This is a genomic window from Gilliamella mensalis (assembly GCF_900103085.1).
GTDB classification, from domain to species: domain Bacteria; phylum Pseudomonadota; class Gammaproteobacteria; order Enterobacterales; family Orbaceae; genus Gilliamella; species Gilliamella mensalis.
Genome location: NZ_FMWR01000011.1, coordinates 1 through 57,671 on the forward strand (window position 1 = coordinate 1; position 57,671 = coordinate 57,671).

The 57,671-nt window shown below is 35.1% G+C and carries 54 protein-coding genes (1 of these 54 running past the window's edge); 32 read left to right on the forward strand and 22 right to left on the reverse strand.

Annotation, left to right across the window (positions count from 1 at the left end):
• Window positions 1–232: 232 nt before the first annotated feature.
• The 10 genes from rppH to gltP all read left to right on the forward strand — a co-directional run bounded on the left by rppH (window position 233) and on the right by gltP (window position 11,782).
• Window positions 233–805: an RNA pyrophosphohydrolase gene (rppH, locus tag BQ5209_RS06085; RefSeq protein ID WP_085247657.1), complete on the forward strand. Its 573-nt coding sequence runs from the start codon at window positions 233–235 to the stop codon at window positions 803–805.
• Window positions 802–1,671, forward strand: coding sequence for a prolipoprotein diacylglyceryl transferase (lgt, locus tag BQ5209_RS06090; protein ID WP_085247658.1), 870 nt, complete (start codon window positions 802–804; stop codon window positions 1,669–1,671). Before rppH ends, lgt begins: the two co-directional genes overlap by 4 nt.
• Window positions 1,668–2,462: a thymidylate synthase gene (thyA, locus tag BQ5209_RS06095; protein WP_085247659.1), complete on the forward strand. Its 795-nt coding sequence runs from the start codon at window positions 1,668–1,670 to the stop codon at window positions 2,460–2,462. Before lgt ends, thyA begins: the two co-directional genes overlap by 4 nt.
• A 250-nt stretch (window positions 2,463–2,712) precedes the next feature.
• Entirely contained in the window at window positions 2,713–3,663 is a 951-nt protein-coding gene (gene lpxL / locus BQ5209_RS06100; RefSeq protein WP_085247660.1) for an LpxL/LpxP family Kdo(2)-lipid IV(A) lauroyl/palmitoleoyl acyltransferase, read from the forward strand.
• Window positions 3,664–3,710: 47 nt separating this feature from the next.
• Window positions 3,711–4,793, forward strand: coding sequence for a 23S rRNA (cytidine(2498)-2'-O)-methyltransferase RlmM (gene rlmM, locus BQ5209_RS06105; protein WP_085247661.1), 1,083 nt, complete (start codon window positions 3,711–3,713; stop codon window positions 4,791–4,793).
• A gap of 20 nt (window positions 4,794–4,813) precedes the next feature.
• Complete coding sequence (locus BQ5209_RS06110; RefSeq protein ID WP_085247662.1) at window positions 4,814–6,655, forward strand: penicillin-binding protein activator; 1,842 nt, start codon at window positions 4,814–4,816, stop codon at window positions 6,653–6,655.
• Complete coding sequence (locus tag BQ5209_RS06115) at window positions 6,621–6,992, forward strand: YraN family protein (protein ID WP_085247663.1); 372 nt, start codon at window positions 6,621–6,623, stop codon at window positions 6,990–6,992. Before BQ5209_RS06110 ends, BQ5209_RS06115 begins: the two co-directional genes overlap by 35 nt.
• Before the next feature lie 16 nt (window positions 6,993–7,008).
• Window positions 7,009–7,587, forward strand: a complete 579-nt coding sequence (locus tag BQ5209_RS06120; RefSeq protein ID WP_085247664.1) for an SIS domain-containing protein — start codon at window positions 7,009–7,011, stop codon at window positions 7,585–7,587.
• A gap of 97 nt (window positions 7,588–7,684) precedes the next feature.
• Window positions 7,685–10,384, forward strand: coding sequence for a DNA topoisomerase (ATP-hydrolyzing) subunit A (gene gyrA / locus BQ5209_RS06125; protein ID WP_085247665.1), 2,700 nt, complete (start codon window positions 7,685–7,687; stop codon window positions 10,382–10,384).
• Between the two features lie 87 nt (window positions 10,385–10,471).
• A complete protein-coding gene (gene gltP, locus BQ5209_RS06130) occupies window positions 10,472–11,782 on the forward strand; it encodes a glutamate/aspartate:proton symporter GltP (protein WP_085247731.1) in 1,311 nt (436 codons plus the stop codon).
• A 182-nt stretch (window positions 11,783–11,964) separates the two neighbouring features.
• Here gltP and rpmG read toward each other — a convergent pair whose 3' ends face one another.
• Together rpmG and rpmB are read right to left on the reverse strand one after the other, a co-directional pair.
• On the reverse strand, window positions 11,965–12,132 hold the full coding sequence (gene rpmG, locus BQ5209_RS06135) for a 50S ribosomal protein L33 (protein ID WP_025314526.1): 168 nt from the start codon (window positions 12,130–12,132) through the stop codon (window positions 11,965–11,967).
• A gap of 15 nt (window positions 12,133–12,147) precedes the next feature.
• Window positions 12,148–12,384, reverse strand: coding sequence for a 50S ribosomal protein L28 (gene rpmB / locus BQ5209_RS06140; RefSeq protein ID WP_034884345.1), 237 nt, complete (start codon window positions 12,382–12,384; stop codon window positions 12,148–12,150).
• A gap of 493 nt (window positions 12,385–12,877) precedes the next feature.
• On the opposite strand from rpmB, the gene aroE reads away from it, so the two are divergent.
• The 5 genes from aroE (at window position 12,878) to argA (ending at window position 17,988) form a co-directional block, all read left to right on the forward strand.
• On the forward strand, window positions 12,878–13,708 hold the full coding sequence (gene aroE, locus BQ5209_RS06145) for a shikimate dehydrogenase (protein WP_085247666.1): 831 nt from the start codon (window positions 12,878–12,880) through the stop codon (window positions 13,706–13,708).
• A 157-nt stretch (window positions 13,709–13,865) separates the two neighbouring features.
• Window positions 13,866–14,219, forward strand: a complete 354-nt coding sequence (locus tag BQ5209_RS06150) for an Aca2/YdiL-like domain-containing protein (RefSeq protein ID WP_085247667.1) — start codon at window positions 13,866–13,868, stop codon at window positions 14,217–14,219.
• A gap of 216 nt (window positions 14,220–14,435) precedes the next feature.
• Complete coding sequence (gene aroL, locus BQ5209_RS06155; protein WP_085247668.1) at window positions 14,436–14,948, forward strand: shikimate kinase AroL; 513 nt, start codon at window positions 14,436–14,438, stop codon at window positions 14,946–14,948.
• 226 nt (window positions 14,949–15,174) lie between these two features.
• On the forward strand, window positions 15,175–16,374 hold the full coding sequence (locus tag BQ5209_RS06160; RefSeq protein WP_085247669.1) for an MFS transporter: 1,200 nt from the start codon (window positions 15,175–15,177) through the stop codon (window positions 16,372–16,374).
• A gap of 285 nt (window positions 16,375–16,659) precedes the next feature.
• A complete protein-coding gene (argA, locus tag BQ5209_RS06165; RefSeq protein ID WP_085247670.1) occupies window positions 16,660–17,988 on the forward strand; it encodes an amino-acid N-acetyltransferase in 1,329 nt (442 codons plus the stop codon).
• Window positions 17,989–18,080: 92 nt separating this feature from the next.
• Here argA and mutH read toward each other — a convergent pair whose 3' ends face one another.
• From mutH to BQ5209_RS06180, 3 genes are all read right to left on the reverse strand, one after another.
• Window positions 18,081–18,752 (reverse strand): DNA mismatch repair endonuclease MutH, encoded by a 672-nt coding sequence (gene mutH / locus BQ5209_RS06170; protein WP_085247671.1) that lies wholly within the window; start codon window positions 18,750–18,752, stop codon window positions 18,081–18,083.
• A 79-nt stretch (window positions 18,753–18,831) separates the two neighbouring features.
• Window positions 18,832–19,380 (reverse strand): NADPH-dependent FMN reductase, encoded by a 549-nt coding sequence (locus tag BQ5209_RS06175; RefSeq protein WP_085247672.1) that lies wholly within the window; start codon window positions 19,378–19,380, stop codon window positions 18,832–18,834.
• 70 nt (window positions 19,381–19,450) lie between these two features.
• Window positions 19,451–19,987, reverse strand: coding sequence for a Dps family protein (locus tag BQ5209_RS06180; protein WP_085247673.1), 537 nt, complete (start codon window positions 19,985–19,987; stop codon window positions 19,451–19,453).
• A 273-nt stretch (window positions 19,988–20,260) separates the two neighbouring features.
• On the opposite strand from BQ5209_RS06180, the gene srlA reads away from it, so the two are divergent.
• The 6 genes from srlA to srlR all read left to right on the forward strand — a co-directional run bounded on the left by srlA (window position 20,261) and on the right by srlR (window position 24,440).
• Complete coding sequence (srlA, locus tag BQ5209_RS06185; RefSeq protein WP_085247674.1) at window positions 20,261–20,809, forward strand: PTS glucitol/sorbitol transporter subunit IIC; 549 nt, start codon at window positions 20,261–20,263, stop codon at window positions 20,807–20,809.
• Window positions 20,810–20,830: 21 nt separating this feature from the next.
• Entirely contained in the window at window positions 20,831–21,838 is a 1,008-nt protein-coding gene (srlE, locus tag BQ5209_RS06190; RefSeq protein ID WP_085247675.1) for a PTS glucitol/sorbitol transporter subunit IIB, read from the forward strand.
• Window positions 21,839–21,953: 115 nt separating this feature from the next.
• Entirely contained in the window at window positions 21,954–22,322 is a 369-nt protein-coding gene (locus BQ5209_RS06195) for a PTS glucitol/sorbitol transporter subunit IIA (protein WP_085247676.1), read from the forward strand.
• An 11-nt stretch (window positions 22,323–22,333) separates the two neighbouring features.
• Window positions 22,334–23,113: a sorbitol-6-phosphate dehydrogenase gene (gene srlD, locus BQ5209_RS06200; RefSeq protein WP_085247677.1), complete on the forward strand. Its 780-nt coding sequence runs from the start codon at window positions 22,334–22,336 to the stop codon at window positions 23,111–23,113.
• A gap of 77 nt (window positions 23,114–23,190) precedes the next feature.
• Window positions 23,191–23,559 carry a transcriptional regulator GutM gene (locus tag BQ5209_RS06205; protein WP_085247678.1) on the forward strand — a complete coding sequence of 123 codons (369 nt, stop codon included), beginning with the start codon at window positions 23,191–23,193 and terminating at the stop codon, window positions 23,557–23,559.
• A gap of 101 nt (window positions 23,560–23,660) precedes the next feature.
• Complete coding sequence (gene srlR, locus BQ5209_RS06210; protein ID WP_085247679.1) at window positions 23,661–24,440, forward strand: glucitol operon DNA-binding transcriptional repressor SrlR; 780 nt, start codon at window positions 23,661–23,663, stop codon at window positions 24,438–24,440.
• Between the two features lie 472 nt (window positions 24,441–24,912).
• On the opposite strand, the gene serA is transcribed toward srlR, so the two are convergent.
• Entirely contained in the window at window positions 24,913–26,154 is a 1,242-nt protein-coding gene (gene serA, locus BQ5209_RS06215; protein ID WP_085247680.1) for a phosphoglycerate dehydrogenase, read from the reverse strand.
• A gap of 83 nt (window positions 26,155–26,237) precedes the next feature.
• Window positions 26,238–26,894 (reverse strand): ribose-5-phosphate isomerase RpiA, encoded by a 657-nt coding sequence (gene rpiA / locus BQ5209_RS06220; RefSeq protein ID WP_085247681.1) that lies wholly within the window; start codon window positions 26,892–26,894, stop codon window positions 26,238–26,240.
• Window positions 26,895–27,102: 208 nt separating this feature from the next.
• On the opposite strand from rpiA, the gene BQ5209_RS06225 reads away from it, so the two are divergent.
• The 4 genes from BQ5209_RS06225 (at window position 27,103) to BQ5209_RS06240 (ending at window position 30,220) form a co-directional block, all read left to right on the forward strand.
• Window positions 27,103–28,002, forward strand: a complete 900-nt coding sequence (locus tag BQ5209_RS06225) for a LysR family transcriptional regulator ArgP (RefSeq protein WP_085247682.1) — start codon at window positions 27,103–27,105, stop codon at window positions 28,000–28,002.
• Between the two features lie 102 nt (window positions 28,003–28,104).
• The gene (gene hemE, locus BQ5209_RS06230; RefSeq protein ID WP_085247683.1) at window positions 28,105–29,178 is read left to right on the forward strand and encodes a uroporphyrinogen decarboxylase; all 1,074 of its coding nucleotides are present in this window, start codon (window positions 28,105–28,107) and stop codon (window positions 29,176–29,178) included.
• Window positions 29,171–29,764 (forward strand): YjaG family protein, encoded by a 594-nt coding sequence (locus BQ5209_RS06235; RefSeq protein WP_085247684.1) that lies wholly within the window; start codon window positions 29,171–29,173, stop codon window positions 29,762–29,764. The genes hemE and BQ5209_RS06235 overlap by 8 nt, the downstream gene beginning before the upstream one ends.
• A gap of 183 nt (window positions 29,765–29,947) precedes the next feature.
• A complete protein-coding gene (locus tag BQ5209_RS06240; RefSeq protein WP_085247685.1) occupies window positions 29,948–30,220 on the forward strand; it encodes an HU family DNA-binding protein in 273 nt (90 codons plus the stop codon).
• A gap of 179 nt (window positions 30,221–30,399) precedes the next feature.
• Here the strand turns inward: BQ5209_RS06240 and ybaK are convergent, their stop codons facing one another.
• The 4 genes from ybaK to glyQ form a co-directional block, all read right to left on the reverse strand.
• The gene (ybaK, locus tag BQ5209_RS06245) at window positions 30,400–30,885 is read right to left on the reverse strand and encodes a Cys-tRNA(Pro) deacylase (protein ID WP_085247686.1); all 486 of its coding nucleotides are present in this window, start codon (window positions 30,883–30,885) and stop codon (window positions 30,400–30,402) included.
• Window positions 30,886–30,972: 87 nt separating this feature from the next.
• Window positions 30,973–31,785: a hypothetical protein gene (locus tag BQ5209_RS06250; protein WP_085247687.1), complete on the reverse strand. Its 813-nt coding sequence runs from the start codon at window positions 31,783–31,785 to the stop codon at window positions 30,973–30,975.
• Between the two features lie 67 nt (window positions 31,786–31,852).
• Window positions 31,853–33,925, reverse strand: a complete 2,073-nt coding sequence (gene glyS / locus BQ5209_RS06255; RefSeq protein ID WP_085247688.1) for a glycine--tRNA ligase subunit beta — start codon at window positions 33,923–33,925, stop codon at window positions 31,853–31,855.
• A 10-nt stretch (window positions 33,926–33,935) separates the two neighbouring features.
• The gene (glyQ, locus tag BQ5209_RS06260) at window positions 33,936–34,868 is read right to left on the reverse strand and encodes a glycine--tRNA ligase subunit alpha (RefSeq protein ID WP_085247689.1); all 933 of its coding nucleotides are present in this window, start codon (window positions 34,866–34,868) and stop codon (window positions 33,936–33,938) included.
• Between the two features lie 507 nt (window positions 34,869–35,375).
• On the opposite strand from glyQ, the gene envC reads away from it, so the two are divergent.
• Window positions 35,376–36,539: a murein hydrolase activator EnvC gene (envC, locus tag BQ5209_RS06265; RefSeq protein ID WP_167370320.1), complete on the forward strand. Its 1,164-nt coding sequence runs from the start codon at window positions 35,376–35,378 to the stop codon at window positions 36,537–36,539.
• Window positions 36,539–37,360, forward strand: coding sequence for a divergent polysaccharide deacetylase family protein (locus BQ5209_RS06270; RefSeq protein WP_085247691.1), 822 nt, complete (start codon window positions 36,539–36,541; stop codon window positions 37,358–37,360). Before envC ends, BQ5209_RS06270 begins: the two co-directional genes overlap by 1 nt.
• Window positions 37,361–37,363: 3 nt before the next feature.
• Here BQ5209_RS06270 and rapZ read toward each other — a convergent pair whose 3' ends face one another.
• The 4 genes from rapZ to dsbB all read right to left on the reverse strand — a co-directional run bounded on the left by rapZ (window position 37,364) and on the right by dsbB (window position 40,230).
• Entirely contained in the window at window positions 37,364–38,212 is an 849-nt protein-coding gene (rapZ, locus tag BQ5209_RS06275) for an RNase adapter RapZ (RefSeq protein WP_085247732.1), read from the reverse strand.
• 88 nt (window positions 38,213–38,300) lie between these two features.
• On the reverse strand, window positions 38,301–38,897 hold the full coding sequence (locus tag BQ5209_RS06280) for an XTP/dITP diphosphatase (protein WP_085247692.1): 597 nt from the start codon (window positions 38,895–38,897) through the stop codon (window positions 38,301–38,303).
• A 63-nt stretch (window positions 38,898–38,960) separates the two neighbouring features.
• A complete protein-coding gene (rluA, locus tag BQ5209_RS06285; RefSeq protein WP_085247693.1) occupies window positions 38,961–39,617 on the reverse strand; it encodes a bifunctional tRNA pseudouridine(32) synthase/23S rRNA pseudouridine(746) synthase RluA in 657 nt (218 codons plus the stop codon).
• A gap of 79 nt (window positions 39,618–39,696) precedes the next feature.
• Window positions 39,697–40,230 (reverse strand): disulfide bond formation protein DsbB, encoded by a 534-nt coding sequence (gene dsbB / locus BQ5209_RS06290; RefSeq protein WP_085247694.1) that lies wholly within the window; start codon window positions 40,228–40,230, stop codon window positions 39,697–39,699.
• Window positions 40,231–40,377: 147 nt separating this feature from the next.
• On the opposite strand from dsbB, the gene rluC reads away from it, so the two are divergent.
• Window positions 40,378–41,361 carry a 23S rRNA pseudouridine(955/2504/2580) synthase RluC gene (gene rluC, locus BQ5209_RS06295; RefSeq protein WP_085247695.1) on the forward strand — a complete coding sequence of 328 codons (984 nt, stop codon included), beginning with the start codon at window positions 40,378–40,380 and terminating at the stop codon, window positions 41,359–41,361.
• A gap of 23 nt (window positions 41,362–41,384) precedes the next feature.
• Window positions 41,385–42,047: a histidine phosphatase family protein gene (locus tag BQ5209_RS06300; protein ID WP_085247696.1), complete on the forward strand. Its 663-nt coding sequence runs from the start codon at window positions 41,385–41,387 to the stop codon at window positions 42,045–42,047.
• Window positions 42,048–42,111: 64 nt separating this feature from the next.
• Here BQ5209_RS06300 and bepA read toward each other — a convergent pair whose 3' ends face one another.
• Window positions 42,112–43,563: a beta-barrel assembly-enhancing protease gene (gene bepA, locus BQ5209_RS06305; RefSeq protein WP_085247697.1), complete on the reverse strand. Its 1,452-nt coding sequence runs from the start codon at window positions 43,561–43,563 to the stop codon at window positions 42,112–42,114.
• A gap of 198 nt (window positions 43,564–43,761) precedes the next feature.
• Complete coding sequence (gene proS, locus BQ5209_RS06310) at window positions 43,762–45,483, reverse strand: proline--tRNA ligase (protein WP_085247698.1); 1,722 nt, start codon at window positions 45,481–45,483, stop codon at window positions 43,762–43,764.
• Between the two features lie 461 nt (window positions 45,484–45,944).
• Between proS and BQ5209_RS06315 the strand changes: the two genes are divergently transcribed.
• Both BQ5209_RS06315 and BQ5209_RS06320 read left to right on the forward strand, forming a co-directional pair.
• Complete coding sequence (locus BQ5209_RS06315) at window positions 45,945–47,237, forward strand: serine/threonine transporter (protein ID WP_208609967.1); 1,293 nt, start codon at window positions 45,945–45,947, stop codon at window positions 47,235–47,237.
• Window positions 47,238–47,528: 291 nt separating this feature from the next.
• A complete protein-coding gene (locus BQ5209_RS06320) occupies window positions 47,529–48,896 on the forward strand; it encodes an L-serine ammonia-lyase (RefSeq protein ID WP_085247700.1) in 1,368 nt (455 codons plus the stop codon).
• 446 nt (window positions 48,897–49,342) lie between these two features.
• On the opposite strand, the gene mpl is transcribed toward BQ5209_RS06320, so the two are convergent.
• From mpl to xerD, 4 genes are all read right to left on the reverse strand, one after another.
• Window positions 49,343–50,734, reverse strand: coding sequence for a UDP-N-acetylmuramate:L-alanyl-gamma-D-glutamyl-meso-diaminopimelate ligase (gene mpl, locus BQ5209_RS06325; protein ID WP_085247701.1), 1,392 nt, complete (start codon window positions 50,732–50,734; stop codon window positions 49,343–49,345).
• 118 nt (window positions 50,735–50,852) lie between these two features.
• Window positions 50,853–52,589: a single-stranded-DNA-specific exonuclease RecJ gene (recJ, locus tag BQ5209_RS06330; RefSeq protein ID WP_085247702.1), complete on the reverse strand. Its 1,737-nt coding sequence runs from the start codon at window positions 52,587–52,589 to the stop codon at window positions 50,853–50,855.
• Between the two features lie 79 nt (window positions 52,590–52,668).
• Window positions 52,669–53,373 carry a bifunctional protein-disulfide isomerase/oxidoreductase DsbC gene (gene dsbC / locus BQ5209_RS06335; RefSeq protein ID WP_085247703.1) on the reverse strand — a complete coding sequence of 235 codons (705 nt, stop codon included), beginning with the start codon at window positions 53,371–53,373 and terminating at the stop codon, window positions 52,669–52,671.
• Window positions 53,374–53,397: 24 nt separating this feature from the next.
• The gene (gene xerD / locus BQ5209_RS06340; RefSeq protein ID WP_085247704.1) at window positions 53,398–54,312 is read right to left on the reverse strand and encodes a site-specific tyrosine recombinase XerD; all 915 of its coding nucleotides are present in this window, start codon (window positions 54,310–54,312) and stop codon (window positions 53,398–53,400) included.
• Between the two features lie 1,051 nt (window positions 54,313–55,363).
• On the opposite strand from xerD, the gene grxB reads away from it, so the two are divergent.
• The gene (gene grxB, locus BQ5209_RS06345) at window positions 55,364–56,014 is read left to right on the forward strand and encodes a glutaredoxin 2 (RefSeq protein WP_085247705.1); all 651 of its coding nucleotides are present in this window, start codon (window positions 55,364–55,366) and stop codon (window positions 56,012–56,014) included.
• A gap of 1,048 nt (window positions 56,015–57,062) precedes the next feature.
• Here the strand turns inward: grxB and BQ5209_RS06350 are convergent.
• Window positions 57,063–57,671: the 3' portion of a tagatose 1,6-diphosphate aldolase gene (locus BQ5209_RS06350; protein ID WP_085247706.1), read on the reverse strand. It continues 432 nt past the right edge of the window; only the last 609 of its 1,041 coding nucleotides appear in the window; its start codon lies beyond the right edge, outside the window; the stop codon is at window positions 57,063–57,065.

Below are 57,671 nucleotides of genomic sequence, written 5' to 3' on the forward strand. Positions count from 1 at the left end.
TTATATAAATGGTAAAAAATATCAGAGTAGTGGATAATTTATAGTTTATATATGGAATCTTTATAAAGATTAGTGCTAGTAATAACATTATTTATTATTATAAATATTTGTAAGTATAAAAAATAATCAATCAAAGAGTGTATTTACCCTATTAGTACTATTTTTTTATTTATTTATTGCTGTATGTATGAAACAATTCAGCTATATAAGAATAAATTTTTTGAGGTAGTCAGTGATCGATAATGATGGCTACCGTCCAAATGTAGGAATAGTTATTTGTAACAGGTATGGTCAGGTACTTTGGGCTCGTCGTTACGGCCAAAATTCTTGGCAATTTCCTCAGGGCGGAATAAAACACAACGAAACGCCTGAGCAGGCAATGTTTCGCGAATTAAACGAAGAAGTTGGTTTATTATCAAAAGATGTGAAGATTTTATCCGTTACTAATGGTTGGTTACGATATAAGTTACCCAAAAGAATGATCCGTTGGGAAAATCAACCAGTTTGTATTGGACAAAAACAAAAATGGTTCTTATTAGAATTAATATCTGATGCTTCAGTAATTAATCTTAATATGTCTTCAACTCCTGAATTTGATGATTGGAAGTGGGTAAGTTATTGGTATCCTATTCGACAAGTGATTGCGTTTAAACGGGATGTTTATAGAAAGGCAATGAAAGAATTTTCTTTACCTGTGTTTTCTATACAGTCTGAAATGAATGCTCCCATAACGAATATTCCCAAAAAGAAACAATTTAATTTCTTTGTTCATAAACGGAAAAACAAAAAGCGTATTAAAAAATGAATCAATATTTACAATTTCCTAATTTCAATCCAATCGCTTTCGCCATTGGTCCTATATCTCTTCATTGGTATGGTGCTATGTATCTATTTGGTGTGCTAGGAGCACTTTACCTGGCTAAACGTCGAGCAAATAAACCAAATAGTCTATGGACACCACAGCAGGTTGAAAATTTATTATTCTGGGGATTTTTAGGTCTTTTTATCGGAGGACGGTTGGGCTATGTCTTTTTTTATAACTTTCATGCTTTTACTCAAGATCCTGTAATTTTATTTAAAGTCTGGGAAGGCGGTATGTCTTTCCATGGGGGATTAATTGGAGCTATTTGTGTTATAGCTATTTTTGCTAAGAAGACAAAGAAAACTTTTTTGCAAGTAGGGGATTTTGTTGCACCGCTTGTACCTATTGGTTTGATGTTTGGTAGATTTGGAAATTTTATTAATGGAGAACTTTGGGGAAGAGTAACTAATTCGTCTATTGGTATGTTATTTCCAACATCATCACATACCGACTTTATGTTTGTGCAGTCTCATCCAGAATGGTTTTCACTTTATTCGCAACTAAATGGTATTTTACCACGACATCCATCGCAACTTTATGAAATGATGTTTGAAGGCATCGTACTATTTATTATCTTAAATATTTTTATTCGAAAATCAAGACCAACCGGTGCTGTCTCTGGACTCTTTTTACTTTGCTATGGTTTATTTAGATTTATTATAGAATTTTTTAGACAACCAGATGAACAACTAGGCTTATTTTTAAATAGTATCAGTATGGGACAAATTTTATGCCTACCAATGATTATTGGGGGTATTTTAATTCTTTTATTTGCGTATCGATTTAATACTAAGGCAAAAATACGATGAAACAATATTTAGCGTTAATGCAAAAAATTTTAGATGAAGGCACTCCAAAGTCAGATCGAACTGGTACAGGCACGCTATCTATTTTTGGTCATCAAATGAGATTTAATCTACAAGAAGGCTTTCCTCTTGTTACGACTAAAAAATGTCATTTACGTTCAATTATTCATGAACTACTTTGGTTTTTGAAAGGCGACACAAATATTAAGTATTTACAAGATAATAATGTCACTATTTGGAATGAATGGGCTGATGAAAATGGTAATTTGGGGCCTGTTTATGGCAAACAATGGCGAGCATGGGGAACAGCTGATGGTTGTCAAATAGATCAGATTTCACAATTAATTAGCCAAATTAAAAATGATCCTGATTCCAGACGTATGATCGTTTCTGCTTGGAATGTTGGAGAGTTAGAACAAATGGCATTAGCACCTTGTCATGCTTTTTTCCAATTTTACGTTGCTAATGGTAAACTTTCTTGTCAACTTTATCAGCGCTCTTGTGACGTATTTTTAGGATTACCATTTAATATCGCCAGCTATTCATTGTTAGTTCACATGATTGCACAGCAATGTGAATTACAGGTAGGTGATTTCGTGTGGAGTGGTGGTGATACGCATCTTTATTCAAATCATATGGAACAGGCCCATTTACAATTAAGCCGTGAGCCAAGAGCATTACCAAAATTAGTCATTAAACGTAAGCCTCCCACAATTTTTGATTATGTGTTTGAGGATTTCGAAATCGTTGATTACGATCCGTATCCCGCAATTAAAGCTCCTGTTGCGGTTTGATTTGTTGTGAAAAAGCTTCAGAAAATGATGTGTTTTAGTATACAACAGAAATTTTAAGAGCATATCATAGCTAACAGTTCTAATTATTAGCTATGATCTATCTTCTATCATCAATATAAATTGATTATAAATTCTGTTACACAATGATGATATAATACCACTTGGCTTGGTTTATTTTTTTGCCCCTAAAATCAAGATATGGTATATAATAATCAACTTTATTATCAATAATATAATAACTTATCTTAATATGAGCCAAAATCAAGAAATTCGCCCTATCTTTAATAAATGTTTGCTACATCCTCGTTATTGGTTAACGTGGTTTGGTATTGGCATTTTATATTTTATTGTGTTGTTGCCATATCCAATTATTTTCCGTATTGGAAAAGGTTTAGGATTAATTTCAATGAAAATAATCGGTAAACGTAAAGAAACAGCCAGGCAAAATCTGAAGCTATGTTTTCCCGAAAAAACGCAACAAGAGCATGATAAAATGTTGCGAGAAAATTTTATTTCGACCGGTTTAGCTATTTTTGAGACAGGTATGGCTTGGTTCTGGTCAGATAAACGGCTTGCTAAACATGTTTCCATTGTTGGTGACTTTCATATCAAAAAGGTGCAACAATCAGGTCAAGGTGTTTTGCTCATTGGTATTCATTTTTTAACATTAGAATTAGGAGCACGTATATTGGGAATGAGTCATCCTGGAGTTGGCGTTTATCGGCCAAATGATAATCCTGTAATGGATTATGTTCAGCTTAAAGGTCGACTCAAATCAAATAAATATATGCTAGACCGTCATAATACAAAGGGCATGATCCGCGCACTAAAAAATGGAGAGTTGCTTTGGTATGCGCCGGATCATGACTATGGACCTAAAAATAGTGTATTTGCGCCTCTATTTTCAGTGGAAAAAGCAGCAACAACTGTTGGTACGCGCATATTAGTTAAGTTAGGTCAACCTGCAATTATCCCGTTTACGCCTAAGCGTGAAAAAAATGGTCACTACACCGTTTATGTAAATTCAGCACTTGAAGGCTATCCAATCGATGATGATGTGCTTGCTGCTACTTTTATGAATAAAGTCATTGAACAAGAAATTTTAAAAGCACCTGAACAGTATATGTGGTTACATCGCCGATTTAAAACTCGCCCAAAAGGGGAAGCACCTTTATATACTGATAATATTCAGTCTGATTAATATGGATGTTCTTTAAGGCTTCTATTGAAAGAGTAAAAAATTACAATATGCAAAAACTAAATAAAATTATTCTGTATTGCCGTTGTGGATTTGAAAAAGAGTGTGCAGCAGAAATTACAGATAGAGCTGTACAAAAAGAAGTATATGGCTTTGCTAAAGTTAAAGAAAACAGTGGTTATGTTGTTTTTGAATGCTATCAAGAAGATGATGCTCAATTATTAATAAAAGATTTAGCCTTTCGAACGCTGATCTTTGCGCGACAAATGTTTGTGTCAGGTGATTTATTAGTTGATTTACCCACAGATGATCGTATTTCTCCAATTATTGATGCATTATCCGGATGTATTGACAAAGCAGGTGACCTGCGTGTTGAAGTTGCTGATACAAATGAAGGTAAAGCGCTTTCTGGATTTTGTCGTAAATTTACGGTTCCTTTTCGTCAGGTATTACGTAGCAAACGTATTTTATTAAAAGTTGAAAACCCATCAAGACCAGTTATTCATCTATTTTTTATCAATAGTAATAGTTGTTATGTTGGTTATTCTCTGAGTCAAAATAATTCACCTTTTTACATGGGTATTCCAAGATTAAAATTCCCAATAGATGCACCGAGTCGATCTACGTTAAAATTAGAAGAAGCCTTTCATGTCTTTATTCCGTATGAAGAATGGGATGAGCGGTTAAAAGGGGGATTGAATGCTGTTGACTTAGGGGCTTGCCCAGGCGGTTGGACTTATCAATTGGTTAAAAGAAGTATGATGGTGTATGCTATTGATAATGGTGCTATGAGTGAAAAACTGATGGCAACAGGACAAGTGAAACATTATCGTGAAGATGGCTTTAAATTTATACCTAAAAAGCATAATATTTACTGGTTGGTATGTGATATGGTTGAAAAACCGACTAAGGTGACCGAATTAATCGCTAAATGGTTAGTTAATGGGTGGTGTAGAGAGGCTATTTTTAATCTTAAATTACCAATGAAAAAGCGGTACGAAGAAGTAAAACAAAATCTACAATTGTTAAATAACGAATTAAATAATAACAAAATCAATGTGCAAATTCAGGCAAAGCAGCTGTATCATGATCGAGAAGAAATAACTGTTCATGTACAACGAATTTGGAGATAACAACTTAAAAGAGAATAGGTATGAATTTAAAACGCTACTTTTATGCTATGTTAATAATGCCATTATTTACATTTTTGGTAGGCTGTACTTTAGAAATATCAAAGAAATCTTTTAACTTTGATGATAGTCAAAATTCTAATTATTATTTGTCACAAGCAGATAATAGCTCGGGTTCAGTTAAAGTTAATTGGCAATTATTAGCTATACGCGCGCTGATAAAAGAAAATAAATTTTCTCAAGCAGATGCCTTACTATCAAATTTACCGTTTAATCTTAATACTGAGCAGCAAAAAGAAAAATTCTTATCAGCAGGTGAAATTGCTGTAATAAAAAGGTTGCCATTTAATCTGAATCAATTGACTATCGGAGATTTGACTGACACACAGCTATATCGTTATTACAATATTAAATTAGGTTTGGATATAAATAGCAAAGATATTAATGCTCAAGCTCATGATTATCTTGAATTAGACAAATATGTACCAGAAACCGAAAAAAGAAAATTATTAAATAATACCTGGAACTTTTTTCATCAATTGAAATCTAATGAAATTCGTAAGGTTTTAGTTTATGAACATGAAATAACACTACAAGGTTGGGTTGATCTAGCTTACGCTTATCAAAATGCTAGTAAAGAATCCGTTTTGCAAGATGATGATACGCCCGACACAATTACAACAAAATCTCAAAATCAAGAACTGCTATTAAAGCAAGCTATCATTGATTGGTCTACACAATATCCAAATCACCCAGCTAAAGAGATTGTTTCGGTATTAATTGGTGAACAGGCTCTTTCTGTTGATGTAAATGCAAAAAAAGTTGCTTTATTGCTACCATTAAATGGCACTTCACGTATATTTGGTGAAACTATTCGTCAAGGCTATATCAATGGCATAAAGTTTTTTCCACAAGAGCCACAACAAAATGTGATTGTGCTTGATACAACGAGTGAATCAATGGATACCCTAGTCCAGCAAGCTAAGGAACAGAATATTGAATTAATTGTAGGTCCTTTGTTAAAAGAGGAAGTTGTTAAAATACAAGAGTTAGCTCCTGCTATTCCCGTTCTAGCCTTAAACAAAATTGATAATACAACTCCGTCAGATAATAAAATGTGTTACTTTGCTTTATCTCCTGAAGATGAAGCAAAAGATGCGGCAAATCATATTTATTCTCAAAATAAAGTAAAACCATTACTATTAGTTCCTCAAACTGATTTGGGTCAACGTGTAGCACAAAGTTTTGCCACACAGTGGTCGCAACTGTCGACAAATAGTTCACAAGCTTACGTGCAATATTTTGGCAATACTAAAACATTAAGCGATCATATGAACAATAATGTAGGAATTAACCTTTCAGGGAGTCCTATCTTAATTAATGACACATCACCAGAGGAGAAGTTATCAGCTGAATTTGATGCTATTTATGTTTATTCTTCATATGATGAATTAACATTGATAAAACCAATGCTTGATATGGGAGCGAATAAGACAATTGGTAATTCATCTGCTGTCACACTTTATTCCAGCTCAAAAAGTCATGTAGCAAATGCTTCTAATGATTTTAATTATGATATGAATAAAACTCAATATGCAGACATTCCTATGATTGTGAATCAAAGAGATAATACAAATATACCTAGTAATGTTCAGCAAGATTATTCATTAATGCGCCTATATGCAATGGGAATTGATGCCTGGAGACTCGCTAATCGTTTTAATCAACTTAATTCGAATCAGCCTAATCTTTTAGATGGTATGACCGGGAAACTATCAACTGGTAATCAATGTGAGGTGTCTCGCTCACTTTCTTGGCAGCAATATATTTATGGTGAAGCTAAATCTGATTCAAATAGCGAATAAAAAACAAATTGGTGTGCATTATGAAAATATTGCGCGCCAATATTTGCTTAAGCAAGGGCTTGAACTACTTGCCCAAAATTGCCAATTTCGCTTTGGTGAACTCGATTTAATTATGCGAGATAATAAATGTCTTGTTTTTATTGAAGTACGATATCGAAAAAATGCAAATTTTGGCGAAGCTGAAATGACTGTGACATTAAATAAGCAAAACAAAATCAAGCAAGCAGCTCAACTATGGATGATGGCGCAAAATTTGAATATTGAGAATACAGAGTTTAGATTTGATGTTTTTGCTATTACAGGCAAATGTCAAAAATGGATTATAAATGCGTTTTAATTTTTAGGTGAAAAGCGTGCAAGATTTAATTAAAAATTATTTTACTGAAAGTATTCAAACTCAAATTGTGATGGCAGAATCACTTGGTTATTCTATTGAAAAGGCTGCCAATATTATTGTTGAGAGTTTGCTTAACGGCAATAAAATTATGAGTTGTGGTAATGGCCCATCTGCAGCTAATGTACAAAGTTTTACTTCACGTTTAATAACTAGTATTAATATCGAAAGACCAAGTATTCCCGCAATAGCTTTAGTATCGGACAATGTTTTATTAAGTGCCATAGCCAATCATGAAGAGGTTTATGCTCGCCAAATTCAAGCATTAGGGCAACAAAGTGATGTTTTAATTATAGCAACTTGCCAAGGAAATAGTCGAGCCATCATTCGAGCAGTTCAAGAAGCAGTAATTAAAGATATGAAAATCGTTGCATTAACGGCTTTTGATGGGGGGGAAGTTATTGGTTTACTTGGGCAAAATGATATTGAAATAAGAGTTCCATCTTATAAAAAAGTGATGGCTTACGAAATGCATGCCATGATTTTAAATTGCCTATGCCAATTAATTGAAAATACGTTGTTTATTCATAGTGAATAAGTTGAAATAAAAACAGTTTAGTTCTGCATTAATAGCGATTGTATGCTATAATTATGCACTGTTTTGATGACTTAAATTAATAAGAGAACATGGTGTTATGACCGAACTAGCCAAAGAAATAACCCCCGTTAATATTGAAGATGAATTAAAATCCTCTTATCTTGATTATGCAATGTCTGTTATTGTTGGGCGTGCTTTACCTGATGTCCGTGACGGTCTAAAACCTGTTCACAGGCGCGTTTTATTTGCTATGCATGAAGCGGGATATGATTGGAATAAACCCTATCGAAAATCAGCTCGTGTTGTAGGGGATGTTATCGGTAAATACCATCCACATGGCGATTCGGCGGTTTATGACACAATTGTGCGTATGGCTCAGCCTTTTTCATTGCGTTATATGTTAGTTGATGGTCAAGGAAACTTTGGTTCTGTTGATGGTGATTCAGCAGCTGCGATGCGTTATACTGAAATTCGTATGCAAAAGTTTGCTGGAGCATTATTAACGGATCTTGATAAAGAAACGGTTGATTTTTCTCCTAACTATGATGGATCAGAAATGATCCCGGATGTGTTACCAACGCGAATTCCTAACTTATTAATTAATGGATCATCGGGAATTGCTGTTGGTATGGCAACGAATATCCCACCTCATAATCTTGCTGAAGTCATTAATGGCTGTCTTGCTTTTATTGAAGATGAAAACATTTCAATTGATGGTTTAATGGAATATATCCATGGGCCAGACTTTCCAACCGCAGCATTAATTAATGGTCGAAAAGGTATTGAAAATGCGTACCGTACGGGGCGTGGTATTATCTATATTCGTTCTAAAGCAACAATTGAAGTTGATGATCATAGTGGTCGTGAGACCATTATTGTTAATGAGATCCCATATCAGGTTAATAAGAAAAAATTAATCGAAAAAATTGCAGAATTAGTTAAAGATAAGAAAGTAGAAGGTATTTCGGCATTACGTGATGAGTCAGACAAAGATGGTATGCGTATTGTTATTGAAATTAAACGTGATGCGGTGGGTGAAGTTGTATTAAATAACCTCTTCTCGTTGACTCAATTACAGGTTTCATTTGGTATCAATATGGTGGCTTTACATAAAGGTCAACCAAAACTTTTAAACTTACGTGAAATGATTGAAGCCTTTGTGCTTCACCGCCGTGAAGTGGTCACACGTCGAACTATATACGAATTACGCAAAGCACGTGAACGAGCTCATGTATTAGAAGGTTTAGCGATAGCGCTTGCTAATATTGATCCAGTTATTGAATTAATTCGTGCAGCTGCAACGCCAGGAGAAGCTAAAGTTAAATTATTAGCTCAAGCTTGGCAACTTGGCAATGTTGCAGCTATGCTTGAAAAAGCAGGAAATGATGTCGCTCGTCCTGAAGATTTAGCGCCAGAATTTGGTATTCGCGATGGTCACTATTATTTATCTGATGCACAAGCTCAAGCTATTTTGGATCTCCGCTTACATCGGTTAACAGGTCTTGAACATGAAAAAATCCTTGACGAATATAAAGAGTTATTAGTTCAAATTAGTGAGTTATTACATATCTTAGCAAGCTCAGAGCGTTTAATGGAAGTGATTCGTGAAGAATTAGAAAGTGTTCGTGACCAATTCCAAGATGCTAGACGAACAGAAATTACAGCAAGTAGTGCAGATATTAATATTGAAGATCTTATTGCTCAAGAAGATGTGGTCGTTACGCTTTCGCATCAAGGTTATGTAAAATATCAACCGATTTCTGACTATGAAGCTCAACGTCGTGGTGGTAAAGGTAAATCTGCAACTAAAATTAAAGAGGAAGATTTTGTTGAAAAATTATTAGTTGCTAATACTCATGATACGATTCTTTGTTTCTCAAGTCGTGGTCGATTATATTGGATGAAGGTTTATCAATTACCTGAAGCCAGTCGTGGTGCTCGAGGTCGTCCAATTATCAATTTATTACCGCTTGAAGAAAATGAGCGTATCACAGCAATTTTGCCAGTTCGAGAATTTGATAATGAACACTGTGTATTTATGGCTACAGCGCAAGGCACAGTGAAGAAAACGTCCTTAATTGAATTCAGTCGCCCACGAAGTGGTGGCATTATTGCGATTAATTTGCGCGATGATGATGAATTAATTGGTGTTGATTTAACTAGTAATGATCCTTCAGCTATTACAGACGATGAAGAACTTAATGATGATATAGTTGTTGAAGAGATTGAGTCAGAAAATGATGACGTTGTTGGTGAAATCTCAACAACTGAAGATATTATGTTATTCTCTGCTAATGGTAAAGTTGTTCGCTTCCCTGCCAATAAAGTTCGTTGTATGGGCAGAACAGCCACAGGCGTACGAGGCATAAAACTTGATAGTGATGATAAAGTAGTTTCATTAATTGTTCCTCGAGGTAATGGTGCAATTTTAACTGCAACTCAAAATGGATATGGTAAACGTACACAGCAAGAGTTATACCCAACTAAATCACGAGCAACTAAAGGCGTTATCTCTATCAAAGTTAGCGAGCGAAATGGTGCAGTTGTTGGCGCAGTTCAAGTTGATGAAACTGATCAAATTATGCTAATTACCGATGCAGGAACGCTTGTGCGTACTCGTGTTTCAGAGGTGAGTATTGTCGGTCGTAATACTCAAGGTGTTATGCTTATTCGAACTGCCGAAACTGAAAAAGTTGTGGGATTACAGCGAATAGCCGAAACAGAGGATGACGCAAGTGAATCGGAGTTATTGCAAAGTGATATACGGCAAGATTCACCTCAGGAGTCCGAGGATTAATTATTTAATAATCTAAAAGGATTAGTTTGGCTAATCCTTTTTCATTTTCAAAACCGTGAAAAGGAATAGTATTAGATGTCATTTTTAATAAAAAAAATCTTAACAAATCTTGCATGGCAGATTTTGATTGCTTTGATTCTAGGGATTGCAGTAGGTGCTTATTTATTTGAACTTTCTGTTCCAAGCCATCCATTACATTCATATTATCAATTTTCAATAGTAAATATATTTCAACCCGCAGGTGATATCTTTATTCGATTAATTAAAATGATTGTGCTACCGATTATACTGAGCACATTAACGCTAGGTATTGCAGGTATTGGAGGTTCTAAACGATTAGGAGCATTAGGTTTTAAAACGATTCTTTATTTTGAAATTATTACAACTATTGCTATTTTATTAGGTCTTTTTTGGGGTAATATTTTTTCACCGGGCGCAGGTATTGACTCTTCAACACTTGCAACGGCAGATATTAGTAAATACACCCAAGCTGCTGAAGAATTAAGTGGAAAACCGCATGGTTTGATTGTCATGATTCTTGATATGATTCCTGCCAATATCTTTAAAGCTATGACTGATGGTGCAGTTTTGCCGGTAATTTTCTTCTGTGTCTTTTTTGGTTTAGGCTTAATGTCTTTACCAGATAAACAACGCGAACCATTTGTATTCTTCTTGAAGGTTGTATCTGACACTATGTTCAAAGTCACTAATATGATCATGCGTTATGCGCCAATAGGGGTATTTGCACTGATTACTGTAACGGTGGCGAAATATGGATTTGAATCTTTACTTCCTTTGTTAAAACTAATTTTAACTGTTTATTCAGCAATGATTATTTTTACATTAGTGGTATTGGGACTTGTTTGTAAACTTTGCCAATTTAATATTTTCACATTATTAAAAATATTAAAAGAAGAATTAGTGATCGCATTTTCGACCGCAAGTTCAGAGACAGCATTACCTAAAATCATTGAAAAAATGGAAGCTTATGGTGCTCCTAAATCAATAACAAGTTTTGTTATTCCTACTGGATATTCATTTAATCTTGATGGTTCAACACTTTATCAAAGCATTACCGTTATCTTTTTAGCGCAACTGTTTCATATAGATTTAACTATTTTAGATCAGATTATTATAGTCATTACTTTGATGATAGCATCTAAAGGGATTGCCGGTGTACCCGGCGCTTCAATTCTTGTTTTATCCGCAACGCTAGGTAGTGTGGGAATTCCTCTTGAAGGGATTGGTTATATTATGGGGGTAGAACGTATTTTAGATATGGGTAGAACGGTAGTTAATGTGGTCGGTAATGCACTTGCAGCAATTGTTATTGCGCGTTGGGAACATGCCTTTGACGATAAAAAAGCAAGAGCTTATGAACAACAATATTTAAAATAAAACTATTTGTCGACTTTTAAAAAGCTTCAGGTTAAAAACTGGAGCTTTTTTATTGTTTAGCTACTGCTTATGTGGCGAAATGGAGTGATAGGGATATATTGATAGTAATGTGTGTTGGTGCGTAGTGATAGATATAAAAAACCCAGCATGTGCTGGGTTTTTGGGAAATTTATAATAGATAACTATTTAATTTTAGCTTCTTTATATATAACATGCTGACGAACTACAGGATCGTATTTTTTGATCTCCATTTTTTCAGGCATAGTTCTTTTGTTTTTGCTAGTAGTATAAAAATGACCTGTACCAGCAGAAGAAACTAATCTAATTTTTTCGCGAACACCTTTAGCCATGATATGGTTTCCTTATTAGTACTTTTCACCACGGGCACGAAGTTCAGCTAAAACTGCATCAATACCCTTTTTATCGATAGTACGCATACCTTTAGCAGATACACGCAATTTTACAAAACGTTTTTCGCTCTCAATCCAGAAACGGTGAGTTTGAAGGTTTGGTAGAAAACGACGTTTAGTAGCATTCATCGCATGAGAACGATTATTTCCTACTAAAGGACCTTTTCCTGTTACTTGGCATACTCGTGACATGTCAATAATTCTCCGAAATTTCTATGCTTAAGCCCTGGGCGTAATATGTTAATGGAATTAACCTCGTCAGGCTTTTAGTTTGCTGCAGTTCTAACTGAGAAGCAGTCTAACCTCTCACACTACACCCACAATAATGAGGTAGCGAAGTATACGCTGTTATACGCAAATTCTCAAGTATTATCTTATTTATGTATGCATAAAATTAAGTTTATAACGGCATAATTGATATAGCGCTTATTTCATCCGCTAAAACTATATTTTTCAATATCATTGAAATTATTTCGACTCAATTTGATTGAGAAAATTTCTATAAAAATTTATTGGAATAGGCCTAAATTTATTTGTGATAATAAACAATTCTTTATAAAACAATATACTGTCCTTATCATCATTTTAGAAAAAATGATTTAATTTCATAATAAATATGTTTTAATAAGCTTGATTAACAATTTTATTTATCTCGTGTTTATTTTCCAATTTTTAAGGAGATTATATGAACCAGTTCACGCCGTATAGTATATATGGCATTATCGGTTATCCTTTAGGACACAGTATGAGTCCACTTATTCATACTACGTCGTTTCAAGATTATGGAATTCCGGCAGTTTTAGTGCCTTTTCCTACACCACTTGAAGAGATATCGACACTTTTCCAATCAGTAAGATTATTAAATATTCGTGGGTTATGTGTCACTATTCCACACAAACAGACTATCATTCCTTATTTAGATGAAGTGACCGAACATGTAAAAAAAGCAGGTGCTGCAAATTTGGTGTATTGGGATGGCGATAAGCTCTGTGGTGATAATACAGATATTATTGGATTTATGGAGCCACTTCGAACCAAAAAACTACCCGCTGAATACAAAAAAGTGTTATTACTTGGTGCGGGAGGTGCTGCACGTGCAGCTGTTGTGGGATTACAGGAGCTTGGTTATACCGATATTACAGTAGCCGATATTGCCGATGATTTATCTCAGGCATTAGCTAATGAGTTCAATCTTAAAACAGCCTCATGGGAAGATCGTAGTAAAATTGAAGCTCAGATTATTATTAATTCAACACCATTAGGTATGACAGGTAAATTTGAAGATCAAACACCTTATAAACAAGCTTGGTTCAAAGGTAAAGGTGTGGCTTATGATATTGTTTATACTCCATATAATACACTGTTTAGACAAGAAGCAGAAAAAGCAGGCTGGGAATCTATTTCAGGACGTGAAATGTTTATCGGTCAAGCAAATGCTCAATTTAAAATTTGGACAGGTAAAGATCTTTCTGATCGTGCAAAACAGGCTGTAATTGATGCTTTAACTACAAACTAATTACTAAACAGATAAACAAACATATTTGGTTAAATTGGAATTAATCGTGTTTTCTATTATTGATATAAATTAGCTTGGCAATTGCCCACTATTTATTTTACTGAGAGTTGGCATAGATCAATTGGATAGTGTAATAACCTTATAATAAGGAGCATTTATGACTAATTTAGAATTACAAGCATATCGTCGTTTTCTTATGCTAAAAGTGTCTGAGGCTAGTGAACATATTGGTAAAACAGATATTAAAACGTGGCATGATTGGGAAAACGGTATAACCCCTATTCCAGAATCTGTCACAAAAGCAATGCAGGAGCTAAAAAAACGACGAAACGAAAAGATAAATATTATTATTAATAGTATTAATGATCGTATTGGGAGTAATACCATTCGTTATTTTATGACATATGAAGAGTTTAAAAAGGTAAATACAGATCTTGATGTGATTCAATGGCGATTACATCAATCGATCGCTACAGAGCTCTATTTTCGTGGTTTAGAAAAACTATGTTAATGGACTTTATCAAGATGACTTTTAGGAACCTAAAAAGTTTTCTTATAATCTTTGTAAATAATTATTTACAAAATAACGCATAAAATTTAATTTAATCATTTGAAAAATAAATGATTTTTATTATTTCTATAATATGTAAAAAATATGTTGCAAAAATAAGAGTGAATCACTAGCATGGTTAATATATTCTGTAAATCTGAAAAGATAGAACCCGATATGAATAAAACAATTTTTTTAGTTGGTGCAAGGGCGGCAGGTAAAACAACAATGGGAAAAATGTTAGCGAATAAGCTATCGTTTTCTTTTATTGATACCGACAGCCATTTGCTTGAAACTACTCAAAAAACAGTGGCTGAAATTGTTGAAAAAGAAGGTTGGGAAGGATTTAGAGCAAGAGAAAGCCAAGTGCTTGTTGATACAACTAAACCCAATCGTGTCATTGCCACTGGTGGAGGCATGGTATTAGCTGAGCATAACCGCGATTTTATGAAACAAAATGGCACGGTTATCTTTTTATCTGCGCCAGCGGCAACGCTAGCTGCTCGTTTAATGAAAGATCCGAATGTTGCTCAAAGACCCTCGTTAACGGGCCTATCTATTGCTGATGAAATAGAAAAGGTGTTAGCTGAAAGACTACCTTTATATCATGATGCTTCGCACCATATGGTGAATGTTGATCAAGATGAAAGCTTGATCCTAGCAAAAATGCTTGAAATGCTTGGAAGTTAATTTAACCTTTTATAACAGATACCACTTAAAAAGTGGTATTTTTATTGGAATAGATAGTAATAAAAATTCTATATAACTTTAATTTTATATCATATTTTTGCTATTTTTTAGGATTAAAGAAGATAAAAGTTAAGTAATAAATCTAGACTCATTCTTTCTGCTTAATATTGGTACATGTATATTGAATAGAACTAAATTTTTATGTTTTACATATGGAGTATGACAAATGGATAATCGAAAGATCAATTCTTATGGAATTGTTGGATCTATTTATGCAAACTATATTATTCAAAGTATTGCGCTGATTGTGATTATGCAATTTTCTCAAGGGCTTTCAAAGCAGCTAAATACTGATATAGTTGGGCTTGGTTATGTTGCATCGGGCATAGGAATTGGCAAAATATTTTTAATGTTCGTCGGTGGGCTGCTATCAGATAAATTTGGTAGAAAGTTATTTATTTATCTAGGAATGATCTGTTACGCAATCTTCTTTATAGGGATGAGTTGTTGTACTAATATTCATGTGGCTTTTTGTCTAGCCATTGCCGTGGGAGCAGGTAATTCTTTTTTAGATACAGGCTCTATGCCTGCCTTGACTGAATGCTTTCCTGGATCTGCAGGATCTGCGAGTGTTCTTATAAAAGCCTTTATTTCCATCGGAACGCTAGTTCTACCTTTCATTGTTACTTTTTTTGATATCAACAATATATGGTATGGTTGGGCATTTTTCGGTTTTACTGCTTATTTAGTGATTAATAGCTTATTATTATTACCTCAACAATTCCCACATAAAGATACAATAATTAAAGGTTGTAAAGGCTCAGGAAACTATTTTACAGGTAATCCTCGATTTGAATTTGAAGGTATTTTACTGATTATCATGGGATTTACTACAACAGCAACGTTTGTCATTATTTTACAGTGGTTACCAACTATCGCTATTAAAGGTGTTAATATGAGCGATATCGATGCCAAACAACTGATCAGCTATTACAGTACAGCATCGATTATCTCAGTATTTGTTACGGCTTTTGTTGTTAAGCGTCTTTTAAAACCTATATTTTGTATTATTATTCTGCCTGCTTTGTCAGCCCTAGTATTAATTATTTTTTATTTCAATATTTCACCACAGATGTGTGTTATCGCTGCAATTGGCATGGGATTTACTGCTGCTGGTGGCGTGTTACAGTTGACGTTGGTTGTAATGCAACAAATGTTCCCTACTCGTAAAGGTCTTGCTGTAGGTTGTATGTATACATTTAGTGGACTATCGTTTGTTGTCATTCCGCTTATCGTGCCAAAATTAGCTATGATCAATGTCAGTTATGCTATCTTAATAGACTTTTTTATTGCAGTATCAAGTGTATTACTTGGATCAATTGTTTTTTATCGCTTTAAGAAGGTCATTGATTTAACAAAAATATAATTTTATTGATCTAAAGTTTAATGTTATGGGGCATGCCAATATGGCATGCTTTTTTTCATACTAACGGTTTTTAAAATTTTAACTTAATCTTTTTAATTAACCATTTAATGCTGGGTTAATTGGTCGTTTTTCAATCAGATACTTATCGATTTTCAATTTTATCTTTTATAAATAGTGAATATTTAGATTGTTGATAGAACCTTAAAATATAGCTTGCTATTAAATTAAAAATAAATAAAATTACATTTAATTTGAATAAATATTCATTTTAAGGTGGTTGTAAAAATGCAAGAACGTACAACTGAATTAGTTGATGGATTAAGACATTCAGTACCTTATATTAATGCTCATCATGGAAAGACATTTGTAATTTTGCTCACAGGTGCAGTGTTAAGAAGTAATAATTATTCAAGTATTATCAGTGATATTGGTTTACTCTATAGTCTTGGTATTAAACTTGTTATTGTCAATGGTGCTCGTAATCAGATCGATGAATATTTAAAAAATCATCATATAGTGCCGAAATATCATAAAAATACGCGCATCACTGATGCAATGACGCTAGACATCATTAAACAAGTTACCGGATCATTACAACTTAATATTACCGCAAGTTTATCTATGAGCTTAAATAATACCCCATTACAAGGTGCACATATCAGTGTTGTCAGTGGTAATTTTGTGATTGCACAACCATTGGGTGTAGATGATGGTGTTGATTATTGTCATACAGGTAAAATCCGACGAATCAATAACGAGGTGATCGCAGAACAGCTAGATCGTGGCTCTATTGTGTTATTAGGACCAGTTGGCGTTTCGGTTACTGGAGAGAGTTTTAATTTAGCATCTGAGGATGTCGCAGCTGAAGTTGCCATTCGCTTAAAGGCGGATAAATTAATCAGCTTTTGTGCAGAACAAGGGGTTTTAGATGAGCAAGGTCGTGTTATTACTGACCTTTATCCAGTTGATGCAGATAATTATGTTAATCAAAAAGAACAGCAAGGCAAACATTTATCCAGTGAAGCACGGTTCTTACGCGCAGCATCGAAAGCATGTCGAAGTGGAGTTAGACGAAGCCATTTAGTAAGTTATCTGATTGATGGTTCGATTTTACAAGAATTATTTTCGCGCGATGGCATTGGAACACAAGTTGCGATGGAACATTCTGAGCAGGTTCGTTCGGCAACGATTAACGATATTGGTGGAATTTTAGAACTCATCCGTCCACTTGAGGAACAAGGTGTATTGGTTAAACGATCTCGTGAACAATTAGAAATGGAGATTGATAAATTTACCATTATTGAACGTGATAACATGACAATAGGTTGTGCCGCACTGTACCCTTACCTTGAAGAAAAAATGGGCGAAATGGCCTGTGTAGCTATTCACTCAGACTATCGTAGCTCTTCTCGGGGGAACTTATTAATTGAAAAGTTAACTGAAAAAGCAACCCAGTTAGGATTAGAGAAAATATTTGTTCTTACTACACGTAGCATTCATTGGTTTAGGGAAAAAGGATTTAATCCAGCAGAAGTAGATGATTTGCCGATTAAAAAGAAGCAACTTTATAATTATCAACGGAATTCGAAAATTTTAATGCTTGATATTATTTGATTTATCTTCAAATAGGCTGGAAGACATAGAAAGTTATAGTATTAGAAGTTTGATATTAACAAATTCATTATTAACAAGCGATACAAAAGTAATTAGCATTTTAAAGCCGTATTTAGAATTTGCTTGGTAAACGTTTTTTTTAAATAAAATCCTCTAGGGCGGGTTAAAATAATTTGACCATTTTCACCAATTGCTTCAGTTAAAGATTGCCCATTGGCTGCTTTAGGTCTAATTTGTAGATAGGTACCATATCGAGCCGTAATTTTTTCAACATGCCCCAGTGCTATCATATCCATTAACTCTTCCCAGTCTTGTTTTAGCTGTTGTTCTTGTTCTTGGGTTGGTGTCCATAAAATAGGTTTCCCCACTTTTCGATGTGAAAGTGGAATTGTTCTTTCTCCCTCTATTGGGATCCAAAGTACTTTGGCAAGCTTGTATTTAACATGGCTTGTTTCCCAAATAACACCATGATTAGCCATTAATGGCGTGACACTGACAAAGGTGGTTTCTAATGGTTTACCCTGCTTATCAACAGGAATCGTTTTTAGCTCTATACCAAGATTAGCAAAATCTTGCTCAGCTTTACTACCTGCATTTGCACCTAAAAACGTTTCAATAAGGTTACCTACCCAACCTTTTTGTTTGTTTAAGTTAGCGGGTATAGTGATGTTTAAGTATTGTGCTATTTCACCAAAAGAGTATCCAGCAACTAACTGTGCACGATTTAATAGCTCTTGCTCACTTTTCGGAATAGATAATATCATTACTGAGGAATTTAAATAGACTTATCAATAAATCAAACAGCCAAAAAAGCTTGGCTGCGAATAGCAAAATTTATATCAATTAACTGAATTTTTCAACCCAAGTTGCATAAGTATTAATAAATAATGATAAAAATTCTTTACTTTTTTCAGTAATATTACCTTGTTCATCAAAGGCAGTACTTACACCGCCAAAATAAGCTTCTGGTTGTTGCAATGTTGGCATATCAAGGAACACTAAAGATTGACGTAATTGATGATTGGCACCAAATCCACCAATCGCACCTGGTGAAACTGAAATAATTGCAGCCGGTTTTTTTGACCAAATACTTTTACCATAAGGGCGAGAGCCCACATCTATTGCATTTTTGATAACCGCCGGCAAGCCACGATTATATTCAGGCGTTACAAAAATAGCACCTTGACATTCTGCTACTTCTTGACGAAAACGAGTATAAGAGGCAGGAGGGATATCAGTATCAATATCTTCATTATATAAAGGTAAATCCCCAATTTGGATAATTTGTAACGAAAGTGATGGTGGTGCAATTTTCTGAAAAACTTTTGCTACTTTTAAGTTATAAGAGTCTTTACGTAAACTCCCAACTAATACAGCAATTTTTTTACTCATCTTAAATCTCCACATAATTTTAATAAGAGGCGTTGTTATGCCTCTTATTATTGTCATTAATAATTATTTATTAATGTCCTGATGAGTCGACTTTTCGGCCGGCTTCAAATAAGAACCATGCACGCTGCTCAGTTTGATCTATCCACTCTTCGATTAAGCTTGCAGTAGCAGTATCGTTATATTTATCACAGATGTCATGTGCTACACGCATACGTTCTGTTAGTCTTACATTATCTTGGCATAGTTCAGCAAGCATATCTGATGGTTCAACAAAATCAGCATCATTATCAGAAATGCTTTGTAATTTAGCGATATGGCCGATTGAACGTAATGTTGTGCCACCTAATTTACGGACACGTTCAGCAATTGGATCTGTCATTGCAAATAGCTCATCACCATGATCATCTAACATCAAATGGTAATCACGGAAGTGGGGACCACTAACATGCCAATGGAAGTTTTTGGTTTTCAAATATAAAGCAAATACATCTGCTAAAACAGAATTCATTGCTCCTGAAATATCTTTTGATGCCTGTTGACCTAAATCAGTTGGAAACAAAATCGCTGCTTGTTGTAACTTTTTAGCAGAAGTCGTACTTTTAGCCATGATATATTCTCCTTTAAATTGAATAATAAATACCCGTATTGACAAAATTACGCCAACTTAATGTTAATGTCCAATAAAAAAAGTTAATTTTTTACTATCATTGCTATTTTAGTAACCTATGATTCTTTTTTTCATTTTTTTTCTTATTTTTATCTGTTTGAAATATTTTCTTTCAAAATAAAAGAAAATATTTCAAATTGTGATCGCGTTAAAAGTTTTCACCTTTCTTAGTTGATATCATCTGCTCGAAATTTAACGAAAATAGGAGGAAATATGATTGATGCTATTTCATTTGGAGCTGAATGGTTTATTGGTTTATTCCAAGAAGGAGGTAAAGTATTTGTTGGAATGGTAACGGGAATTTTACCATTATTAATTTCACTGCTTGTTGTAATGAATGCGGTAATTAAATTTATTGGGCAAGAACGTATCGAGCGTTTAGCTCAAGCATGCGCCGGCAATCCTATCTCTCGATATCTTTTATTGCCATTAATAGGCACTTTTGTTTTTTGTAATCCAATGACATTAAGCCTAGGTCGTTTTATGCCAGAATTTTATAAGCCAAGCTACTACGCTGCATCTTCTTATAGTTGCCATTCAATGAATGGATTATTTCCACATGTTAATCCCGGTGAACTATTTGTTTATTTAGGTATTGCAGCCGGTTTAACTAAATTAGGTCTGCCACTCGGTCCCCTTGCTGTGAGCTATTTTCTTGTTGGTTTAGTGACAAACTTTTTTAGAGGTTGGATTACTGACTTTTGTACCGCCATTTTTGAAAGAAAAATGGGTATTAAATTAGAAAGAAAAGTTCATTTATAAATAATCAGAAGGAATATCAATATGGCTAAATTTATTCGGATTGAAAAAGGTGAAGCTGGGTGGGGTGGGCCATTAGAGCTTCCAGTGATTGAAGGTAAGAAGATTGTTTATATCGCTGCAGGAACAAAACCAGCAATAGTTGACACATTAGTCGAGTTAACAGGATGGGAGGCAATTGATGGCTTTAAAGAAGGTGAGCCACCTAAAGATGAAATTGGTGTGGCTGTGATTGACTGTGGCGGCACGTTACGTTGTGGTATCTATCCTAAAAATCGTGTTCCAACTATCAATATTCACGCAACGGGTAAATCAGGTCCACTTGCTCAATATATCGTTGAGGATATCTATGTTTCAGCAGTAAAAACAAATAATATCAAATTGATAGAAAAAGAAGGTGATTTAGTAAGCGAAAGTCCATCAGTAGTCAAAGAACTACCAACAAATAATAAATCGTCTGAATTTAAAGATTATGATAGCAGTAAAAAAATTACTGAACAAAGCGATGGATTACTAGCAAAAATTGGTATTGGTATGGGATCCGGGGTTGCCGTTTTCTTCCAAGCTGGTCGTGATACTGTTGATACAGTACTTAAAACAATACTTCCTTTTATGGCGTTTGTATCTGCAATTATTGGAATCATTATTGCATCAGGCTTGGGTAACTTTATCGCTCATGGCTTAGTTCCGCTAGCAAATAACCCAATTGGGCTTGTCATTTTAGCTTTAATCTGCTCTTTCCCATTACTTTCACCATTTTTAGGGCCTGGTGCGGTTATTGCGCAAGTGATAGGTACGCTAGTTGGGGTGCAAATTGGGCTTGGTAATATTCCACCTCAATTAGCATTACCTGCACTTTTTGCGATTAATGCTCAAGCGGCCTGTGATTTTATCCCGGTTGGTTTATCGCTTGCGGAAGCGAAACAAGATACCGTACGTGTCGGTGTTCCTTCCGTGCTTGTTAGTCGCTTTTTAACTGGTGCGCCAACAGTATTAATTGCTTGGGCTGTGTCGTTCTTTATTTATCAGTAATCACTATTGAAAATAAAAATTGGAATGATGTAGTAAAGAAGTTTTGCCTTAATCACATCTTATTTGTCAGGAACAGGAGCCTGAAATCGCTATAAATATGTAAAAGGGGTAAATGATGTCAAAGACTATCTATCAATCACAAATTAATTATATTGGAGAGTTTGCCCAAGAGGCTTTAGCCGATGGCATGTTAATCCTATTTAAGGATGGTGCGCCATCAGACTTAGCTGATTACTGTTTTGTTCATAGCCATGATGATTTTCAGCTAGAACTACAAGTAGGACAACTATTTCAATTAGGTACTCAAAGTTATCTCATCACTTCAGTTGGCGAAGTTGCTAATGCTAATTTTCGTGAATTAGGGCACATCACATTAAAGTTTGATGGTAACTGTGAGGCAGAGCTACCTGGAACCGTTCACCTAGAGGGGCAATGCCCAATTCAGCTTTCTGTTGGTGATGAAATTAAAATTTTAAATCGATGAGGAATATAAAAATGAAACAAGTTGCAGTCATTATTGGTGGGGGACAAACCCTAGGTGAGTTCTTATGTAATGGTATTGCTGATGCGGGCTATCATGTTGTTGTTGCTGATTTGAATAGGGACAATGCCAATAAAGTCGCTCAAGCAATTAATCAAAAACATGGTGCGGGGACGGCAAAAGGATTTTGTGTTGATGCTACAAATGAAGAAAGTGTGCAGCAATTAGCGCAAGATGTTGATAGTGTGTTTAAGCGTGTTGATTTAATGGTGTATAGCGCAGGCGTTGCAAAAGCAGCACCAATTACCCATTTTGCATTGCATGATTTTCAGTTATCAGTCAATGTTAATCTCACCGGTTATTTTTTATGTGCACGTGAGTTTGCTAAATTAATGATCAAATACAATACGCAAGGTCGCATTATTCAAATTAACTCAAAATCAGGTAAAGTCGGCAGTAAACATAATTCAGGATACAGTGCAGCCAAATTTGGTGGGGTCGGGTTAACACAATCTTTAGCTTTAGATCTTGCCGATCATGGTATTACTGTTAACTCGTTGATGCTTGGTAATTTGCTTAAATCCCCCATGTTTCAATCATTATTACCTCAATATGCAAAAAAACTAGGTATCCCAGAAAGTCAAGTTGAACAAGTCTATATTGATAAAGTGCCACTCAAGCGCGGTTGCGATTACCAAGATGTACTTAATGTATTGTTATTTTATGCAAGTGATAAAGCCTCTTATTGTACAGGGCAATCAATCAACATTACTGGTGGACAAGTGATGTTCTAGATAACACATAGAATGCGAAAATTTTTTACAAAATTTTCGCACTTTTAATCTTATTAAACTTAACATGGAGTGCCTATATGAATATGACCACCTCTTTAATTGTTATCGCACTTATTGCTTGGTGTATTCAAATCATATTTAGTTGGTTTCAGATTCGTCGTTTTAATCAAGCTTTTTTAACGATGAAAAAAGGGGCTTATTTAGGGGTTGGTCGTAGCCAAACAAAGCGATTGAGACCAAGGGTATTAATTGCTATTTCATTAGATGAACACCAAGTCGTTATTGATTCCGTATTAATGAAGGGTATTACTATATTTGCTTTACCAAAACCAATTATTCAATTACATGGCTTACCTATCACTGATATTATCCCTGAAAATATTTTCCCAAATGATCCTGTAAGTCAAAGTGCATTGACTGTAGCATTAGCCACAAATAAAAAATAATTAACTTTTATTTTGAAAAATATTCACTTTTATTATGAAATAATATATTTTAAAGTGATTTTAGTTATGATGTGCGTCGATAATGGTGATGGGATTTTATTGTGAAAGTGAAGCAACGACAAACAGCGATTCTGGAATATCTACAAAAAAATGGGCAAATCAGTGTAGAAGAGTTGGCCGAGCATTTTAAAACAACAGGGACAACCATTCGTAAAGATCTCACCCAACTGCATGAAAGTGGTTTAGTTTTGCGGACATACGGCGGGGCAATGCTAAATCGAGAGGTTGGCGATAGAGCAATCGATCACAAAACCTACATTAATACTGCACAAAAAAAGGCCATAGCACAAGAGGCAGCTAAATTAATTCATGAGGGTGACTCTATCATTTTTGATGCAGGAAGTACGGTGGCACAAATGATCCCCATGTTAGCAAGGTTTAATAATTTAACGATTATGACCAATAGTTTGCATATGGTCAATGAGCTGGTTGCTAATGATAATGATCAAACGATTATTTTAACGGGGGGAACGTTTCGTCGAAAATCTGCCTCTTTTCATAGTAATAATGCTTTAGCCATCGCAGCGTTTGAATCTTATACTTTCGATAAGTTGTTTATGGGTGCTGATGGGGTAGATTTGGTAGGTGGCGTAACAACTTTTAACGAAAGTTATCATGGCAGTGTAGCCATGAGTAAAGCTGCTGCTAAGTTAATTTTGTTAGTTGACTCCTCAAAATTTGGTCGCCGTAGCCCCAATGTTGTTTGTGATTTAAGTGCTGTGGATACGATTATCACTGATGATAATTTAGATGATAGATATTATGATGCGCTCACTCAAAGAGGCATTAACGTGATTAAAGTGAAGACGAGCGGAAAGTAAATATAAGTAAATTCTGTTAAAAAATTTCTAGGCAATAATTTCATTATTTCTTGAAAATTTAACTGTTTTTTATTAAATATTTAAACTGTGTAATAGCTAAAAAGAGGGGATAATACATTTTCTCCTATAAATTCTCCTTATCCTCTAAAAAATGGTATATGTCTATGTGGCTTATCAAGCCGGCAATATTTTTGGCTATCGAGTTCCCAATCACTTTACTACAAAAGCGATATATGTGTATCTAAGTCTCAGGCGTGACGTTCGCGGACATTGTTAAGCATTAATCTGATAAGTTATCCAATAATTTTAGTGATATTGCTAATATTCTAAAAAGATTAATTACATATAGTATTTTTATAATAATTAAATATTGTGTTTGGGATGGTAAAATGGGTTGCTATGCCAATGTGGCGTCGAATCAAATATGCCACTTACCAAATAATAAGTGGTATATTTTTTATTTTGTCAAAAGCTAAAATAACAACCTTGCTCGGATCGTTCCTGGAACGTTTTTCAGTTGCACTAACAACTCTTCAGCTTTACCTTGTTCAACTCTATCAATATCAATAACAACATAACCAATTTTAGGATCGGTTTGTAAATACTGGGCTGAAATATTCAGACCTTGCTCGGCAAATAAGGTATTGATAGCGGTTAGTACACCAGGTTGGTTATGGTGAATATTGATAAAACGGCTTGCACCTTTAGCTGGAATTGGTAAAGAGGCTTCTGGAAAATTAACCGCTGAAAGCGTTGCACCCGTGTCTGAGTATTTTGCTAGTTTTGTGGCAACTTCAATACCAATGTTTTCTTGAGCTTCGCTAGTTGAACCGCCAATGTGTGGTGTAATAATCACGTTATCAAATTGGCACAATGGTGATTCAAACGGGTCGTTATTACTAGCCGGTTCAGTTGGGAAAACATCAATAGCTGCACCGCTCAGTTTATGAGTATTTAGCGCTTTAGTTAATGCATCAATATCGATGACTCTACCGCGCGACGCATTAATCAAAATTGAACCTGATTTCATAGCATCGATTTCTTTATCGCTGATCATCTTTATGGTAGTTGCGTTTTCCGGCACATGCATGGTGACAATGTCGCTTATAGCCAATAACTCTTTCATTGTTGAAATTTGCTTAGCATTACCTAAAGGCAGCTTTGTTTCAATATCGTAAAAATAAACATTCATGCCTAATGATTCAGCTAAAATACTTAATTGGCTACCAATATGTCCATAACCAATGATACCTAAATTTTTACCTCGTGCTTCGTGTGAACCTGTGGCAATCTTATTCCATTTACCTTGATGTGCTTTAGCATTCGCTTCGGGCACTCGGCGCAATAATAAAATTGCCTCAGCTAGCACTAGTTCAGCAACAGATCGCGTATTAGAAAATGGCGCATTAAAAACAGGGATGCCTTTCACCGTTGCGGCATTCAAATCAACTTGATTGGTTCCTATACAAAAGCAACCAATCCCTGCAAGTTTTGGTGCTGCATTGATGATGTCTTTAGTTAATTGCGTTCTTGAGCGGATCCCAATAAAACGGACATCTTTCAGGGCTTGTTTAAGCTCTTCAGGGGATAATGCGCTTTTATGATATTCAATATTGGTAAAGCCTGCGGATTTTAATACATCTAATGCGCTCGGATGAACGCCCTCAAGTAACAAAAATTTGTTTTCATCTTTGGTTAAACTCTGAATAACCATTATTTCCTCTTTTTTTCCTTAAGCATAAAAATTGGTTCTTATTGCGATATAACGTTATAAATTTGCTATAATAAATGATAATGTTATCTAAGCTCTTTTACACCAGTGCTACATCCGACAAGCGCAATATCAGCGCCTTTATTGGCGAATAACCCAACTGTTACCACACCTGCAATACTGTTAATTCGATTTTCTAATTCGACTGGTTTGTCAATGACAAGATCATGAACATCCAAAATAACATTACCATTATCAGTAACTACGCCTTGACGATATATTGGTTTGCCACCGAGTTTAAATAATTCGCGAGCAACATAAGAACGTGCCATAGGGATCACTTCAATAGGTAACGGAAAATTCCCTAATACATCAACAACTTTTGATTCATCAACAATACAAATAAATTGCTTAGCAATAGCAGAAACAATTTTTTCACGAGTTAAAGCCGCACCACCGCCTTTAATCATTTGTAAATGGTGATTTATTTCATCAGCACCATCAACATAGACATCTAAGCTATCGACTTGGTTACAATCTAATACTGGAATATCATAGCTTTTTAATTTTTGAGTTGATGCTTCTGAACTTGATACCGTACCTTTGATCTGATCTTTTATTGTGGCTAATGCATCAATAAAATGCGATGCCGTTGAGCCGGTTCCTACGCCAACATAAGAATCCGGTTTTATAAATTTTAAAGCTGACCAGCCTACGGTTTTTTTTAGTTCGTCTTGTGTCATGATATCACCCTAATTTGAGGATAATTTTTGTTAAAAAAATAAAATTTTGAAAGCAAAATCATTGAAGATATGGCATAGTACCCAATTGGAAAGCAAAAATCATTAGGATTTTAAGAAAATATATCATCTTTTGGTATGTTTATAACTTATTGCAATATTAAAGTAGTTTGAATATTCGAGCAATGATCAAATCATTAGTAAAGAGATTATGAAGCGTCCAGATTATAGAGCATTACAAGCATTAGATGCAGTGATAAAAGAACGAGGATTTGAACGAGCAGCAGATAAACTGTGTATTACACAACCTGCAGTATCACAACGCATTAAGCAGTTAGAGAGCTTTTTTGGTCAGCAGTTATTGGTTAGAACCATTCCACCTAAAGCTACTAAGCAAGGCGAGCATCTGTTAGGATTATTGCACCAAGTTGAATTATTAGAACAACAATGGCTGGGAGATAGTGAACAAAGTACAACGCCACTGTCATTATCTATTGCGATTAATGCTGATTCTTTAGCTACTTGGCTGTTACCTGCGTTAAAACCAGTCTTAGATAAAAATATCTTACGTTTTGATATACAAGTCAAAGATGAAGAACATACGCTAGAACTCCTCCGATTAGGTACAGTGGTTGCTGCAATAAGTATTCAACCCAATCCTTTACCTGGCTGTCTATCCGATTTGTTAGGTGCATTAGATTATATTTTCGTGGCTTCACCAGATTTTGCTAAAAAGTATTTCCCAAATGGTGTAACACGATCCTCTTTGTTAAAAGCTCCTGCTGTTGCATTCGACCATTTAGATGATATGCATCAGGCCTTTTTGCAGGAAAATTTTAACCTTACCCCTGGTAGTGTAGTTTGTCATATTACCAGTTCTTCCGAGGCTTTTGTACAATTGGCTAAACAAGGTTCAGCTTGCTGTATGTTGCCAAAATTACAAGTTGAACAAGAATTAAAAAGCGGTGAGTTGATTAATTTAACAGAAGGGTTATATCAAAGGCGTATGCTATATTGGCATCGATTTGCTCCGGAAAGTATTGTAATGCAAAATATCTCTGAAACGTTGATTCAATATGCACAAAACACATTATCACAACCGCAAGTTTAGGATCACAACTAATTGATACATCAGATGATTTTTATAACTCAAATGCATGTTTTCCTGAAACCTTTTTGATAAAATAAAGTCTTTATTTAAAGAGCTGAAGATATGAGCCAATTAAAAAATGATCGTTATTTACGTGCTTTACAATGTTTGCCCGTGGATTACACACCGATTTGGATGATGCGCCAAGCTGGTCGTTATTTGCCTGAGTATCGCCAGTTAAGGGCAAAAGCCGGTGATTTTATGACGATGTGTCAAACGCCAGAATTAGCTTGTGAAGTCACCTTACAACCATTACAAAGATTCGATCTTGATGCTGCTATTATTTTTTCTGATATTTTAACTATTCCTGATGCCATGGGACTAGGTTTATATTTTGAGTCGGGTGAAGGTCCTAAATTTACAAAATCGATATCTTGCCTATCAGATATTGAACAATTACCTATCCCAGATCCAGAGCAATCACTTAAATATGTGATGGATGCGATTCGATTAACGAAAAAAGAGCTCAATGGCAAAGTACCATTAATTGGTTTTTCGGGCAGTCCATGGACTTTAGCCACCTACATGATTGAAGGAGGCAGTAGCAAAGCATTTACCAAAATCAAAAAGATGCTCTATAGTGAGCCAAAAGCATTGCATCAGCTACTTGAAAAGCTCGCCAATAGCATTGCGTTATATTTAAATGCGCAAATCCAAGCTGGAGCACAATCAATTATGATTTTTGATACTTGGGGGGGCGTATTGAGTCATCAAAGTTATCAAACATTCTCGCTTGACTATATGCAGCTTATTTTATCCCAGTTAAAACAAGGTAAAAAAAGCGAAGATATAACCTCGTATATCCCTGTTACTTTATTTACTAAAGGGGGGGGATTATGGCTTGATAGAATAATTAACTCCAGCTGCGATGCGGTAGGTGTGGATTGGACTGTGAATTTGAGCCAGATTACTCAAAAAGGGCAAGTTGCGGTGCAAGGGAATTTAGATCCTTGCGTTTTATACGCAGGCAAGCAAATAATTGAATCCAACGTAGAGGCCGTTCTTAGTGAATTTGGTCCTTACAATGGACATATTTTTAATTTAGGGCATGGTATCCACCAAGATATCCCCGTAGAACATGTACAGCATCTGATTGAAGCCGTGCATCGACAGTCAAAAAGGTTCCATTATGATTAAAAATCCTGTTCAATTAAGAATAGAAAAGTTACCGCAATGGCAGCAGCGTTTATTTATGGTTTGCTTATGTGAACGCATGTATCCCAATTTCGTTTTTTATTGTCAGCAACAACAAAATGAAGAAGATGCAAAAAGTTACAAAAAAATACTAGATCTAGTTTGGGAAACATTATTAGTTGAAGATGTAAAAATCAATTTTGATTTACAGCTTGAAAAATTAGAAGCCATCATTCCAATTGTCACTGATGACAGTCCTTATATGGTTTACCCGGCTATTGATGCTTGTCATGCACTAGGTGAAGTTTTACACTCTTATTTGAGTGGTGAAATGGCCGAGCATACAGCTAAAGTAAGTAGTATATCAGCAACTACTATTGCTGAATTTGAAATGACCAAAACCAATGTTAATCTTTTAGAAGATGAACAGCAAGCTTTACCTAGTGTGATTGATGAATTTGATTTACAGTGGGAAATATTTCGCTTATTACGTGATGAAAATAGTAATATGAATGAGTTAGTAAAAGGATTAAAAGATGAAATTCGGTCAGAGAGAACGAGTAATATTGGTGTTTTTTTGAGCAGTTAAGCTATTTGGAGTGTAAATTTTTTAATTTTTATCAAATTTTTCTTTAACATTAGACAAATATAGACTACATTTAATAACAATGTAACCTAAACAACGTTTACAGTAACGAAGTTAGAATGCTAAGTTTTAGCCTCGTTTTTTTATGTTAACTTTAACAATAAGATAATATGTAAGGATATACCCATGAATAAAACAGAACTTGTCGATGCTATTGCTAGTAAAGCTGATATTACTAAAGTTGCTGCTAAAACAGCATTAGAAGCGACATTAGCGGCTATTACTGAATCATTGAAAGCTGGTGAACCAGTTCAATTAGTTGGCTTTGGTACATTTAAAGTTAATGCTCGTAAAGCACGTACTGGTCGTAACCCTAAGACAGGGAAAGAAATTAAGATTGAAGCAAGCAAAGTTCCTGCATTCGTATCAGGTAAAAGCTTAAAAGACGCAATCAAATAAGTTACTTCCTCTTTTTGTCGATTTTATTGATGGAACTTATTTTAAGGTCATAGGGTATATCTTGTGACCTTGTCATTATACGAAAGACAAGTGCTCAAAAATAAAGACGTTGCTTGTTTTTTCGTTTTTCTATTCTTTTATAGCATTCCACTCCAATGAAAAGTTATGCAGTTAATAATTTAAGTGGTTATTTCAATTAACTTTGCTTGTAATATATTAGCTAAATCTTGAGGTGCGATTTCGATTTCTAATCCCCGCCTGCCGCCCGATATGAACATTGTTGTGTGCTCATTTGCACTTAAATCAATGATTGTCGGTAGTTGTTGCTTTTGAGCTAATGGACTAATTCCTCCCACTAAATAACCTGTTACCTTTTGGGCTAAATTAGCATCGGCTAAATCTATTTTTTTACAGTTTAATGCTTTTGCTACTTTTTTAAGATCTAAATAACCATCAACAGGCAATACGCAGACCGCTAATGTCTTATTATTACCATTTAAACTTACAACCAAAGTTTTAAATACTTGTGTGGCAGTAACATTTAGACTTGGATCTAGTTTATCAACCGCTTCTTGCCCGTAGTTGGTTTGGTTTGGATCGTGCTTATACTGATGAATGTTAAATTTGATTTTTAGCTTCTTAAGTAAATTAATCGCTGGAGTCATCGCCATTATCCAATACGTTTAGTTAAATCAAATTAATGCATGAAAAATGATATCCTTATCAACTTTAGTTGATAAGGAAGTGAATGATTAAATAATCAAGTTGTGTTCATCATTATTTTTAGATGATAATTCTGAGCTAGAAGCTCCAGTTGCCAGCCAATAAAGACGATAAAAAAAGCAAGTGAAGAAGATACTCAAAAAGATCGAACCGAATTCAAAAATAACGTTAAATATAATATTATCATTATCAAATAGCATACCTATTTTCAGAAAAGCAAATATAAGAGCTATACCGATTAATATCATGATTAAAGCAGGCTTCCACTGTTTTGTTGATAAATCAAGCGCTAAAGAGAGTAATTCAAAAAAGTTTTTTTGATTAGGCTCAACCAGTAAGCCAAAAAAGAAGTTACTAAAGATACCTAAAAATAAGATTGGAACAATTAGCATTAAAATAACGAATATATAAACTAAAGCTTTAGGTAATAGATAACTTAAGCAAACAATGACTAGAGAGGACATTAACGCGACTAAAACTATAGAAATAGCAACAATAAGATAAAAAAGAATGATTTTTAACGTATTTGATAATGCCTTAGAGAGTAATAAATTAAGATTAAGTTTATCACTGACGTAAAGGTTAGAAATCGCTGCAATACTCATTGCTTTTATAATGATATTTATTAACATTGTCATTATTAAAAATAAAAAATAGTTATCTAGATTTTGTGTTAAATATAACTGTTCGAGCATTTCTGGAGCGTAAAAACTAGAATGAATTATGGCACTAACTAATGCTATTACTAGACTAACAAGGGCAAATTGCGTAATACGTTTACGAATAAAATTGCGTGTCTGATCAAAAATTACAGAAAAAGAGAGTTTTGTTTGCATTTCCATATAAGTTCCTTACAGGTGGTAACCGATTTGGTTACCACTATTATTTTTGAATGATTAAATTCGTAAATTAAGCTTGCAATAATGAAATATCAGCGACTTTTAAGAATAAGTTTTGTAGCTTTTTCAAAAGCGCTAACCGATTAAGTTTAATCTGTTCATTGTCAACCATAACCATGACAGAATCAAAAAACGCATTCACCGTTTCTTTTAGTGACGATAATTCAACTAACGCATCTTGATAACGGCCTTCATCAAAATAAGGTGCAAGTTTATCGGTTAAAATTGCCAATTTTTTAGCTAATTCGCCTTCAGCGCCAGCTTCTAGCAAGGCTGCATTAATCTGCTCTGGAATAGTCAATTCGGCTTTAGATAAGATATTTGACACCCGTTTATTAGCCTGTGCTAATGACGATGCTTCTGGCAAGGTTCTAAAGTGAGTAACCGCTTTAATGCGTGCATCAAAATCAGCTGGTTTTGTTGGATTAAGTGCTAAAACTGCTTGAATAGTATCAATGGCAAAGCCTTGTTCTTGATACCATGCGCGGAAACGACCTTGCATAAAAGTAACAATATCTTCAACCACATTTGTATTATTCAGTTTATCACCATATAACGATGCGGCATAATTGGTTAATTCAACAAGATCTAAAGGTAGCGACTTTTCAACAATGATTCGTAAAACACCAATTGCAGCACGACGTAATGCAAAAGGATCTTTATCGCCTTTAGGGTGCTGACCGATACCAAAAATACCCGCTAAAGTATCCATTTTTTCAGCGATAGCAACCGCACAAGACACCGCTGTACTTGGTAATTCATCGCCAGCAAAACGCGGTTTATATTGCTCTTCAATGGCGGTGGCAACTTCTATGCTTTCGCCATCTTTAAGTGCCAAATAGCGCCCCATAATACCTTGCGTTTCAGGGAATTCAAAAACGGTGTTGGTCACTAAATCGCATTTTGTTAATTTACCTGCTCGTTTGGCTTGTTCAGCATTAGCACCAATTTTATCGGCAATAAAGCCTGATAGCGACGCTATGCGAATTGCTTTATCTTTAACAGTTCCAAGTTGTTGTTGAAATAACACTGTTTCAAGGCGAGGTAAACGATCTTCTAAACGTTGTTTTAAATCGGTTTGATAAAAGAATTCAGCATCAGCAAGGCGTGGACGAACCACTTTTTCATTACCAGAAATCACAACTTGCGGATCTTTCGACTCAATATTAGCCACAAAAATAAAGTTCGGTAATAATTTGCCTTGTTTATCATAAACAGGAAAGTATTTTTGATCCCCTTTCATGGTATAAACCAGTGATTCAGCAGGAACTTGTAAAAATCGCTCTTCAAATTTAGCCGTTAACACAACTGGCCATTCAACCAAAGAACAGACCTCTTCAAGTAGCGTGTCAGTTAAATCAGCCTTACCATGAAGTTTAGCCGCTTCGCTTTCAGCTTGTTGCTTAATCATAGCTTTTCGCTTGTCATAATCAGCAATGACTTTACCACGTTGCTCCAAAATTTCAGGATACTGATCGGCATTATCGATAGTAAACTCTTGTTCACCCATAAAACGGTGACCACGAATAATGCGGTTTGACTCAATATCTAAAATGGTACCAGGAACAATTTCATCACCATACAACATGGTGACAGTATGGCATGGGCGAATAAATTCGACTTGCCGTGCAGCCCAACGCATTGGTTTAGGGATAGGTAATTTATTTAATGCCGTCTTAACCATATCACATAATAAGTTAACAACCGGCTGACCTTTTTGATTTTGAGTATAAGACAGCCATTCGCCTTTATCAGTTTGTATACGCTGTGCTTGATCAACTGTAATACCACAACCTCGCGCCCAACCTTCAGCCGCTTTGGTAGCATTTCCATTGGCATCAAATGCAGCACTGATCGCAGGACCGCGTTTAACAATTTTACTATCGGGTTGTGTGTTATTCAAATTTAAGACTTTCAACGCTAAACGGCGAGGAGATGCATACCAAAGCACCTCGCCATGCTCTAAATTGGCATTATCGAGCTGCTGTATAAAATTAGCCGCAAAGCTTTCTGCTAAAGTGCGGAGTGATTTTGGTGGTAACTCTTCGGTACCAATTTCCACTAAAAATGTTTTTTGCATAATCTTTTAATTCCTACTTTGATGCACTTTCGTTAGACTGTGAATTTTGGCACATAGGAAATCCAAGTGCTTCACGTGATGCGTAATAGGCTTCCGCCACCATTTTGGTTAATGTTCTGATGCGTAAAATATAACGTTGTCGCTCAGTCACTGAAATCGCTTTACGTGCATCAAGTAAATTAAAACAGTGGGCGGCTTTTAAAATACGCTCATAAGCTGGTAGTGGAAGTGGTTTTTCTAACTCAAGCAAAAATTTTGCTTCTTTTTCGTGTTGTTCAAAACAGTAAAATAAAAATTCAACATTCGCATATTCAAAATTATAAGTGGATTGCTCAACTTCGTTTTGGTGGAATACATCGCCATAAGTGGTTTTACCAAATGCACCATCGCTCCAAACTAAATCATAAACGCTATCAACTCCTTGAATATACATTGCTAAGCGTTCAAGTCCATAAGTGATTTCACCGGTAACAGGTTTACATTCAAGTCCACCAACTTGTTGAAAGTAAGTAAACTGGGTTACTTCCATACCATTTAACCAAACTTCCCAACCAAGCCCCCATGCACCAAGGGTTGGGTTTTCCCAATTGTCTTCAACAAAACGAATATCATTGACTGTTGGATCTAGCCCTAACTGTTTTAACGAACCTAAATAAAGCTCTTGAATATTATCAGGAGAAGGTTTTAAGATAACTTGAAATTGGTAATAGTGTTGTAATCTATTTGGGTTTTCGCCATAGCGGCCATCGGTTGGACGTCGCGATGGTTGAACATAAGCGGCATTAATCGGTTCTGGACCTAGTGCGTGCAAACAGGTCATGGGATGAGATGTCCCCGCACCAACTTCCATATCTAAAGGCTGAATCACGGTACAACCTTGATTAGCCCAGTAATCTTGTAACGTAAGTATTAACCCCTGAAAGGTTTTGACATTAAACTTTTGCATGATGTTATCTTTATAGTTAAATTGATATTTCGATGATTTAAATAGTGCTATATATTATACTTTTTATCAATACTTGTGAAATGCCTAATCATACCCTGTTTAATATAGTACTGAATTCGGTTTATGTGTTTAGCAAAATATAATTAAAAAACGACTCAATTAATGGGTCATTATGGGATAATTGATTGATTTTAATGAGGGTTTTAATTAAAAAATTAAATAAAATCAATGGTCTACCTGGGTTTTTTTGATGGAAAAATACACCGATATTTTATAATATCCGAACGTTACTCTTTATTGTCTTCGCAATGAGCCGACAATACCAATTAATCTAAACAGTGGTAAATGTCATAAAATAAAATTACTCCACTTGGTTATGGTTTTCATTTTGCATCTTTAACTATTTGTAGGTATAGTGGCAACAATTATTACTGCTTGGTTATAAATCATAAATACAACGCCATGTCTTTTTATAAAAAAATTGTTATTATTTTTCTAGTTGGGTTAATGAAGGTTAATTTTTTGTATGCTGATGACAATCAGCAGCTTCAGTCCTTACGCCACTCTATTGAAGAACAAGAAAAGCGTCTAGCACAGCAAAAAAAAGAACGCAACCGGCTAGTTAATGACCTTAAACAGCAAGAAACCGAAATAGCGAAACTGTTAACATCAATTGAAAAAAATAATTTGTTACTTAGCAAGCTCAATCAAGAGATGAATCATTTGGTTACACAAATTGATCTATTAACGATAAAACAAAAACAGCAACGAGTCGTGTTATCAAAACAACTAGAAAGTGCATTTAAGCTAGGCAATACAACAGGGTTGGAGCTGATTTTTCCTGGTGAAAAAAGTGAGCGTAATGATCGAATCATCACTTATTACAGTTACATTAACCAAGCACGACAACAACAAATTCATGATCTTGAAGATACGCAAATTCAATTGAATGAAAAGCGGATTGAGCTACAAAAAAAGCAAGCTTCGCATAAAACATTACAAAGCAAACAGCAAGAACAACAAGCCGGTCTTGAAAAAAATCGCCAAAATCGCCAAAAAACGATAACCTCGCTTGAATCATCAATGCAAGTTAATCAACAAAAATTAACGAACTTGCGTAACAACGAAATCAAATTACAAGCCAAAATTGCTCAAGCAGAAAAGGAAAGTCGACGCATAGCTGAAGAAGAAGCAAGACAAGCAAAAAATATTCAAAAAAAGCAAAAGAATATGAGTTATACTCTTAATCCTAATGAAAAGGCATTAATGGCTCGTGTAAGTGGTATTGGTAAACCACAACATCAGTTTAGTTGGCCTGTTAATGGTAATGTTGCACATCGATTTGGTGAGTCGCTTCAAGGCGAGCTACGTTGGAAGGGATTAGTAATTAATGCTAAAGATGGTACTCAAGTTAAAGCAATTGCCGATGGTCGAGTTATATTGGCAAGTTGGTTGCAAGGCTATGGCTTTGTTGTTGCGCTTGAACATGGTAAGGGAGATATGAGTTTATATGGTTATAACCAACGCATGTTGGTTGAGGTGAATGACAGGATTCAACGTGGACAACCTATTGCGTTGGTTGGTTCAAGTGGTGGGCAAAATACACCTGCTTTATATTTTGAGATTCGTCGTGATGGTCGGGCGCTTGATCCGAGTGGGTGGTTGAAATAATGCGCCATTTTATAAACATGATTGTTGTTATAAGCCTATTGGCGCTAAATCCCTACTATGTATGGGCGGCTAAACTTGCACTAGTTATTGATGATTTTGGATATCGACAGCGTAATGAAGCACAAATTATTGCGCTTTCGCCTAATATTACTATTGCTGTTTTACCTAATTCACCCAACGCTAAACATATTGCAACTATCGCTCATGAGCATGGTAATGATGTGATAATTCACTTACCTATGGCACCACTAGGTAAACAGCCTTTAGAGAAAGATACGCTATTTCCCACTATGAGCGAAACTGAAGTGAATCGCATTGTGACCAATGCGGTTGAGCGAGTGCCTTATGCTATTGGCGTTAATAATCATATGGGAAGTTTGATGACATCAAATTTAACCGGTATGACACATGTTATGAAAGTATTAAGTCATCATTCGATGTTTTTTTTGGACAGCAAAACAATCGGTAAAACTCAAGTAAAAAACGCCGCGCGCAATTACAACATTCCAGTGTTAACGCGTGATGTCTTTCTAGATGATCAGCAAAAAGAAAACGCTATTAGCCAGCAATTTGATTTTGCCGTAACACTGGCACGCAAAAATGGTGTGGCCATAGCGATTGGTCATCCGCATCCCCAAACGGTTAATGTATTAAGAACAAAGCTTGCCAATTTACCTGAAGATATTGAATTAACAAAACTTAGTCAATTGGTTATGCCAATACCGGCACCGGTTAAACATAAAATAACATTGAAAGATATCGTGGAAAAATGTAAAAAACGAATTGAAGAAATATCAAATATTAATATTGTCGAAGAATAAGCATTACCTTTTTTCTAATGTACGATGACGAATTTGCACTTGTTTACTTTGTGCTTTAAAAAATGCAGCCAATTGTTCCGCAATAAAGACAGAACGATGTTGACCACCAGTGCATCCAATTGCAATGGTTAAGTAACTGCGATTGTTTTGTTCTAACAAAGGTAGCCATTGATTTAAGTAATTGGCGGTTTTATTGATAAAATTAGACACTTCGTTGTGCTTTAATAAATAGTTTTGTACAGGTTCATCTAGCCCTGTTAGTGGGCGCAAACTGACCTCCCAATGTGGGTTAGGTAAAAACCTAACATCAAAGACAAAATCGGCATCAACCGGTAGACCATGTTTAAAACCAAATGATTCAAAAATGATGGTTAATTCACGCTCTTTTTTACCCAAAATACGCGATCTTAATATGTCAGATAGTTCATGAACTGAAAGGTTGTCGGTATTTATAACTAAGCTTGCATGCGATTTTAACGGTTCTAGATATTTTTCTTCGAGATCGATCGCCTCTTCAAGAGAATATTGTTGATTGGTTAATGGGTGTATCCGTCTTGTTTCACTATAGCGTCGAATTAAGGTGTTACGGCTGCAATCAAAGAAAATGATTTCGGGTGTAACAGATTGAGGTAAGCGTTGAAATATATCGTGATTAAAATCAAAATTTTCTGGCAAATTTCGAATATCAATACTAATTGCAACTGGGGTATTATTGTCCTTTAATGAGTTGGCTAATTGAGGTAATAAAACAACGGGAATATTATCAACACAATAAAATCCCATATCTTCTAGCGCTCGCAGTGCAATTGATTTGCCAGAACCGGAGCGACCACTTACTATCAATAGAATCACAATATTAACTCCAATATCATCCATGCCTTAATTATATACTGTTTATTTCTTATTATACAATTTGGAGCATAAATAATATTGTTAACAATTAATAATCGGTTTTAATTTTGGTAATCAATTGTTTAAGAGCTTGACCTCGATGTGATAGTTGGCTTTTCTGTTCTTTAGTTAGTTGCGCTGCGGTGCAGTTTAATTCTGGTACATAAAAAAGTGGGTCGTAACCAAACCCGCCGTCACCTTGCTCTTCATTTAAGATTAAACCATGCCATTTGCCTAAACAGATGATAGGCGTAGGGTCGTTTTCGTGTCGCATAAAAACGAGTGCACAATAAAAGTAAGCAGTGCGCTTTTCTTTTGGGATATTTTGTAACGCATTGAGTAATTTTTGATTGTTGCTTGCGTCGTTGCCATGTTCACCTGCATAACGAGCAGAATAGATGCCAGGTTGTCCATCAAGTGCATCGACCGCTAAGCCTGAGTCATCGGCAATGGCGGGAAGTCCCGTTAATTTAGCGGTATGTCTTGCTTTTAAAATCGCATTTTCAATAAAGGTTAAACCTGTTTCGTTAGCATCTGGTACATTAAATTGGCTTTGTGCAATAATGTCAAAACCGGCATCGGCGAGTAATTTTTGCAATTCATTGACTTTACCTTGATTATTCGTTGCTAACACAATTTTTTGCATTTTAACTTCCTTAATATTAATTGTTTATCAATGATTAGCATGAGCAAGTTTTATACCTCTATTTTAAAAATCAGGTTCACAGCTAAACGTCATACTTTCACCTGTTTTTGGGTGATTAATGGTGAGTAATTGGGCGTGCAATAGCAATCTTTTAGACATGGCAAACGCTTGGGGATGTGCATAAAATTTATCGCCTAAAATAGGGTGGCCAATGGCTTGCATATGAACACGTAATTGGTGCGATCTTCCCGTAAAAGGAAATAATTTAACGCGGGTTGTATTGTCCGAGTTGCGTGAAATAACTTGATATTCAGTCAGTGCATGTTTGCCATTTTCTAAATCGACCATTTGCCTTGGGCGATTAGGCCAATCACAAATCAATGGTAATTCAACACGACCAAAATCCTGTTCAAGATGCCCATGTACGACAGCAATGTATGTTTTTTTAGGAATACGTTCTCGAAACTGTTTTTTAATTTCTCGATCGGCTAGTTTTGACAGTGCGACAACCATAATACCACTGGTTGCCATGTCTAACCGATGGACTGATTCGACGTAGCTATATTTTTGCTGTAATCGATGAATAATACTATCAATAAATTGAGGTTTATTGCCTGACACCGACAAAATACCAGGTTGTTTATTTACAACCACAATATGGTCGTCTTGATGCAAAATCGATAGCCAAGGTTCAATAGGTGGGTGATATTCTAAAAGCATTTATGTGTGAAAACTTGTAAAATAAAATTGCCACACATTTTAACAAACTCAACCAAAAGTGCCAGTTTTATAAATAAAGTTATTTATTCCAGATTGAAACTTTTGGGGATGAAAAGATCTGGGCTATTAATACGGCTAAACCAACAATAAGATAGCATGCAAAAATAATAATCATCCATTGTGACATTTCGATGGTTAAAAATGTCCAAATTTTATCGGCACAAGAACCATAAGCTTTAAACATGCTAGGAAACAAAGTGTCTAAGGGTAACCAAGTCGGAAACTGTACGTTAATTGTGCAGGTATCACTTAAATTAGGTTCGAATTGTAAATGGGCATGGAACGTTGCTAAACAAAAACCTTGATAGGCGCTAAAAAGCCAAATAAAAGTACCAATTAACCGAAAAATAAAGTTACCAGGCGCAATAAGCCCAACAATGCCAGCTAGCATGATGCCTAAAATAGCGCAACGCTGATAAATGCAGAGTGTACAAGGGGCAAGCCCTAAACCATGCTGAAAATAAAGCGCGATTATTTCAAAAGTAAGAGTAGAAAAGAACAATAAGAACCAAGCAAATCGACCTTTTGAGTATTGATTAAGCAGTGATAACATACTATTTTATTCTCCCATATTCCGCTATAATCTTTTTTTATTAATTATATCGAAGATAATCTATCTTATTTTTAAATTACGATAGTGTAGTTTATTTTTGAATAATGTAAACGACTTTATCTATTGATGGCGGATTAATCATTTCTTATGGACTCAACTGTTCCACAAACAAAATTACAAGTCTCATTTGTTACCATTTCAGAGGAAAATGCGACGCAGCGGATTGATAACTTTTTAATCACCTATTTAAAAGGTGTACCAAAAAGTATGATTTATCGTATTTTAAGAAAAGGCGAAGTTCGTGTTAACAAAAAGCGAATTAAACCTGAATATAAATTGAGTATTGGTGATCAAGTACGTATTCCTCCTATTCGCATGACTGAAAAAACTATGCCCGAAATTTCGACCAAGCTTAATAAAGTCGCCGATTTAGAAAAAGCAATTATCTATGAAGATGAGGTAATGTTGGCGATTAATAAACCATCAGGTATTGCCGTTCATGGTGGCAGTGGTTTAAGTTTTGGCGTAATTGAAGGTTTACGTGCTCTAAGACCTGAAGCAAAGTTTTTGGAGTTGGTGCACCGCATCGACCGTGAAACATCGGGTGTGTTATTGATCGCCAAAAAGCGCTCTGCATTAAAAGCGCTACACGAACAATTACGACTTAAACAAATGCAGAAAAATTATTTGGCGCTTGTTAAGGGTAATTGGTCTTCTGACTGTAAAGTGATACAAGCGCCACTACTTAAAAATGTATTAAAAAGTGGTGAGCGAGTGGTGAAAGTCGATAAAGAGGGTAAAGCATCTGAAACACGTTTTAAAGTTGAAGAGCGTTTTGATTTTGCAACCCTAATCAAAGCAAGCCCAGTAACTGGACGTACTCATCAAATCCGTATCCATACGCAATATGCTAATCATCCCATTGCTTTTGATGATCGCTATGGTGATAGACAGTTTGATGCATTATTGGCTGCAACAAAGCTTAATCGATTATTTTTACATGCTGCCAGTGTTAGATTTATTCATCCCAAAAGTTTACAAGAGATGCAATTACATGCGCCAATGGATGCTACTTTACAGGCTTGTTTAACCTATCTTAGAAAAGATAAATATCAGCAAAAAGAATCTTAAAATAAAAAAGGTAGCTAGTACGAATGAAAGATCTAAATTTATATTTAATTAGACATGGTCAAACGCAGTGGAATATTAAAGATCAGATGCAAGGATCTCAAAATTCACCGTTAACTGAACAGGGTATTTTAGGGGCTAAAGTGACGGGACAACATTTAAAAAATGTGCCTTTTATGCAAGCATACTCAAGTACTCAACAACGCGCTATGGAAACCCGCGATTATATCATTAACGAAAATAATTTTGCGATTCCTACATATGAGCTTGCTGATCTGCGTGAGATGGATTTTGGTATTTGGGAAGGTAAACATGTACCAACGTTAAAACAAGAAGTGCCCGAATTTAACATTTATTTAACTGATCCGGCTAATTTTGATGCTGCAGTCAATCAAGGCGAAAATTACCTTGATATACTTGGGCGCATGAAGCAAGGGCTAAATACCATTGTACAAAATGCTCCCCAAGATACCGGTAATATTTTGGTTGTGTCGCACGGTACGGTATTACGCATATTACTGTGTGTTTTAAATGGTGGCGATTGGCGTTTACATCGTGATGAGGCTTATTTCCCAAGGATGTTAAATACCAGCATTAGTATGGTTAACTATAAGCAAAGTAATGATCAGGATGAAGGCATATTTACTGTGAAATTTTACAATAATGTCGATCATTTAGCTGGAAAATAAAGGCGTTATCTTCTCGACTAGTGGTTATTGCTATGATTAGTCGAGAAGTTATCGTTAACGTCAATTATCGATTATAAGCCGCATAACGTTTTTGTAGCTGCTTTAATTGATTGATTCTGGCATCAATTTTGGAAATCATTGTTTGATTGCCTTTGGTTTGGTTTTTAGCATTTTGTAGTAATTCAATGGCTTGTTGAAATTGTCCTTCTAATGCAATTGCTTCGGCTTGAGCACTCATTTCTTGAGCCCTTGAATGTAACCCTCCATAAGCTGTAATGAGTAATTCCCAGCCATTGCTATCATCATTGTGGTCAAAAGTGTAGCGATGCAACAAGCTGACGGCTTGTTGATAGTTTCTATTTTTTATATACGCATTAGCTAAATTCAATTGCAATGCTGAGCTATCTGGTACTTTTTTTAATGCCACTTGTAGGCGAGTAATTGCAGCACTACTATTGTTGAGTGCTAAATCAATATCAGTCATTAAATCAATATACCAAATATTATTAGGGTCACTGTCTAATAATGGTTGTAGTTGTTGTTTTGCTTTTTGATTATTGCCACTCAAGTTGTCAGCTAAAGCACTACTATAGATAATGGCTGTTTTACTTTGTTCATCATTCAGTTTTTGGTAATCTTCAATTAATCGTTTTGTCGTATTTTTATTTTTCGCCATTAATATTGCTAATCTTGATTTTGCTAAATAATAGCTTAGCGATGACGGCACATTTTTTTTACTATATTGCATCGAACGACTGCGAATATCAGTTAATCGGCTATTAGGTAATGGGTGAGTAAGTAAAATTTCAGGGGCTTTGCTACTAAAACGGTTCTGATCGGCGAGTTTTTGTAAAAATTCAGATGAAGCATAAGGATCAAATCCAGCTTTAGCAAGCGTTCTTAAACCGACACGATCAGCTTCTTGTTCATTACTTTGTGTAAAACTAATCCTATTTTGAGCAGAGCCAGCCATAGTACTGGTCATTGCTGCCATACCAGCTTCGGGATTGGCTAATGTTAGTAATAAAGACCCCAGTGTTGCGCCCCAAACATAAGGGCTATTACGTTTTTGGTTCTCCATTGCTCTGGCCAAATGACGTTCGGTGACATGTCCAATTTCGTGAGCCATAACAGAGGCTAATTGGCTTTCATTGTCGGTATCTAATATGAGCTTAGAATGAATAACAACATTTCCACCAAAAAAAGCGAATGCATTAAGTACATCACTTTTCATAATATAGAAATGAAAAGGTGTTTTTACTGATTCAGATTTAGCGACTAATTTATTACCTAAATCATTAATATATTGATTTAAAACAGGATCGTTTATTATGGGCGCACCCGCTCGTAACATTCGCATATAATAATCGCCCATTTCCATCTCTTGACCGATAGTTAGTGTTGTGGCTGCGGCAGTGCCAATATCGGGAAGATTGATGTTATCCGCATAAACGATAGATGTATGTTGTAATAACAATGAGGTGGAAAGTACAAATGCGATGGCTTTTTTTAACATTATTTCAACCAATTGGAATAAGATTTTTATGGTTCTATTTTAGCCGAAAAAAAGAACTATATCACTTTGAATTTATCATTAGAGTGCTTAGTTTATTTGCGGTAATAAGCATAAAAAGGCACTGTTCTTAATTATTGAAATGGCAAAATAACAACAACCGTATTGACACGGTTGTTGTTATTTTCATAATCAAATTTATTATGCCTTATGCTGACGATTTTTGATAAATTCAATAATATTATCAACGTTTACCATTTCTTTATTACCACCAGCACGATGTTTGTATTCAACTTCGCCATTTTCAAGATTGCGCTCACCAATTACTATCGAGTGTGGAATGCCTATTAGTTCCGCATCAGCAAACATCACACCTGGGCGCTCTTTACGGTCGTCAAAGAGTACCTCAATGCCAGCTGCTTGTAGATCAGCGTAAAGTTTTTCAGCTGTTGCTTGGACTTTTTCTGATTTGTGCATATTCATTGGAATAATCACGACACTAAATGGCGCAATCGCTTCTGGCCAAACAATACCACGTTCATCATGACATTGTTCAATTGCCGCAGCCACAATTCGGCTTACACCAATCCCATAGCAACCCATGATCATGACGTGATTTTGCCCATCTTCACCTTGTACAGTGGCTTTCATTGCTTGTGAGTATTTTGTACCAAGTTGGAAGATATGCCCAACTTCAATACCGCGTTTGATTTGTAATGTTCCTTTGCCATCAGGACTGATGTCACCTTCAACCACGTTGCGGATATCTTCAATACGTGGCAGGGCAACGTCGCGCTGCCAATTAATATTAAAATAATGTTTATGATCAATATTGGCACCAGCGCTAAAATCGCTCATAACGGCCACATCGCGATCAATAATAATTGGCATATTTAAGTTAATTGGACCTAATGATCCTGGTCCAGCATTAACTAACGCGCGGATCTCTTCTTCGGTTGCAAATTCTAGTGGTGAGGCTACGATATCAATTTTTTCGGCTTTGATTTCGTTTAAGGTGTGGTCTCCACGGACTAATAGCGCAACAAGTTGGTGACCGCTTTCTTTTGTGGCTTTCACCATTAGGGTTTTCACGGTTTTTTCAATTGGTAAATTGAATTGTTCAACTAATTCTTCAATTGTTTTGGCGTTTGGTGTATCAACCAGTTCCATTGCTTTAGTCGGCGCTGAGCGTTTTTGTGTTGGCGCTTGTGCTTGTGCCATTTCGATATTAGCCGCATAGTCCGATTCTGTTGAAAACACGATGTCGTCTTCACCACTGTCGGCCAATACTTGGAACTCATGTGACCAGTTACCACCAATCGATCCAGTGTCAGCGCGCACTGCTCTAAAGTTTAAACCTGCGCGTGTAAATACTGCACTATAGGCTTTATACATATCATCATAAGTTTCTTGCAATGATGCTTGTGTGGTATGGAAAGAGTATGCATCTTTCATAATAAATTCACGCGAACGCATCACACCAAAACGTGGGCGTACTTCATCACGAAATTTAGTTTGAATTTGATAGACATTAAGTGGTAATTGTTTGTACGAACTGACTTCATTACGGAGTAAGTCAGTAATCACTTCTTCATGGGTTGGTCCTAATACAAAATCACGATCACCACGGTCTTTAATCCGTAGTAGTTCAGGACCATATTGTTCCCAACGTCCACTTTCTTGCCAAATATCAGCAGGTTGTACAACGGGCATGAGTACTTCTATTGCGCCTGCTTTGTTCATCTCTTCACGAACAATATTTTCTACTTTTTTAAGGACTCGGTAACCAGTGGGAAGCCAAGTATATAAACCAGCAGCCACTTTACGGATCATGCCGGCACGTAACATTAATTGATGGCTAATGACTTCTGCATCAGCGGGGGTTTCTTTTAACGTTGAAAGAAGATATTTACTGGTTCGCATAAATTTATCCCGAAAATAATTTATTTATAAATATAATAAAAATGTGAGCTAGTTTAGCAGTACCAAGCACAACACTAAAGTAATTTTATCGCTATTTTAAATATAAAACTAACGGTAAAACCTTAAAACAACATTAAATAAACGTTTTTTAGGTTATTGGTCGACCGTAAGTTATTTTACGATATAGGTGCCAATTCTTTTGTCTATGAATTCTTAGTTATTGTCATTTAGCCGTCAATGCAATTTGCAATAAAACGGTAGATTGTTTTATTTAGTAAAAATCAAAATTGATACTTTATTCGTTTTTAATTTGTTTGGTATCAAATTGAATATCATTTATTATATTGATTATATTTGATTTTTAATTGATAGTGTGATTGAGATCACTTTGTAATAGTCGTTCATTTGATATTATATTTACAGCATATTTAATTAAGGAGTAGTATAAAATGAGTAAGTTAATGACTAACAAAGCTGTAATAGAGTCAAAGAATGGATCAGTATTACCCAAATGGCAAAAAAGTGATACATTATGGATGCTTAGCCTGTATGGTACCGCGATTGGTGCTGGCGTGCTTTTTCTACCAATTAATGCGGGGGTAGGCGGATTAATTCCATTATTGGTTATGCTGGTTCTTGCTTTTCCAATGACATTTTTTGCTCACCAAGCTTTGTGTCGATTTGTATTATCAGGCAAAAGTCGTGAAGGTGATATCACCGTTGTGGTTGAAGAGGCTTTTGGGCGAACAGCAGGAAACTGGATAACAGTGCTTTATTTTTTTGCAATTTATCCGATATTATTAGTCTATAGTGTTGGCATTACTAACACGGTAGATAGTTTTATGGTTCACCAACTAGGAATGGAATCACTACCACGAGCTTTACTTTCATTTGTTTTAGTTGCATTTTTAATGTCAATTGTTCACTTTGGTGAAGAACTTATTGTTAAAGTTATGTCTATATTGGTTTTTCCATTTATTGCTGTTTTAATGATTTTAGCTTTATTTTTAATTCCGCAATGGCATGGTGAAATTTTTGCTAATTTATCTTTTGGCAGTAATGGTAGTGATGGTGAACAAAGTATTTTAATGACACTTTGGCTAGTAATTCCTGTTATGGTTTTTGCCTTTAATCACTCGCCGATTATTTCATCTTTAGCTGTTGCTAAACGTAAAGAATATGGTGAAATTTATGCTGCTCCAAAATGTACTAAAATTATTGCAGCAAGTAATATAATGATGGTTGTCACAGTTATGTTTTTTGTTTTTAGCTGTGCATTTTGTTTAACTCCAGCAGAGCTTTTAGAAGCGAAAGCGCAGAATATTTCAACGCTATCTTATTTGGCTAATCGTTTTAACTCACCTGTTATTGAATATATTGGTCCTCCAATTGCCTTTATTGCTATGGCAAAATCGTTTTTAGGCCATTATCTAGGTGGTAAAGAAGGTTTTAACGGTATTGTTAATAAAGTCTTGCGTAGCCGCAATAAAACAATTTCAGAAAAGAAACTTGATAAACTTGCTATTGTATTTATGTTTGTAACAGCATGGGGCATTGCCACACTAAATCCTAGTATTTTAGGTCTTATTGAATCACTTGGTGGTCCTATTTTAGCGATATTATTGTTTTTAATGCCGATGTATGCAATTCATAAATTACCTGTATTAGCAAAATATCGGGGAAAACCAAGTAATGTGTTTATAGTTGCTATGGGGCTAGTTGCGATTTCAGCTGCTATCTATAATTTATTATAAAATTGATTAGATGGTTAATAACCACCTATTTATGCAATAAATAAAACCCGTCGATATTCATCGATGGATAAAAAGTCTATTGGTAAACTTGACTAACTGTAAAATAAACATTAATTACTAATGAATATTAAAAACTTATTTTCATAATCTTTAAAAGTGATGCTTAGCTATCACTATGACAATTAATGCGATGTGTTGATGAGGTTATTTTTATTTAACTAGTAAAAAAATTTATAAAGTTATAACTAGGTCATCAGTATTAATTTTTTTTGGCATCAAAAAGGAAAAAATATGAGTTCAGTATTTGAAATATTTAAGATAGGTATTGGTCCTTCAAGTTCGCATACAGTAGGGCCAATGAGAGCAGGGAAGGCATTTATCGATCAACTAATCGATAATGATATGATGTCATCAGTAACAAAAATTGTAGCTGATGTTTATGGTTCTTTGTCATTAACAGGTAAAGGGCACCAAACTGATATTGCTATCATTATGGGGTTAGCGGGTGAAAAACCTGATACTGTTAATATTGATAATATCCCGGTTTTTATGGAAAAATTAAGCCAAACTCACCGTTTACCGATTTATCATAATCGTTACGAAATCGACTTTGCTTTGGATAGTTGTATGGTGTTTCATTCTAACTTTTTGCCATTACATGAAAATGGCATGACGTTAAGTGCCTATAATGGTAATACATTACTATTGCAAAAAACGTATTATTCCATTGGCGGTGGTCAAATTGTTGAGGCAGAAAATTTTGGTCAACAAAAGCAAGATTCAGTAAAACTTCCTTATCCATTTTCTTCCGCTGCACAACTATTAAAACATTGTGAAGATAATTCATTGTCAATTTCCAGTATTATGATGAAAAATGAGTTGCAATTACACAATTATGAAGAAATTGAAGATTATTTTTCTCGCGTTGGGCAAACGATTTTGGAATGTATCAAGCGTGGAATAAATACTGAAGGACTATTACCTGGACCACTAAAAGTTCCACGTCGTGCGTTTTCGTTATATCGTCAATTATCTACTACCAAAGATAAAATTATTAGTGATCCAATGGTGATTATTGATTGGGTAAATATGTTTGCACTTGCCGTTAGTGAAGAAAATGCGGCCGGTGGGCGAGTGGTGACGGCGCCAACAAATGGTGCATGTGGCATTATACCTGCGGTGCTTGCTTATTATGATAAATTTATTAATCCGGTTACGCCCGATATTTATATCCGATTTTTTCTAACTTGTGGTGCGATAGGACAACTTTATCAAATTAATGCGTCTATTTCTGGTGCTGAAGTTGGATGTCAAGGAGAAGTTGGCGTTGCTTGTTCTATGGCTGCAGCAGGACTTGCTGAGCTTTTAGGGGGGAATCCTGAGCAAGTTTGCATGGCTGCCGAAATTGCAATGGAGCATAACTTAGGATTGACCTGCGATCCAGTTGCTGGTCAAGTGCAGGTACCTTGTATTGAGCGTAATGCCATTGCTGCAGTAAAATCAATCAATGCAACAAGAATGGCTTTAAGACGAATTACTGCGGCAAAAGTATCATTAGATAAGGTGATTAAAACCATGTATGAAACAGGAAAAGATATGAACGCAAAATATCGAGAAACATCACGTGGTGGACTAGCAATTACGGTTCATTGTAATTAGATGCGTTATTGTTGCATCTAATCCGCCGATTTTACAATCGGCTAAGATTTAAACTGTAGCTCATGCAATTTCCAGCACAACAACTTATTCTATTTTTACTGTGTATTGATTTTTTCGTTTGGCTACTCTGTTTTGCTCTGATGAAATAATAGGGATAACTTCGTTATAAGTAAGCAACTTATTAAGCTGAGCAAGTTCACTTAATCCACGAAGAGCACAAATCAAGGTTTATAATGTGATCAATTTATCATGCTTAATATGTTTTATTATTGCAATACTAATTCCAGTTTTTTCAGCCTGTTTTGCTAAGATAATGTTGTAATTCTTTCTACTTTTATTTTGCGGCATAACATAGTAATCATTTCGCTAGTTTTATTTATGAAATATCTTTCTTATATGAGATGCCATGTGATGTAGCTTATTTCATATTGCTATTAACATTGCCATTAATTTAATGGCAATTTTTCTTGATCTTTGATTTGTTGCTTTTCTAGGCTTTCTAAAATTTTGTTATGAATACCGCCAAAATCACCATTACTCATAATTAAAATTGCATCTGTTGGTCGAGCTGATTTTGTGATCATTTCAACCAATAAATCAATATCACCGGTCCAGTAAGCGGGTTGAATACATGCTTCAACCACATCTGCTACTAACCAAGGTAGCTGTTCAGGTTGAAAGATGAAAATTTCGTCAGCACGTCCAAGTGATGGAGCCAGTTCATCTTTAGATACCCCTAATTTCATTGTGTTTGAGCGGGGTTCAAGTACGACTAAAATACGGCGATTAGCGCCAATTTTACTGCGTAATGCTTCTAAAGTAGCTAAAATTGCCGTTGGATGATGAGCAAAGTCGTCATAGATTTCGATGTTATTAACTTCACCATACAGCTCTAAACGTCTTTTTGCATTAATAAACGAGCCTAATGCTAAGCAAGCATCAACTGGATCAATGCCCACATTATGAGCGGCTGCAATTGCCATTAATGCATTATGCATATTATGTTCGCCAACTAATGCATATTTTACTTCGCCTACTTTTTTATTGTTATACAAAACAGCAAAATGGCTTGCATCGTTATTCATACGTTGAGCTAACCAGCCAGTTTCTGATTCAGTAAAGGTTTGTTCGCTCCAGCAGCCTTTTGCTAATACTTGTTTTAAATTTACATCATCTTGTGGTGCGATGATAAGTCCTTTACTTGGCACTAAACGAACTAAGTGGTGAAACTGTTTTTGAATTGAACTAAGATCATCAAAAATATCTGCATGATCAAATTCTAAATTGTTCATGATCAATGTTTTAGGGCAGTAGTGCATAAATTTTGAACGTTTATCAAAGAATGAACAGTCATATTCGTCCGCTTCAATGACAAAAAAATTACCTTCACCTAATCTTGCTGATACATCAAAATTACCCGGCACACCACCAATAATAAAACCTTGTTTATAATTTTGTTTTTCTAAAATCCAATTGATCATACCGGCTGTTGTGGTTTTGCCATGTGTGCCAGCAACAGCAATGACCCAGCGATCGCGTAACACGTTATCATGTAGCCATTGCGGTGCTGAAATATAAGGAATGTTATTATCCAAGATATATTCAACGCAAGGATTACCTCTTGATAGGGCATTGCCAATGATGACTAAATCAGGTGTAGATGTGAGTTGTGATGGATCATATCCTTCAATAATATCAATGTGTTCTTTCTGTAAAAGTGTACTCATTGGCGGATAAATATTTTTATCTGAACCTGTTACTTTATGACCTAGGGAACGGGCTATTAATGCAATCCCTGCCATAAATGTGCCACAAATCCCAAGAATATGAATATGCATTTTAAATCCTTAACGTTGTATAAATATGATATAGATGATGTTGGGCTATCATTGTCGATTTGACTACTAATCAGATGTAAATTTAGCACAATCTTTAATTATAATCGATTCTACCTGCTTATGCGATAGACCATAGATGTTTAATCATTAATTGTGGTGCTTGGTTACCACGAAACTCATCTATATCGAGATGATAAACTGCTTTTACATTTTTTATTGATTGATCTGGCCATTGCTGTCGATTTACATTAAAAAATATCCCCTCAATAAGTGGACCACCATTTTGGGGTTCTAATACTAATTTTAGGTGTTTGTTGGCCAATAATCGTTGCTGATGAATAGTAAACTCACCATCAAAAATGGGAGCACCAAATCCTTCGCCCCATGGACCTGATTCTTTTAACTGCTTGGCAATGTGGTAAGTAAGATCTTGACTGTCTATTTCACCATCAGTTTCAATGATAGGTTCTAGCAAATCAGGTTTTAAATGTGTGTCTAAAAGAGTCTCAAAGCTACTTTTAAAACGTTGTAAATCTTCTTCACGAATAGTTAATCCCACAGCCATTGCGTGACCGCCAAAGCTTACTATTAAATCAGGATGTTGCTGATTTAATTCATCGATGAGATCACGTAGATGAACGCCCGGAATTGAGCGACCAGAACCTTTTAAAAAACCATCTTGAGTTGATGCGAACGATATAACGGGTCGATAATATTTATCTTTTAAACGTGAAGATAGGATCCCAATAATACCTTGATGCCATTCAGGATGGTAAAACACAAGTAAGTGAGGAATTGATATGTTTTGTTTTTCGATTTCTTGAATAAACGATAAAGCTTCTTTATGCATCGTTTGTTCAATGAGCTTGCGATCATTATTGAGATTATCAAGATCGGTGGCTTTGTTGATAGCGGAATCATAATTATCGCAAAGTAATAATTGAACACCCAATGCCATATTGTCCATTCTGCCTGCAGCGTTTAATCTGGGCGCTATATAAAAAGCCAAATCTGTTGAAGTTAAAGAAGTTCGATCTTTTTTAGCGATATGTAATAAGGCTTTGATACCTTCACTACAATATCCAGATCGAATTCTATTTATACCTTGGTGAACTAAAATACGATTATTATGATCGAGTTTAACTACGTCAGCAATAGTACCCAAAGCAACTAAATCTAATAAATTTGCCACATTATATTCGGTCAAATTATTATCTGCGAACCAATTTTCTTGTCGTAGTTTTGCGCGTAAAGCCAGCATCAAATAAAAAGCTACACCAACACCGGCTAAATGCTTAGACGGGAAAGAACAGTTTGGTAAATTAGGATTGATTATGGCATCGGCGTTCGGTAACTGTTCTGGGCATAAATGGTGATCGGTAATAATCACCGATAAGTTTGATCTTTTTGCAAAATCAACAGCTTCATTAGCTGAAATGCCGTTGTCAACGGTAATAATGAGCTGTGTATTTTGTAAAATGGCTTTTTTAACAACCGAAACGCTTAACCCATATCCATCGTCAAAGCGATCTGGAATGATATAATCAACAAAAAGGCAGCCCATATTTTTTAGTGCTTTGATAGTTAAGGCAGTGCTTGTCGCGCCATCGGTATCAAAATCGCCAACAACCATAATGCGCTTATTATTCTTCATTGCTAAATAAAGAATTTCAACGGCTTTATCAATACCCGCTAATTTATTGTAATTGAATAGATTGCGAGTAGTATAGTCGAGCTCTTGCATGCTAGAAATACCACGCAATGCATAAATTCGCTGTAATAATAACGGAATATCATCAGGAAATTCTGGATATACTTCAGGTAATTTGCGATGTATTAATCTATTATTTTTCATATGTTATATGCTAGCGCATTCGCACTAGCATGTTTTTTTACCTTCGATTTAAGTTTAAAAAACCATAATTTTTTAATGGCTATTTAGCTGTTTTTTTATCTAACATTTCAATTAGTTTATCGGCTTTTACATAACCTGAAACAAGTTGTCCATTAGGTAAAAAAATTGCCGGTGTACCGTTAATGCCAAGTCGTTTACCAACATTAAATTGTTGTGTTACATAAGGTACCATGCTACTTGCTGGTGCAATTGTATCGCCTTTATATGCCTTTTCAAATGCTGCTTTGCGATCAGCCATACTCCAAATAGATTGCATGTTTTTACCAACATCACTGTCATCACCAGCACGTGGAAATGCAAAATAGTGTACAGAAATACCCGCATCTAAATATTGGTTGATATTTTCATGAAGTAATTTACAGTAATGACAAGTGTAATCAGTAAAGACTGAAATGATGTATTTTTCATTTTTAGCTTTATAAACAATGGCATCTTTTTCAATTGACTTGATTAGTTTAAGATTGTTGCTATTAGCAATGTTTTCAGGTTCATCACCTTGTACATCATAGATAGGACCTTGGGTTAAGTATCTACCATCTTCAGTCACATAAAAAATACCCTCTGGAGTGCTAACACTTTTAAGTCCTTGTACTGGGCTATTAGTAATATTTAGATCTTTACTATCATAACCCAATTTATTGAAAGATTTTTCAATATCAATATTACTTGCTAATACTGAAGTTGAAATTAAAGCTAAACCTAAACATAAAACTAATTTTTTCATTCAATTATCCTTATTTTTTCAACCCTATGCTCGAGGATGATGTTTACTGTGTAACTGTTTTAATCTTTCTGTCGCCACATGTGTATAAATTTGTGTTGTTGATAAACTACTGTGTCCGAGCAACATTTGCACAACACGCAAATCCGCACCATGATTGAGCAGATGTGTCGCAAAAGCATGTCGCAATACATGGGGTGAAAGAGCATCAATATTAATACCAGTTAGTATGGCATAATATTTGATTCGATGCCAGAAGGTCTGTCGAGTCATTTTTTTTCCTAATCGACTAGGAAAAAGTACATCCACAGGACCTGCTTTTAAAAGATCATTTCTAGCATATTTAAAATAATATTCAAGCCAATAAACAGCTTCTTCCCCAAGTGGCACCAGACGCTCTTTATTACCTTTACCAATCACTCTTACCACCCCTTGGCGCAGACTAACTTCACTCATTTCTAAGCTCACTAATTCCGATACGCGTAAACCTGTAGCATAAAGCACTTCTAACATTGCTTTATCTCGAAGCTCGATAGGATCTTCTATATTTGGTGATTCAAGTAATGCATCAACTTGCGATTCAGTTAAATCTTTAGGTAATTTTTTGGGCAGCTTGGGGGAAGATAATACTGCGGTAGGATCATCGGTGCGATAATTTTCTTGATATAAATACTGAAAAAAACGTTTAGTTGCGCTAAGTAAACGTGCAGAACTACTTGCTTTATACCCATCTTTTACGCGTTGCATTAAAAATTCTTGTAAATTATGTGTTTGAGCTGTCAGAAAGATGACTTTTTGTTGTTGTAAAGATTGACTTAATGCCAACAAATCAAGCCGATAAGATTCAATTGTATTTTCAGCTAAGTTTCTTTCTAACCACAATGAGTCTAAAAACTGTTCTATTAATATTTTATTTTGGGTGGGGGTGTCTTGGCTAGACATCAATGATTATCTCTACATTATAGTTATTTTTTATATTATATCCTAACTGTCAATAATTTGCAGTTTGGTCAGTTAGTTACCTTTTAGAATAACTTATAGTCGTTTCTAATTTATAAATGTTTAGTCAAATGTAAGTCTTTTATACTAAAACACTTGCTTTTCTGAAACTTTTTGGCAATCATTTTTTAAATAAATTATTTTGGAGCATTATTATTATATTTTTGATGAACTACTATTTGTTTTTTGGTGCTAATTGTTAAAACGTGTGATAACCATCGTATCAATCAAACATTCATAAAACTTGCCTGCCCTTAAATGAATGGAAAAGCCCAAAAAGATAGATACTTTTATGAAGATGTCGCGTTTGCTTTTAGGCTACATTTTTTGTAAAAAGTATTCAGGTGTCTATATCGTTTAATTATTAATTGAAAATTTGCAGTATCTATTTATAGCAAAAAGAAATATTAACTTTTCTATAGCACTATATGTGCCATTAGTTATTGATCTTGAAACTTATCATTATTGGCATATTCAGCTTTGTCCATCACAATCAAGTACGCCAATTGGTCGGATCGTATATTACTACCGCTTTTTACGTTTTTATTAAATTTTATATTGGTATTGCGCTGTTTTGCTAACTATCAATCTTAATTGTTATTGATGTAGTTTTAAAGTTATTCACTGGAATGGGTTGGTTAGTCAGATTATAACTGCTATTGTGTATAACATCGTGTTAAGAGGAATTCATACACTACTTTACTTAGTGTTCTGAGAGTCGCTAATGAAAGTTTATCTGTTGCTATTCCTGTTTTGGGATTATTGAGTTGGTTTATTTTGGGACTATTTCGATGAATTGATTTAAATGTCATTTGGGGGATCGTTTTTGTCGATGATTGGATATGGCATTTATAATTTTTTCGAGGTTACTATACCAATCAAAATCCATATCCTTTTATTAATTTTGTGCGGATTGGTTACTCCCAAAACACTGTTTACCGTGTTAAGGATTAGCCTTTTTATTTTGAGTGATTGAATATTTAAGGAGTCGAAAATGAAGCTGTATATTTATGAGCATTGTCCTTTTTGTGTAAGGGCAAGAATGATATTTGGTCTAAAAAACATACCGGTTGAATTGCAAGTGTTGCTGAGTGATGATTCTCAATCGCCAGAGCGTATGATTGGCGAAAAAATGGCACCCATTTTACAAAAAGAGGATGGCAGCTATATGCCTGAAAGTTTAGATATTGTTGATTATATTGATAATAATTATGGTGGTGATCCCATTTTAGTTGGACCTAAATCCCCAAATATTGCAGAGTTAATCAAACAGTTGCAACAATATGATTATAAGTTAGAGTGTCCCCGTTATATAAAGCTCGGCTTAGCTGAATTTGCAACACAAAGTGCGATTGATTATTTTGTCACTAGTAAAGTTGGTAAATTAGGATCGTTTGACGAATGTTTAGCACAAACTGATTCGTTAGTGTCTGCCGTATCTGCGGTATTAAATCAGCTTGAATTATTGATTGTTTCGCCAGATGCGTGTAATGGACAATTATCTTTAGATGATATCTGTTTGTTTCCCGTTTTACGCAATTTGACGTGTGTTAAAAGCTTAACTTTTCCGCCTAAAATTAAAGCTTATATACAATCCATGGCAAAACTCAGTAAAGTTAATTTATTTTTTGATAAAGCCATTTAATTATTAGGCAGTTAGATCTAGCGTTTTATTTATCGTTAAACTAAGGTTTAAGAAAAAGCCAGATTGTTTACACTTCATGATTAACATAATCATTTAATAACGCATAAGGCGTTTTATTTAAAATCGCTTTATGCGGTTTAACTATATTATAAATGTGAATCAATCATTTTCTATCTTTTGCATCGCTAACTATATGTTGATTACGCCACATAGCTATTAAAGTACGTCTCTCTTTCAGCTTTCCCATTCGTTTATTAGCGGGTTGGTTTATAAGTTTTCGATTAATAGATGGTGATCATACGTTTTAACAAATGAGATACTAAAAATTCTTAATAAATCACGAAACGGTATAGAATCCTGAATATTTTTTACAAAAATATAATCTAAAAAGCGAACACTATATCTTTATTAAAGTTCCTATCTTGTATTCATTTTAAGTCAGTCAACTTTTATTTTTGGATTGATACGATGAATATTAACGTTTTAACAAATGAGATACTAAAAATACTTAATAAATCGCCAAACGGTATAGAATCCTGAATATTTTTTACAAAAAAATATAATCTAAAAAGTGAACAGTTGTATAAATATTCCATAGTAAGACACAACAGATGTAGAAAATTATGTGACCTGTTTTCGTATTTTATATGCAAGGGGAGCTATGTGATGTAATACCTGATGACACCTTTCGGCATTATGAATGGAATGTTATGGGTAGATGTTTGGTGTCGTCATGAAGCATTTTGCTTAGATAGGTTTTGTTATTGCCTTTAGTTTGCAGTCTTAATTTATCTTTAATGGATTTTTCAATTTTGATCAAACAGTTAATACCATAACCGATGATTATTTTTTCTTTATGATATCAGCGCTATATCACTTGTCTGTAATAAGGCGTTAGTGTTGTTGTTCATGTATATCTATTACAGTCGTTTCTCAAATTACTGTAAATAATGCGAACAATTCCGGCAACTAAGGTTATAAACTTGTTATCATTACAAAAGAGAACAGGAAAATAGAAACAACCCCTGTTCTCTGTTCGGTTTGTTAATTAGTTACCTAATTTAACATCAATCACTTCAATATTATCTTTACCACCATAGATATCATACCAAGGTGTAGCGTATTGTTTTAATATCTTATTAAGGTGCTCAACATTTTCACGACCAGTTTGATCTAACCAACGCTTTAATCCCTCTTTTCCACCATTTGCATAGGCGGCAACTCCTTCAAACCATGTTGCACGACCACCTAAAATACCGCTATATTTAGCACCATGTTCACCGGCAAAAATGAGTTCTTGGTGGAAAGTTTTTGTTGGCACGCCAGCACTTAAATAAATGAAAGGGCGCGTTGCGGCATCGCTTGCTTGTTTAAAGTAGTCTGCTGCTTGTTTTTGCGTATAGACAACGATATTGTTGTCGTTAAAGCCTTCTACGTTTTTAAAGAGCACAGGGACTTCGACTTTTAAAATATCAATGTAATATTGCTCTTTAGTAAATTCTTTAATGGTATTAATGACTTTTTGTGGTTTGATTTTTGCAAATTCTGGGCTTTTATCGTCAGTTATCACGTTATCATATACAATAGGTTCAACAAAAACTGGAATATCAGCAGCTCTTGCCTCATTGCCTAAACGTTCTAAAAAAGCGTGCTTTTT

Bases quoted from the DNA above. Each gene is read 5' to 3' on its own strand.
- BQ5209_RS06315 (WP_208609967.1), top strand. From the start codon at position 45,945: ATGACTAACAAAGCTGTAATAGAGTCAAAGAATGGATCAGTATTACCC.
- BQ5209_RS06205 (WP_085247678.1), top strand. From the start codon at position 23,191: ATGAATATGACCACCTCTTTAATTGTTATCGCACTTATTGCTTGGTGT.
- BQ5209_RS06280 (WP_085247692.1), bottom strand. From the start codon at position 38,897: ATGCAAAAAATTGTGTTAGCAACGAATAATCAAGGTAAAGTCAATGAA.
- grxB (WP_085247705.1), top strand. From the start codon at position 55,364: ATGAAGCTGTATATTTATGAGCATTGTCCTTTTTGTGTAAGGGCAAGA.
- mutH (WP_085247671.1), bottom strand. From the start codon at position 18,752: ATGATATTATCTATTCCGAAAAGTGAGCAAGAGCTATTAAATCGTGCA.
- envC (WP_167370320.1), top strand. From the start codon at position 35,376: ATGAAGGTTAATTTTTTGTATGCTGATGACAATCAGCAGCTTCAGTCC.
- srlE (WP_085247675.1), top strand. From the start codon at position 20,831: ATGGCTAAATTTATTCGGATTGAAAAAGGTGAAGCTGGGTGGGGTGGG.
- rluC (WP_085247695.1), top strand. From the start codon at position 40,378: ATGGACTCAACTGTTCCACAAACAAAATTACAAGTCTCATTTGTTACC.
- aroL (WP_085247668.1), top strand. From the start codon at position 14,436: ATGAATAAAACAATTTTTTTAGTTGGTGCAAGGGCGGCAGGTAAAACA.
- BQ5209_RS06250 (WP_085247687.1), bottom strand. From the start codon at position 31,785: ATGGAAATGCAAACAAAACTCTCTTTTTCTGTAATTTTTGATCAGACA.
- srlA (WP_085247674.1), top strand. From the start codon at position 20,261: ATGATTGATGCTATTTCATTTGGAGCTGAATGGTTTATTGGTTTATTC.
- lpxL (WP_085247660.1), top strand. From the start codon at position 2,713: ATGAGCCAAAATCAAGAAATTCGCCCTATCTTTAATAAATGTTTGCTA.
- xerD (WP_085247704.1), bottom strand. From the start codon at position 54,312: ATGTCTAGCCAAGACACCCCCACCCAAAATAAAATATTAATAGAACAG.
- rpmG (WP_025314526.1), bottom strand. From the start codon at position 12,132: ATGGCTAAAGGTGTTCGCGAAAAAATTAGATTAGTTTCTTCTGCTGGT.
- rlmM (WP_085247661.1), top strand. From the start codon at position 3,711: ATGCAAAAACTAAATAAAATTATTCTGTATTGCCGTTGTGGATTTGAA.
- BQ5209_RS06240 (WP_085247685.1), top strand. From the start codon at position 29,948: ATGAATAAAACAGAACTTGTCGATGCTATTGCTAGTAAAGCTGATATT.
- mpl (WP_085247701.1), bottom strand. From the start codon at position 50,734: ATGCATATTCATATTCTTGGGATTTGTGGCACATTTATGGCAGGGATT.
- proS (WP_085247698.1), bottom strand. From the start codon at position 45,483: ATGCGAACCAGTAAATATCTTCTTTCAACGTTAAAAGAAACCCCCGCT.
- rpmB (WP_034884345.1), bottom strand. From the start codon at position 12,384: ATGTCACGAGTATGCCAAGTAACAGGAAAAGGTCCTTTAGTAGGAAAT.
- bepA (WP_085247697.1), bottom strand. From the start codon at position 43,563: ATGTTAAAAAAAGCCATCGCATTTGTACTTTCCACCTCATTGTTATTA.
- BQ5209_RS06300 (WP_085247696.1), top strand. From the start codon at position 41,385: ATGAAAGATCTAAATTTATATTTAATTAGACATGGTCAAACGCAGTGG.
- dsbC (WP_085247703.1), bottom strand. From the start codon at position 53,373: ATGAAAAAATTAGTTTTATGTTTAGGTTTAGCTTTAATTTCAACTTCA.
- BQ5209_RS06180 (WP_085247673.1), bottom strand. From the start codon at position 19,987: ATGGCTAAAAGTACGACTTCTGCTAAAAAGTTACAACAAGCAGCGATT.
- BQ5209_RS06320 (WP_085247700.1), top strand. From the start codon at position 47,529: ATGAGTTCAGTATTTGAAATATTTAAGATAGGTATTGGTCCTTCAAGT.
- rpiA (WP_085247681.1), bottom strand. From the start codon at position 26,894: ATGACACAAGACGAACTAAAAAAAACCGTAGGCTGGTCAGCTTTAAAA.
- glyQ (WP_085247689.1), bottom strand. From the start codon at position 34,868: ATGCAAAAGTTTAATGTCAAAACCTTTCAGGGGTTAATACTTACGTTA.
- recJ (WP_085247702.1), bottom strand. From the start codon at position 52,589: ATGAAAAATAATAGATTAATACATCGCAAATTACCTGAAGTATATCCA.
- rluA (WP_085247693.1), bottom strand. From the start codon at position 39,617: ATGCTTTTAGAATATCACCCACCTATTGAACCTTGGCTATCGATTTTG.
- argA (WP_085247670.1), top strand. From the start codon at position 16,660: ATGCAAGAACGTACAACTGAATTAGTTGATGGATTAAGACATTCAGTA.
- hemE (WP_085247683.1), top strand. From the start codon at position 28,105: ATGAGCCAATTAAAAAATGATCGTTATTTACGTGCTTTACAATGTTTG.
- BQ5209_RS06110 (WP_085247662.1), top strand. From the start codon at position 4,814: ATGAATTTAAAACGCTACTTTTATGCTATGTTAATAATGCCATTATTT.
- BQ5209_RS06225 (WP_085247682.1), top strand. From the start codon at position 27,103: ATGAAGCGTCCAGATTATAGAGCATTACAAGCATTAGATGCAGTGATA.
- aroE (WP_085247666.1), top strand. From the start codon at position 12,878: ATGAACCAGTTCACGCCGTATAGTATATATGGCATTATCGGTTATCCT.
- BQ5209_RS06160 (WP_085247669.1), top strand. From the start codon at position 15,175: ATGGATAATCGAAAGATCAATTCTTATGGAATTGTTGGATCTATTTAT.
- dsbB (WP_085247694.1), bottom strand. From the start codon at position 40,230: ATGTTATCACTGCTTAATCAATACTCAAAAGGTCGATTTGCTTGGTTC.
- gyrA (WP_085247665.1), top strand. From the start codon at position 7,685: ATGACCGAACTAGCCAAAGAAATAACCCCCGTTAATATTGAAGATGAA.
- thyA (WP_085247659.1), top strand. From the start codon at position 1,668: ATGAAACAATATTTAGCGTTAATGCAAAAAATTTTAGATGAAGGCACT.
- BQ5209_RS06235 (WP_085247684.1), top strand. From the start codon at position 29,171: ATGATTAAAAATCCTGTTCAATTAAGAATAGAAAAGTTACCGCAATGG.
- srlD (WP_085247677.1), top strand. From the start codon at position 22,334: ATGAAACAAGTTGCAGTCATTATTGGTGGGGGACAAACCCTAGGTGAG.
- BQ5209_RS06150 (WP_085247667.1), top strand. From the start codon at position 13,866: ATGACTAATTTAGAATTACAAGCATATCGTCGTTTTCTTATGCTAAAA.
- BQ5209_RS06270 (WP_085247691.1), top strand. From the start codon at position 36,539: ATGCGCCATTTTATAAACATGATTGTTGTTATAAGCCTATTGGCGCTA.
- BQ5209_RS06195 (WP_085247676.1), top strand. From the start codon at position 21,954: ATGTCAAAGACTATCTATCAATCACAAATTAATTATATTGGAGAGTTT.
- BQ5209_RS06115 (WP_085247663.1), top strand. From the start codon at position 6,621: ATGGTGAAGCTAAATCTGATTCAAATAGCGAATAAAAAACAAATTGGT.
- lgt (WP_085247658.1), top strand. From the start codon at position 802: ATGAATCAATATTTACAATTTCCTAATTTCAATCCAATCGCTTTCGCC.
- serA (WP_085247680.1), bottom strand. From the start codon at position 26,154: ATGGTTATTCAGAGTTTAACCAAAGATGAAAACAAATTTTTGTTACTT.
- BQ5209_RS06175 (WP_085247672.1), bottom strand. From the start codon at position 19,380: ATGAGTAAAAAAATTGCTGTATTAGTTGGGAGTTTACGTAAAGACTCT.
- ybaK (WP_085247686.1), bottom strand. From the start codon at position 30,885: ATGACTCCAGCGATTAATTTACTTAAGAAGCTAAAAATCAAATTTAAC.